Annotated in this window: 42 protein-coding genes and 1 pseudogene (1 of these 43 running past the window's edge); 16 read left to right on the plus strand and 27 right to left on the minus strand. The window is 72.9% G+C overall.

All coding sequences use genetic code 11. The annotated features are described in order from the left end of the window. Nucleotides 1-91: 91 nt before the first annotated feature. From AB0424_RS27735 to AB0424_RS27770, 8 genes are all read right to left on the minus strand, one after another. Nucleotides 92-463: a hypothetical protein gene (locus tag AB0424_RS27735; protein WP_366309292.1), complete on the minus strand. Its 372-nt coding sequence runs from the start codon at nt 461-463 to the stop codon at nt 92-94. Nucleotides 464-627: 164 nt separating this feature from the next. Then, nucleotides 628-1665 carry an ABC transporter permease gene (locus AB0424_RS27740; RefSeq protein WP_366309293.1) on the minus strand — a complete coding sequence of 346 codons (1038 nt, stop codon included), beginning with the start codon at nt 1663-1665 and terminating at the stop codon, nt 628-630. Then, nucleotides 1662-3254 (minus strand): sugar ABC transporter ATP-binding protein, encoded by a 1593-nt coding sequence (locus tag AB0424_RS27745; protein ID WP_366309294.1) that lies wholly within the window; start codon nt 3252-3254, stop codon nt 1662-1664. Before AB0424_RS27745 ends, AB0424_RS27740 begins: the two co-directional genes overlap by 4 nt. Nucleotides 3255-3408: 154 nt before the next feature. Further along, on the minus strand, nt 3409-4455 hold the full coding sequence (locus AB0424_RS27750; RefSeq protein ID WP_366309295.1) for a substrate-binding domain-containing protein: 1047 nt from the start codon (nt 4453-4455) through the stop codon (nt 3409-3411). Nucleotides 4456-4817: 362 nt separating this feature from the next. Next, entirely contained in the window at nt 4818-6158 is a 1341-nt protein-coding gene (locus tag AB0424_RS27755) for a sugar ABC transporter substrate-binding protein (RefSeq protein ID WP_366309296.1), read from the minus strand. Between the two features lie 121 nt (nt 6159-6279). Next, nucleotides 6280-7263: a carbohydrate ABC transporter permease gene (locus tag AB0424_RS27760; protein ID WP_366309297.1), complete on the minus strand. Its 984-nt coding sequence runs from the start codon at nt 7261-7263 to the stop codon at nt 6280-6282. 4 nt (nt 7264-7267) lie between these two features. Next, nucleotides 7268-8194, minus strand: coding sequence for a sugar ABC transporter permease (locus AB0424_RS27765; RefSeq protein WP_366309298.1), 927 nt, complete (start codon nt 8192-8194; stop codon nt 7268-7270). A gap of 436 nt (nt 8195-8630) precedes the next feature. After that, nucleotides 8631-9617, minus strand: a complete 987-nt coding sequence (locus AB0424_RS27770) for a LacI family DNA-binding transcriptional regulator (protein WP_366309299.1) — start codon at nt 9615-9617, stop codon at nt 8631-8633. Between the two features lie 362 nt (nt 9618-9979). On the opposite strand from AB0424_RS27770, the gene AB0424_RS27775 reads away from it, so the two are divergent. Both AB0424_RS27775 and AB0424_RS27780 read left to right on the plus strand, forming a co-directional pair. Then, entirely contained in the window at nt 9980-11416 is a 1437-nt protein-coding gene (locus tag AB0424_RS27775) for an RICIN domain-containing protein (RefSeq protein WP_366309300.1), read from the plus strand. A 150-nt stretch (nt 11417-11566) separates the two neighbouring features. After that, nucleotides 11567-14008, plus strand: coding sequence for an RICIN domain-containing protein (locus AB0424_RS27780; RefSeq protein ID WP_366309301.1), 2442 nt, complete (start codon nt 11567-11569; stop codon nt 14006-14008). A 71-nt stretch (nt 14009-14079) separates the two neighbouring features. Here the strand turns inward: AB0424_RS27780 and AB0424_RS27785 are convergent, their stop codons facing one another. Then, nucleotides 14080-15831 (minus strand): beta-galactosidase family protein, encoded by a 1752-nt coding sequence (locus AB0424_RS27785; RefSeq protein WP_366309302.1) that lies wholly within the window; start codon nt 15829-15831, stop codon nt 14080-14082. Between the two features lie 351 nt (nt 15832-16182). Here AB0424_RS27785 and AB0424_RS27790 point away from each other — a divergent pair, with 351 nt between their 5' ends. The 8 genes from AB0424_RS27790 to AB0424_RS27825 all read left to right on the plus strand — a co-directional run bounded on the left by AB0424_RS27790 (nt 16183) and on the right by AB0424_RS27825 (nt 27624). Further along, nucleotides 16183-17271, plus strand: coding sequence for a substrate-binding domain-containing protein (locus AB0424_RS27790; protein ID WP_366309303.1), 1089 nt, complete (start codon nt 16183-16185; stop codon nt 17269-17271). 149 nt (nt 17272-17420) lie between these two features. Then, a complete protein-coding gene (locus AB0424_RS27795; protein WP_366309304.1) occupies nt 17421-18728 on the plus strand; it encodes a sugar ABC transporter substrate-binding protein in 1308 nt (435 codons plus the stop codon). Between the two features lie 98 nt (nt 18729-18826). Beyond that, a complete protein-coding gene (locus AB0424_RS27800; protein ID WP_366309305.1) occupies nt 18827-19723 on the plus strand; it encodes a sugar ABC transporter permease in 897 nt (298 codons plus the stop codon). Nucleotides 19724-19764: 41 nt separating this feature from the next. Beyond that, a complete protein-coding gene (locus AB0424_RS27805) occupies nt 19765-20670 on the plus strand; it encodes a carbohydrate ABC transporter permease (RefSeq protein WP_366309345.1) in 906 nt (301 codons plus the stop codon). Nucleotides 20671-20694: 24 nt separating this feature from the next. Continuing rightward, entirely contained in the window at nt 20695-21726 is a 1032-nt protein-coding gene (locus AB0424_RS27810) for a hydroxyacid dehydrogenase (RefSeq protein WP_366309306.1), read from the plus strand. A gap of 111 nt (nt 21727-21837) precedes the next feature. Then, the gene (locus tag AB0424_RS27815) at nt 21838-23853 is read left to right on the plus strand and encodes a hypothetical protein (RefSeq protein ID WP_366309307.1); all 2016 of its coding nucleotides are present in this window, start codon (nt 21838-21840) and stop codon (nt 23851-23853) included. A gap of 205 nt (nt 23854-24058) precedes the next feature. Next, nucleotides 24059-25096: an ROK family protein gene (locus tag AB0424_RS27820; protein ID WP_366309308.1), complete on the plus strand. Its 1038-nt coding sequence runs from the start codon at nt 24059-24061 to the stop codon at nt 25094-25096. A 152-nt stretch (nt 25097-25248) separates the two neighbouring features. After that, nucleotides 25249-27624, plus strand: a complete 2376-nt coding sequence (locus AB0424_RS27825) for a SpoIIE family protein phosphatase (RefSeq protein WP_366309309.1) — start codon at nt 25249-25251, stop codon at nt 27622-27624. Between the two features lie 132 nt (nt 27625-27756). Here AB0424_RS27825 and AB0424_RS27830 read toward each other — a convergent pair whose 3' ends face one another. The 5 genes and pseudogenes from AB0424_RS27830 to AB0424_RS27850 form a co-directional block, all read right to left on the minus strand. Next, nucleotides 27757-28431 carry an alpha-ketoglutarate-dependent dioxygenase AlkB gene (locus AB0424_RS27830; RefSeq protein ID WP_366309310.1) on the minus strand — a complete coding sequence of 225 codons (675 nt, stop codon included), beginning with the start codon at nt 28429-28431 and terminating at the stop codon, nt 27757-27759. An 87-nt stretch (nt 28432-28518) separates the two neighbouring features. Further along, the gene (locus AB0424_RS27835) at nt 28519-31188 is read right to left on the minus strand and encodes a DUF6185 family protein (protein WP_366309311.1); all 2670 of its coding nucleotides are present in this window, start codon (nt 31186-31188) and stop codon (nt 28519-28521) included. Between the two features lie 212 nt (nt 31189-31400). Continuing rightward, on the minus strand, nt 31401-32018 hold the full coding sequence (locus tag AB0424_RS27840; RefSeq protein ID WP_366309312.1) for a TOPRIM nucleotidyl transferase/hydrolase domain-containing protein: 618 nt from the start codon (nt 32016-32018) through the stop codon (nt 31401-31403). A gap of 710 nt (nt 32019-32728) precedes the next feature. Continuing rightward, nucleotides 32729-33286: pseudogene (locus tag AB0424_RS27845) on the minus strand (pyridoxamine 5'-phosphate oxidase family protein); the annotation flags it as partial. A gap of 89 nt (nt 33287-33375) precedes the next feature. Further along, nucleotides 33376-34896, minus strand: a complete 1521-nt coding sequence (locus tag AB0424_RS27850) for a globin domain-containing protein (protein ID WP_366309313.1) — start codon at nt 34894-34896, stop codon at nt 33376-33378. A 369-nt stretch (nt 34897-35265) separates the two neighbouring features. Here AB0424_RS27850 and AB0424_RS27855 point away from each other — a divergent pair, with 369 nt between their 5' ends. Next, a complete protein-coding gene (locus tag AB0424_RS27855; protein WP_366309314.1) occupies nt 35266-36837 on the plus strand; it encodes a carbohydrate-binding protein in 1572 nt (523 codons plus the stop codon). 65 nt (nt 36838-36902) lie between these two features. Here AB0424_RS27855 and AB0424_RS27860 read toward each other — a convergent pair whose 3' ends face one another. From AB0424_RS27860 to AB0424_RS27870, 3 genes are all read right to left on the minus strand, one after another. Continuing rightward, nucleotides 36903-37802 (minus strand): YhjD/YihY/BrkB family envelope integrity protein, encoded by a 900-nt coding sequence (locus tag AB0424_RS27860; RefSeq protein ID WP_366309315.1) that lies wholly within the window; start codon nt 37800-37802, stop codon nt 36903-36905. A 103-nt stretch (nt 37803-37905) separates the two neighbouring features. Next, nucleotides 37906-39411, minus strand: coding sequence for a tetratricopeptide repeat protein (locus AB0424_RS27865; protein WP_366309316.1), 1506 nt, complete (start codon nt 39409-39411; stop codon nt 37906-37908). A gap of 88 nt (nt 39412-39499) precedes the next feature. Further along, complete coding sequence (locus tag AB0424_RS27870) at nt 39500-41131, minus strand: CHAT domain-containing protein (protein WP_366309317.1); 1632 nt, start codon at nt 41129-41131, stop codon at nt 39500-39502. A gap of 28 nt (nt 41132-41159) precedes the next feature. Here AB0424_RS27870 and AB0424_RS27875 point away from each other — a divergent pair, with 28 nt between their 5' ends. The 3 genes from AB0424_RS27875 to AB0424_RS27885 all read left to right on the plus strand — a co-directional run bounded on the left by AB0424_RS27875 (nt 41160) and on the right by AB0424_RS27885 (nt 43692). Next, entirely contained in the window at nt 41160-41549 is a 390-nt protein-coding gene (locus AB0424_RS27875) for a hypothetical protein (RefSeq protein WP_366309318.1), read from the plus strand. Between the two features lie 811 nt (nt 41550-42360). Beyond that, nucleotides 42361-42717 carry a hypothetical protein gene (locus AB0424_RS27880; protein WP_366309319.1) on the plus strand — a complete coding sequence of 119 codons (357 nt, stop codon included), beginning with the start codon at nt 42361-42363 and terminating at the stop codon, nt 42715-42717. 3 nt (nt 42718-42720) lie between these two features. Further along, nucleotides 42721-43692, plus strand: a complete 972-nt coding sequence (locus AB0424_RS27885; protein WP_366309320.1) for a hypothetical protein — start codon at nt 42721-42723, stop codon at nt 43690-43692. Between the two features lie 123 nt (nt 43693-43815). Here the strand turns inward: AB0424_RS27885 and AB0424_RS27890 are convergent, their stop codons facing one another. The 10 genes from AB0424_RS27890 to AB0424_RS27935 all read right to left on the minus strand — a co-directional run bounded on the left by AB0424_RS27890 (nt 43816) and on the right by AB0424_RS27935 (nt 55452). Beyond that, nucleotides 43816-44985: an agmatine deiminase family protein gene (locus AB0424_RS27890; protein ID WP_366309321.1), complete on the minus strand. Its 1170-nt coding sequence runs from the start codon at nt 44983-44985 to the stop codon at nt 43816-43818. A gap of 47 nt (nt 44986-45032) precedes the next feature. Continuing rightward, nucleotides 45033-46412: a cytosine permease gene (locus tag AB0424_RS27895; RefSeq protein ID WP_366309322.1), complete on the minus strand. Its 1380-nt coding sequence runs from the start codon at nt 46410-46412 to the stop codon at nt 45033-45035. Between the two features lie 220 nt (nt 46413-46632). Next, nucleotides 46633-47778: an agmatine deiminase family protein gene (locus tag AB0424_RS27900; RefSeq protein WP_366309323.1), complete on the minus strand. Its 1146-nt coding sequence runs from the start codon at nt 47776-47778 to the stop codon at nt 46633-46635. Nucleotides 47779-48202: 424 nt separating this feature from the next. Continuing rightward, a complete protein-coding gene (locus AB0424_RS27905; protein ID WP_366309324.1) occupies nt 48203-49000 on the minus strand; it encodes an ABC transporter ATP-binding protein in 798 nt (265 codons plus the stop codon). After that, a complete protein-coding gene (locus AB0424_RS27910; protein WP_366309325.1) occupies nt 48993-49988 on the minus strand; it encodes an ABC transporter ATP-binding protein in 996 nt (331 codons plus the stop codon). Before AB0424_RS27910 ends, AB0424_RS27905 begins: the two co-directional genes overlap by 8 nt. Next, complete coding sequence (locus tag AB0424_RS27915; protein ID WP_366309326.1) at nt 49985-50839, minus strand: ABC transporter permease; 855 nt, start codon at nt 50837-50839, stop codon at nt 49985-49987. Before AB0424_RS27915 ends, AB0424_RS27910 begins: the two co-directional genes overlap by 4 nt. After that, nucleotides 50836-51795 (minus strand): ABC transporter permease, encoded by a 960-nt coding sequence (locus AB0424_RS27920; protein WP_366309327.1) that lies wholly within the window; start codon nt 51793-51795, stop codon nt 50836-50838. The genes AB0424_RS27915 and AB0424_RS27920 overlap by 4 nt, the downstream gene beginning before the upstream one ends. Continuing rightward, on the minus strand, nt 51792-53468 hold the full coding sequence (locus AB0424_RS27925) for an ABC transporter substrate-binding protein (RefSeq protein WP_366309328.1): 1677 nt from the start codon (nt 53466-53468) through the stop codon (nt 51792-51794). The genes AB0424_RS27920 and AB0424_RS27925 overlap by 4 nt, the downstream gene beginning before the upstream one ends. 81 nt (nt 53469-53549) lie before the next feature. Next, nucleotides 53550-54563 (minus strand): agmatine deiminase family protein, encoded by a 1014-nt coding sequence (locus AB0424_RS27930; protein ID WP_366309329.1) that lies wholly within the window; start codon nt 54561-54563, stop codon nt 53550-53552. A 310-nt stretch (nt 54564-54873) separates the two neighbouring features. Continuing rightward, on the minus strand, nt 54874-55452 hold the full coding sequence (locus AB0424_RS27935; RefSeq protein WP_366309330.1) for a TetR/AcrR family transcriptional regulator: 579 nt from the start codon (nt 55450-55452) through the stop codon (nt 54874-54876). A 156-nt stretch (nt 55453-55608) separates the two neighbouring features. Here AB0424_RS27935 and AB0424_RS27940 point away from each other — a divergent pair, with 156 nt between their 5' ends. Next, nucleotides 55609-56820, plus strand: a complete 1212-nt coding sequence (locus AB0424_RS27940) for a 7TM domain-containing protein (RefSeq protein WP_366309331.1) — start codon at nt 55609-55611, stop codon at nt 56818-56820. Continuing rightward, nucleotides 56817-57671, plus strand: partial view of a sugar-transfer associated ATP-grasp domain-containing protein gene (locus AB0424_RS27945; RefSeq protein ID WP_366309332.1) — the 5' portion only. The gene runs 9 nt beyond the window's last position; 855 of the gene's 864 nt are visible here — the first part of the coding sequence; its start codon is at nt 56817-56819; its stop codon lies beyond the right edge, outside the window. Before AB0424_RS27940 ends, AB0424_RS27945 begins: the two co-directional genes overlap by 4 nt.

Genomic DNA, 57671 nt, shown 5'->3' on the forward strand with positions numbered 1-57671 from the left:
GGTGGCGCCGTACGCGATGTTCTCCGCGATGGTGCCGCCGAAGAGCCAGGTGTCCTGGCGCTCCGCGCCCGGCCCGGCGTCGTCCCGCCGCTCAGCGCTCGGTGCGGGCGACGGAGCGGGCCCAGAGGACCAGGGGGACCTGGAGGGGGAGGCGGGCGAACGCCGCGGCCTTCGCGGGGGTGGGGCGGTGCCGCCAGTCGTAGGCCATCTTGACGTTGGCGGGGAAGACGCCGGCGAAGAAGAGGGCGGCGGCCCGGGCGCTGGCCCGGCGGGTGGCGGGGACCGCGAGACCCGCGGCCAGGGCGAGTTCGACGGCACCGCTGGCGGCGGTCCAGGCGCGGGGACTGCCGGGCAGGGACGCGGGGACGATGGCGTCGAACTGCTTCGGGGCGACGAAGTGGGCGACGCCCGCCGACCCGAGAAGGCCGGCGAGCAGCAGGGCGGAACGAGCGGATCGGGCCATGGGGGCGCTCCTTCGGACGGGGCGGACGGCGCGGGCGCGGGGGCGCCGACCGTGTTACCGGGCGGTAAGTATGCCGTACCGGTGCCCTCCGCGGGAGACGGGTTCCCGCGCCGGGACCGCGGTGCCGGAGCCGTGAGGCCGTCCGGCACCGCACCCCGGGGAGGTCAGTGCGGCAGGCCGACGGCGCGTTCGCCGCTGCGGCGCTGCTGGATGACGACCGCGATGACCAGCAGCGCGCCCTGGGCGACGTTCTGCCAGAAGGTGTTGATGCCCTGGACCGTCAGACCGTTCTCCAGGCAGCCGAGGAGCGCCACGGCGAGAAGGGTCCCCCCGATGCCGCCCTTGCCGCCCTTGAGGGCGGCGCCGCCGAGGGCGGCGGCCGTGATGGCCTTGAGTTCGAGGCCCTCGCTGCCGGAGACCGGCTGCCCGGAGCCCGTGCGGGCGGTGAGCAGGATGCCGGCGACGGCGGCGACGGCGCCGATCAGGGTGTACACGCTGATCAGGTACTTGTTGATGCCGATGCCCGCGAGACGGGCGGCGGTGTCGTTGCCGCCGATCGCGTAGAGGTTGCGGCCGATGTCGGTGTACTTGAGGAGCAGGTGCGCGCCGACGGCGACGACGATCAGGATCCAGACCATGACGGGGAGGCCGGCGATCCTGCCGCGCCCGAGGAAGACGAAGACGTCGTCGTTGAGGACGTAGCCCTGCGCGCGTCCGTCGGACAGGAGCTGGGCGAGGCCCTTGTAGGCGGCGAGGCCGGCGAGGGTCGCGATGGTGGGGTTGACGCGTCCGTGGACGATGACGACGCCGTTGAGCGCGCCGACGAGGAGGCCGACACCGACGGCGGCGGCCATGCCGAGGAAGGCGCCCGAGCCGGTGGTGGTGAACACCATGGCGCTGACGACGGACGCCACGCCGACCTGGGAGCCGACGGAGATGTCGAGGCCGCCGCAGATGACGACCACGGTCTGGACGACGGCGAGCAGTCCGGTGATGGTCGCCGCCTCGGCGATCACCTGCATGTTGGAGAGGCTGAGGTAGTGGTCGTTGAGGACGCCGAACAGGACGAGGACGACGAGGAGCGCCCCGACGAGGCTGATGTTCTGACCGCCGACGCCGGCCAGGAGCCGGGGCCGGCGCGAGGCGCCGTCGTCGTCGCCGGAGCCCTTGGAGGTCGGCGCGGGGATGCTGGTGAGGGTCATGACGGGGCTCCAGGGGCGGCGCCGACGATGTCGTCGGCCATGGCGAGTTCGAGGATGGCTTCTTCGGTGGCTTCACCGCGGTCGAGTTCGCCGGTGATCCGGCCGCCCTGCATGACGACGACGCGGTCGGCGAGGCCGAGGAGTTCGGGGAGTTCGGAGGAGATGACGAGCACGGCGACGCCCTCCGCGGCCAGGTCGGCGACGATCCGGTAGATCTCCGCCTTCGCGCCCACGTCGATGCCGCGGGTGGGTTCGTCGAGGATCAGCACCTTCGGTCTGCGGGCGAGCCACCGGGCGAGCACGACCTTCTGCTGGTTGCCGCCCGACAGCTTGCGCACCTCGTGGTCGATCGACGGGGTGCGGACCCGGAGCCGGTCGGCGAACTCCTGGGCGAGCCGGCGTTCCGCGGTGCGGCGCACGAAGCGGAGGCGCCGCAGCCGGTCCAGTACGACGAGGGAGGCGTTCTCCTTGACGGACTGCCGGAGGAACAGGGCCTGCGCCTTGCGTTCCTCGGGCGCCAGGCCGAGTCCGGCGCGGATCGCCTCGCCGGGGCGCCCGGGGCGCAGCCGTACGCCGTCCAGCACGGCGGTACCGGCCCGGACGGGCAGGTCGCCGGCGAGGGCGAGGGCCAGCTCGGAGCGTCCGGCGCCGATCAGGCCCGCCAGGCCGACGACCTCGCCGGCATGGACCCGCAGCGAGACGTCGGTGACGTCGTCGGTGGTGAGCCCCTGGACGTCGAGGACGAGCCGGTCCGTGGCGACCCTCTGCCGTACGAACATGGCGGAGAGGTCGCGGCCCACCATCAGGCGGACGAGCTCGGCCTCGTCGGTGGCGTCGGCGTCCTGGACGCCGACGAGCACGCCGTCGCGCAGGACCGCGATGCGGTCGGCGAGCCGGAAGATCTCCTGCATCCGGTGCGAGACGTAGACGAGGGCGATGCCCTCGTCGCGCAGCCGCCGGATCAGCGCGAACAGTGCGTCGACCTCGTGCTCGGAGAGGGAGGAGGTGGGCTCGTCGAACGCGATGAGGCGGGCGGGGGCGCCGCCCGTCAGCGCGCGCATGATCTCGACCAACTGCCGCTGGGCGGGCGTGAGCCGGGAGCCGAGCAGGTCGGGGTCGAGGACGTGCTCGAAGCCCAGGCGCTTCAGGTCCGCCCTGATCCGGCGGTCGAGTTCGACCCGGTCGAGGAGCCGTCCGCGCTTGCGGGGCAGGGCGCCGGCGTAGACGTTCTCCGCGACCGAGACGTGCGGGACGATCTCGGGCTCCTGCGGGATGATCCGGATGCCGGCGGCCCGGGCGTCGGCCGGCGAGCCGAGCGAGACGGGGACTCCGTCCACGAGCACGTGGCCCTCGGTGGGTTGGTGGTCGCCGGTCAGGATCTTCAGCAGGGTGGACTTCCCCGCGCCGTTCTCGCCCATGAGGGCGGTGACCTGGCCCGGGGGGAAGTCGAGAGTGACGCCGCCGATCGCCCTGACCTCGCCGAAGCGCTTGACGATGCCCGACACACCCGCGGACGGGGGACGGGAGGCCGCGGGCGGCGGGCCGTCGGGGAGGTCCGGAACGGGGTCCGGGTGCGGGGCTTGGGTCATGTCTCGGTTCACCTCGATGACGGGGGTGCGGGAGGCCGGGGGCCGGGGCGGGGGTGGGCCCGACGCGCCGGGCGGCGGGGGCTCGGGGGGCCGACGCGTCGGGGGCCTGGGTCACCGGCCGGCGGGTGCTTCTGCGGCCGCCGGCCGGGAGCGCTCAGCCGCAGGTGACTCCCGCGGTCTTCCACGAGGCCCGGTCGACCATGGTGGTCGGGGCGAACGCCTCGGCGGGGAAGTCCTTGCCGTTCCTGAGCTTGTCGTACATGGTCTGGACGGCCAGGGCGCCGACGTCCCTGCCGTTGATGAAGAGCGCGGCCTTCATGCCGGTCGGCTTGTCCGCCTGCCACTCCTTGCAGGCCAGGTAGGCGCCCAGACCCACGCCGATGACGTCGGCGGGCTCGACTCCGGCGTTGGCCAGCGCGGTGACGCCGCCCATCACGTTCTCGTCGTTGCAGCCCCAGATCACCCAGTGCTTCACACCCGCGTGGGCGGTGACGGTGGCGGCGATCTTGTCCTGGGCGCCGGTGGGGGTGTTGTCGGTGGGGACGTCGAGGGTCTTCACCCCAGGAACGGCCGCGTCGAACGCCTTCTTCGCGGCGGCGACCCGGTCGCCGCAGACCGTCACGTCCTGCTTCCAGGCCGAGACGACACGGGTGTCGGCGGCGGTCCAGCCCGCCTTCCGGTACTCGGCGGCCGCCCGCCTGCCGACCTCCTCGCCCATCTGGGCGCCGCTGAAGCCGATCCGCGGCACCAGGTCGGCCTTGCCGCAGGCGGCCGGGTCGGGGCCGGTGGTGCAGATCTGGTCGTCGGAGGTCAGGAGCGCGACCCCGCCGTCCTTGGCGGTCCGGACGACCTGCGGGCCGACGGCCGGGTCGGGGACGACGATGATGACGCCGTTCGCCTTCTGCGCGATCGCCGACTGCACCTCGCTGACGGTCTTGTTGGCGTCGTTGCCCAGGTTCACGACCTTGAGGTCGATGCCGAGCTCCGTGGCCTTCACCTCGGCGCCGGCGGCCTCGCCGATGAAGTACTCCTGGTCGCCCTGCTTCTGCAGGTACGTGATCGAGATCTTTCCGTCGACCTCGGCGACCCGGTCGCCGCCGGCGTCCGACGTCTTCCCCGACGAGCAGGCGGCCGTGCTCAGGCCGAGCGAGAGGAGAAGGCCCGTGGCGACGGCCACGCGGTGAGAGGGGGAACGGAACATCGGGGGCTCCTTAGTGCGGGCGACGACCGCTCCGTGCGGCGTGCGGGTCGTGCGGGTCGTGCGGGGGCGGAGGAGGGAGCGGCCGCGGGGCACGAGGGCCCCGCCGGAGCATCACAATCCCTCGAAATCAAACAGATTCAAACGCGCAACACCATGACACCGCCCCGCGAACCGAGCCGTCAACCCCCGCGCCGAGTCGAGATGCGTCCGTGATCCGAACCGATGGGACACCAACACCCCTATCTAGAGGGACAGTTGTTGACTGTCATGCCCATGTCATTCTTAAAGAGGAGATCTCACAGAAATACACATCCCATGATGCCGACCGCCCCTCCCGCGGGGCGGCCGGCATCACGTCGCCGCTACTCGTCGACCGTGAAGCCCTGGTCCTTCCCGTACTTCACGCCGGCCTCCTGCCACGCCTTCAGGCCGTCGGCGAGCCTCGTCGACGAGACGTACGCCTTGCCGACGGTGTCGTTGAAGACCGAGTTCGCGTAGACCTGGTAGGGGAGGTAGGACCAGTCGGCCCCGACGTTCCGGGCCGACTCGGCGAAGATCCGGTTGGCCTTCTGGCCGCCGAAGTACGGGAAGGGGGCGTCGAGGAACGCCGTCGACTCCAGGTCGGCACGGGTGGCCGGGAAGGCGCCCTCGGCGACACGGGAGCTCGCCCCGGCGCCGGTGGTGGCGAACTCGGCGAAGGCGTAAGCCAGTTCCTTGTTCGTCGCGGCCTTCGGCACGGCCAGCGAGCTGCCGCCGTTCTCGGCGCTCGCCGTGTCGCCCTTCGTCCACTGCGGCAGCGGGGCGACCCGCCAGTCCCCGGAGGCGGAGGCGACGCCGGAGGTGAGGTTCGCCGGCATCCAGGCGCCGATGGAGAGGGTGGCGATCGAACCGTCCGCCAGGCCCTTGTACCAGGCGTCGCTCCAGGAGCTGATCGGCGCGACCAGCTTCTCGTCGAGGAGCTTCTGCCAGGTCGCCGTGTACGTCTTCGTGCCCTCGTCGTCGAAGTTCAGGGTGACGTGGGTGCCTTGCGTCTTGTACGGCCGCCCGCCGGCCTGCCAGATGAGACTGGTCGTGGCACCGGCGTCACCGGTGTCGTTGGTGATGAAGATCTTGGGGTCGGCCTTGTGAAGGGCGCGGGCGGCCTCCACGTACTCGTCCCAGGTCGTCGGCACCGTGATCCCGTGCTTGTCGAAGACCTTCTTGTTGTAGAAGAAGGCCATCGGGCCCGAGTCCATGGGCAGGGCGTAGACCGCCTGGTCCTGCGTGACCGCGTTCCACGGGCCGGGGGTGAAGCCGGTGCCGTACTTCCGGGCACCGTAGGCCGACAGGTCCTCGACGGACTTGCCGATGGCGAACTGGCCGAGGGCGTAGTACTCCACCTGCGCCACGTCGGGAGCGCCGGAGCCGGCCGCGATGGCGTTCTGCAGGGCCGTGTACTGCTTGTCGCCGGTACCGGCGTTGACCAGCTCGACGTCGACCTTCGGGTACTTCTTCTCGAAGTCCTCCGCGACCTTCTTGAGCGTGGGCTCCCAGGCCCACACCGTCACCTTGCCGCCCTTCTCCAGTGCGGCCCGGTAGTCCTTCGGGCCGCTGTCGGCCGCGCTGCCGTCCGAGGCGCCGGAACCGCAGGCCGTGGCGGTCAGGGCGAGCGTGGAGACCACGGCGAGGGCGCCGAGGAGTCTGCGGGAGGGGTGCGTTCTCATGGACTGTGCTCCTGGTCGGTGGTGCGGGTGGGAAGGAAGCGGAGGGCCGTGCGGGTGGGAGGGAGAGGGGGCCGTGCGGGCGGGAAGGCCGGCGAGTGGGGGCGGGAAGGTCCGTGCGGCGTCATTCCTTGACGCTGCCGGCGGCCAGGCCGGACTGCCAGAACCGCTGGAGGAGCAGGAAGACGGCGACGATCGGCACGATCGTCAGCAGGGAGCCGGTGATGATCAGGTCGAAGACGGCCTCGCCGCCGGCCGTCTGCGCCTGGGCGTTCCAGGCGTTGAGGCCGAGGGTCAGCGGGTACCAGTCGGGGTCCTTGATCATGATCAGCGGCAGGAAGTAGTTGTTCCAGGTCGCGACCATCGAGAAGAGCAGGACCGTGACGGTGCCCGGCATCAGGAGCGGCAGCGCGATGGTGAAGAAGGTGCGCAGCTCGCCCGAGCCGTCGATGCGCGCCGCCTCCAGGAGTTCGGTGGGAACGGCCTCGGCGGCGAAGACCCACATGAGGTAGAGCCCGAAGGGGGAGATGAGGGACGGGATGATCACGGCCCACGGGGTGTTGGTCAGCCCCATGCTGCTGAACATCAGGAAGGTGGGGACGGCGAGCGCGGTGCCGGGTACGGCCACGGCTCCCAGGACGACCGCGAAGACGGCCCGGCGGCCGGGGAAGTCGAACTTGGCGAGCGCGTAGCCGCCGAGGACGGCGAGGACCGTGGCACCGCCCGCGCCGGCGGCGACGTACAGCAGGGTGTTGAGCAGCCAGCGGAGGAAGACGCCGTCGTCGTAGGCGAGGGTGCGGGAGATGTTGTCCCAGAAGTGCGTGTCGTCGGCGAACCCGAGCCCGAAGGAGTCGAGCAGCCCGTTCTTGTCCTTGGTGGAGTTGACCACCAGCCAGGCGAGCGGGAGCAGGGTGTAGACGAGGACCAGGCCGGTCACGAGGGTCAGCGGGATGCTGGGGCGCGGGTGGAGCGGGGTGTGCGGGCGACGCCGGGCGCGACGCCTCGCGGCGGCGGCGCGGCGGGCGCCGGTGCTCGGGCCGGCCGTCGAGTCGCCGCGGGCCGGGTCGGAGACCTCGGTCGCCGCCGTGGTGGGGAGGGAGGTGGTCATCGGCTCAGCCCTTCCGCATGCCGCGCAGCTGGACCGTGTACGCGATGATCGCGGTGATCACGCCCATCACGATCGCCACCGTCGCCGCGTAGTTGTGCTGCTGTCCCGAGAAGGAGAGCGAGTAGGTGTAGAGGTTGGGGGTGAAGTCGCTGGTGAGCGCGTTGGGGGCGAGTTTCTGCAGGATGCTCGGCTCGTTGAAGAGCTGGAAGCTGCCGATGACGGAGAAGATCGTGGCGATCACCAGGGCGCCGCGGATCGCCGGCAGTTTGACCGAGCGCACGACCCGCCACTCCCCCGCGCCGTCGATGGCCGCGGCCTCGTAGAGCGAGCGGGGCACGACCTTGAGCGCGGAGTAGAAGATCAGCATGTTGTAGCCGACGAACTCCCAGGTCACGATGTTGCCTATGGAGGCGAGGACCAGCGAGGGGGAGAGCGGGTCGGGCAGGGTCACCCCCAGGGCGTCGTCGACGTTGCCGACGAGGCCGAACTGCGTGCCGTACATGAAGCCCCAGATCAGGCTGGCGACGACGGCGGGCACGGCGTACGGGAGGAAGACGGAGACGCGGAAGAAGGCCGTGCCGTAGAGCCGCCCGCTGTCGAGGGCGAGGGCGACGAGGAGCGCGATCCCGAGCATCACCGGCACCTGGACCAGCAGGAAGAGGCCGACGCGGGTCAGCCCCTCCCAGAAGTTCGGGTCGGTGAGCGCGTCGCCGTAGTTGTCGAGGCCGACGAAGGAGGTGCCGCCGACGAGCCGGTCCCTGTAGAGGCTCAGGTAGAGCGCGTATCCGATCGGCGCGAGGAAGACGAGGCCGAAGACCGCGACGAACGGGCCGGCGAAGCCCCAGCCCACCAGGGCCTCCTTGCGGAGGCGGAAACGGGCTCGTCGGCGGGGCGGTGGGACCGCCTGCGCTGACGTCGACAGGAGCGTCATGGTGGTTCCTTGCGTCGGTGACCGACCGGTCGGGAACGGAGCGGTGGAGACGGAGGCTCGGGCCCGGTGGGCCGGAGGAAGTCCGAACCGATGGGGAAATGTTTACGTAATCATCGGTGGCTCGATGGTTGCACCCCCCTCAGAGGGGCGTCAAGCACGAGGACGTCGCTATCGAGTGGGACCTAAGGGACGATCCGGGACGAGGAGTCCATGGGCTGCGCGGCGATGCCGGCCGTGGTGTACGACCGTCCCGGAGTCGCGGGACGGGAGGCGTCTACACACCCGCCTCCGGGGCGGGTCGTGCGTCAAGGTGCGCCCGTGGCAGGGCCGTTCGGGCCCCCGCGTGCTCGGGCGCGGCGGGGAACCACAGGTGGGAGGGCATGCGCGAGCCGGGGCGTCCGGTGGCGACGAGGGAGTCCGCTGCGCCTGGGAGGCGTCAGAGCGCGGGCGGCGGCGCCGTGCTCGCGCGCACCACGAGGGTGGGCTCGACGGCGAGGCGCCGGGCTCCGTCGCCCCGGCGCTCGATCTGTTCGAGGAGCAGGGTCACGCAGTGCCTGCCGACCACGTCGAAGTCCTGGTGGACGGAGGTCAACGGCGGTTCGAAGTACGGGGCCTCGGGGACGTCGTCGAACCCCGCCACGCTGATCTCGCCGGGCACGGACCGCCCCGCCTCGTGCATCGCCCGCAGGACACCGAGCGCCATCTGGTCGTTCGCGGCGAAGACCGCGGTGACGTCGGGGGTCTGGGCGAGCGTCCGGCCCGCCAGACAGCCCGACTCGGCGGTCCAGTCGCCGTACAGCACGGGCCGCACCGGGGCGCCGGCCGCGACGAGCGTGCGCTCCCACGCCTCGGCCCTCCGCCGGGCGGCGAAGGAGTCCCGCGGGCCGCTGACGTGGTGGACGGTCCGGTGACCGAGCTCCAGCAGGTGGCTGACCACGCTGCGGGTGCCGCGGGCCTGGTCGAAGTCGACGTTCGCGTACTGGTGCCCGGTGTCGCCGTCGGCGACGACCACCGGCATCGTGGGCGGCAGGTGCAGCGACGGGGTGTCGAGCATCTGCGACTCGATGAGCACGATGCCGTCGACGGACTGCAGCATGAGGTGGCGGAACGCCTGCCGCACGGCCGCCTCGGTCTGGGCGCGGACGCCCATGAAGTTGACCGAGAACCCGGCCTCGCGCGCCGCGTCCGCGATGGCTCCGAGGGTGCGGGCGTTGCCGTGGGCCCCGACGTCGAAGCTGACGACGCCGATCGCGCCGAACTTGCCGGTGACCAGCGCTCGCGCCGCCGCGTTGGGGCGGTAGCCCAGCTCCTGCATCGCCGCCAGGACCTTCGCCCGGGTCGTCTCGTCGACGTTGTCGTGGTTGTTCGCCACGCGCGAGACGGTCTGGGAGGAGACGCCGGCCCTCGCCGCGACCTCCGCCATGGAGGGCCACTTCCGGGGCGGTCGCGAACGGGGCGTCCTCGTTGCCTTGTCCGCCACGTCGACCGTTCCTTCCCCGGGGGTTCGGGGGTGTGCGCGCCACCCCCACCGATTCATGTTGGCGCAAACAGGATCGGCGGTCAAAACCTCGACCGCTTTCGTCCGACTCCTTGACAGGGTCCCACGCCCCTCCCAGACTTCCGGCTACATCGTGTTTACGAAAACATTACGTGATCACGATCTCTCCACGGCCTCGACGGCCGGTCCCCCACCCCAGGCGCACGCACCGCTCCGTCCCCCGGAGCGGTCCCTGCCGCGCTGCCCGCGGCGCGCCCGGTCCGACGCACACCACGAGGTATCGCGCCATGCGACTCAAGCTCTCCGGGACGGCGGCATTCCTCTGCGCCCTCCTCCTGTCCCTCGTCTCCGCCGTGGGCACCGCCCACGCGGCACCCGCCACCATCGAGAACGGCACCCGGTTCGCCGATCCGGCCGGCAACCCCGTCCACGCCCACGGCGGCGGCGTGATCAAGGTCGGCCAGTACTACTACTGGTTCGGCGAGAACCGGAACACCGACAACACCTTCCGGTACGTCTCCGCCTACCGGTCCACCGACCTGAAGACCTGGGAGTTCCGCAACCACGTCCTCACCCAGGCGACCGACCCGGAGCTCGACCGGGCGAACATCGAGCGCCCCAAGGTCGTCCACAACAGCGCCACCGGGCAGTTCGTCATGTGGATGCACAAGGAGAACGGCTCCGACTACGGCGAGGCGCGTGCCGCCGTCGCCGTCTCGTCCACGGTGGACGGCGACTACACGTGGCGCGGCAGCTTCCGTCCGCTGGGCCACATGTCCCGTGACATCACCACGTTCGTCGACACCGACGGCACCGGCTACATGATCTCCGCCGCCAACGAGAACGCCGACCTGCACGTCTACCGGCTCACCGCCGACTACACCGGCATCGACGCCCAGGTGCAGAAGCTGTGGCCCGGCCAGTGGCGTGAGGCGCCCGCCCTGTTCAAGCGGAACGGCGTGTACTTCCTGCTGACCTCCGGCGCCACCGGCTGGGCCCCCAACCAGCAGAAGTACGCCACCGCCTCCAGCGTCACCGGTGCGTGGACCGACCTGAAGGACGTCGGGGACGGCACGACCTACCGCAGCCAGACCGCCTACGTCCTGCCGGTCCAGGGCACCAAGGGCACCGGCTACCTCTACATGGGCGACCGCTGGGGCAACGCCACGGGCGGCAACGTCAACGACTCCGCGTACGTCTGGCTGCCGCTGACCTTCCCCACCAGCACGACCATGACGATGGCCTACTCCCCGCAGATCACCGTCGACACCGCCACCGGCACCGTCGGCGGCATGAACGTGGCCTGGGAGACGCTGACCGCCCGCAACAGCGGCAAGTGCGCCGACGTGGCGAACTTCGACACCTCCGCCGGCGCGCAGCTGGTCCAGTGGGGCTGCGGCAGCGGGGTGAACCAGAACTTCTGGATCAGGAAGCTGGGCACCGGATACGTCCAGATCATGGCCCGGCACAGCGGGAAGTGCCTGGCCGTCGCCGGCGCCTCGGCGGCCGACGGCGCCCTCGTCGTGCAGAACGCCTGTGACGGATCGGCCTCCCAGCAGTGGCAGGTCCGGGCGACCGACGTCACCGGCCACGTGCAGCTCGTCGCCCGCAACAGCGGCAAGTGCCTCGACGTGGTCAACCAGTCGACGGCCGACGGAACCGCCCTGGAGCAGTGGACCTGCAACACGGGCGACAACCAGAAGTGGCGGCGCGCGGCGGCCTGACCGCCCCCGTCCCGCCACCTGACCGGCGCGGGGCGGCCACCCGCCCGCGGCCGCCCCGCATCGGCCATGTCCACCCGCGCCTCCCGGCTCCGGCCGGACGCGAGGCGGCGGGCACCGGTCCACCCCCATCCCCCACCGAAGGAGCAGGTCGTGTCTCCCACCCTCGCCCGGCCGACGCCGGCCCGGCCCCGGCTCTCCCGGCGCCTCGCCGCCCTCGGCGCCACCACCGTCCTCGCCACGACGGCCCTCGCCTCCGTCGGCCCCGGCTCCCCTGCGGCGAGCGCCGCGGAGACCCCGGCCGCGGCGCTCACCGTCCGCCTCGACCCCGGTTACCAGCAGCCGGCGTTCCAGGGCTGGGGCACCGCCCTCGCCTGGTTCGCCCACGTCACCGGGGGCTGGCCCGACGCCCAGCGCGACGCGCTCGCGGACGCCCTCTACGGCGCCGACGGCCTCGGCTTCACCATCGCCCGGTACAACATCGGCGGCGGCGACAGCCCCGAGACCACCCCGTACATGCGGCCCGGCGGCGCGGTCCCCGGCTACTGGAACCGGCCCGGCCCGGAGGCCCCCGACTGGTGGGACCCGAACCGCGCCGACCACTGGAACCCCACGGCCGACGCCAACCAGCGCTGGTGGCTCACGGCCGCCAAGGCCCGGGGGGCCACGACGTTCGAGGCGTTCTCCAACTCGGCCCCGTACTTCATGACCCGCAGCGGCCTCGTCTCCGGGGCGGTCGACGGCCGCCAGGACAACCTCCGCTCCGACCAGTACGACCGGTTCGCCGCCTACCTCGCCGGCTCGCTCCAGCGGGCGCAGTCCGCCACCGGCGTCACCTTCGACTCCCTCTCCCCCGTCAACGAGCCGAACACCGACTACTGGCACGCGGGCGGCCGCCAGGAAGGCTCGCACTGGGACCCGGCCTCCCAGGCCCGCATGATCACGACGCTGCGCGCCGCTCTCGACGCGAAGGGCGTACGCACCCCGATCGCCGCCATGGACGAGACGAACCCCGGCACGTTCCGCGCGGACTGGGAGTCGTACGCTCCCGCCGTCCGCGACGCCGTGGGCCGGCTCAACACCCACACCTACGGGACGAACGGCCGTACCGGCGTGCGGGACATCGCCAAGGGCGAGGCCACCCCGCTGTGGATGTCCGAGGTCGACCTCGGCGGCAGCGTCGCCCAGAGTTTCACCGACATGAGCCCCGCCCTCGACCTCGCCCGGCGCATCAACGACGACATCCGGGAGCTGGAACCGCGCGCCTGGGTGCTGTGGCAGGCCGTCGAGGACTACGAGAACATGACCCCGGGCCGGGAGAACTCCAACTGGGGCCTCATCCAGACCGACTTCACCCCCGCCGACGCCGCCACCGAACCCCTGCGAAAGAACAAGAAGTTCTGGGCGATGGCGCACTACAGCCGCTTCGTCCGCCCGGGCGCGCGCGTGCTGAACACCGACGATCCGCAGACCCTGGCGGCCGTGCGGCCCGGCGGCGGGGTGGTCGTCGTCCACACCAACCCGACCGGCGAGGAGCGCGAGGTCACGCTGAACCTCGACGGCTTCGGCACGGTGACGAACGGCGCCGTCGAACGGTGGACCACCGACGGGACGAAGAACCTCCGGCGCGAGACGGACGCGGCCGTGAGCGGCCGGACGTTCACGGCGACCGTCGGCCCCGGCTCCGTCACCACGTTCGTCCTGCCCACCGTCGGCGGCGTGAACACGGCGGCGGCCACCGCGCCCACCGGCGCCCCGCGCCAACTGCGCAGCGACAACGGCGGCAAGGCACTGGCCGTGGCCACCGTCGGCGGCAGGACCACCGTCGTCCAGCGCACCTCAGCCCCGGCGGACACCGCGCAGCAGTGGACCTTCACCAAGATGTCCGCCGGCGACTGGGGCAACACCGCCGCGTACCGCATCACCAGCGTCAGGACCGGCAAGGCGCTGGCCGTCTCCGCCGGAGCGCTCGCCTTCGCCTCGCCCGGCTCCTCCACCTCCCAGCAGTGGATCCGGTCGACCACCGGCGACGGCCACGCCACCCTGGTCAACGTCGCCACCGGCAGGCTCCTCGACGTCACCGGCGCCTCGACCGCCGACGGGGCGCCCGTCGGGGTCCACCCCCCGACGACCGGCCCCAACCAGTCCTGGACCTTCCCGAGCACGGCGCCGGACGTCTGGAAGCCCCTCGTCCTCCGGCACAGCGGCGCCTGCCTCGACGTCAGCGGCGCGGGCCTCGGCGACGGCGCGGCGGTCGTCCCGTACGGCTGCAACGGCGGGACCAACCAGCAGTGGTCGCTGCGCCCCGCCTCCGACGGGTACGTGTCCGTCGTCGCCCGGCACAGCGGCAAGTGCCTCGACGTGAGCAACCTGTCCACGGCCGACAGCGCCGAGATCTTCCAGTTCTCCTGCAACGCGGGCCGCAACCAGGAGTGGGCCGTCCGCGACGCGGGCGACGGCCGGTTCACGCTGACGGCCCGGCACAGCGCCAAGTGCCTGACGGTGTCGGGCTCCTCCGCGGCGGACGGCGCGGCCGCGGTCCAGCGGAGCTGCGACGGCTCCGCCGCCCAGCAGCTGGGTCCGTCCGTCCCGTAGGGGGCACCCGGAGGGCCGGGTCCGATCGGAGGATCGGGCCCGGTCCTCACGCCTGCCTCGCGGGAGGGCCGCTACTCCTCGGTGGGGCCCAGGTCGGCCGTGGCGCGGAGCTCGACCGTGCGGGCCCGGTGGGCGGCGTGCAGCTCCAGGACGACGATCTCGTTGGTGCCGGCGCGCAGCACCGGCCCCGGGACGTACAGGGAGCGCTGCGGACCGCGCGACCAGTACCGGCCGAGGGCGAAGCCGTTGATCCAGGCGTTGCCCTTGGTGAAGCCGTCGAGGTGGAGGAAGGTGTCGGCGGGCCCGGCGACCTCGAAGGCGCCCCGGTGGAAGGCGGGCCCGACGGGTGTCGTCACGCCGGGTGCGAAGGAGAGGCCCCCCAGGTCGGTCATGGGCAGCGGCCGGCTGGTCCAGCCCGCGAGTTCGGCGCCGTCGAGGAGGACCTCGCCGAGCAGGCCCTTGCGGTCGTGGATGCCCTGGCCGTAGTTCACCCGGCCCTGGTTCTCGACGAGGACGGTGAGGGTGCTGCCGGCCCTGGGGGCCGTGAGGGCGAGGACGTGCTCGTGGCTCTCGCGCTCCAGGACGCCGGCGGGCACGCCGTCGACGAAGACCTGCGCGCGGTCGCGGACGTGCTCGATCTCCAGGAGGGCCGGGCCCTTCAGGGGCAGGGTCGTCTCGTAGAGGACGAAGCCGAAGTCCTGCTCCAGCTCCTCCATGGTCAGCGGCCGGCGTGCCTCGACGGCGGTGCCGAACACCGCCGCGTGCGCCAGCAGGCCGGCGGTCTCGGTGAGCCGCACGGTCCGGGGGGCGAGCTTGGGGCCGGGCTCCGGTACGGGGCCGTCGGGCACCGGGGCGTGGCGGGCGATCACGTCGCGGAAGGCGTCGAACTTGGCCGTCGGGTCGCCGGCCTCGTCGAGTGGGGCGCCGTAGTCGTAGGACGTGACGGTGGGGCGGTAGGTGTGCTTGTCGTTGGCGCCGTTGGTGAAGCCGAAGTTGGTGCCGCCGTGGAACATGTAGAAGTTCACGGAGGCGCCGGTGGAGAGGAGCTCGTCCAGCTCGCGCGCCGCGTGGCCGGGGTCGCGCACGACGTGGTGGGCGCCCCAGCGGTCGAACCAGCCGATCCAGAACTCGGTGCACATCAGCGGCCCCTTCGGCTGCGCCTCCCGGAGCGCGGCCAGGCCCTGCGCCGCGCGGCTGCCGAAGTTGGCCGTGGCGAGGACGCCGGGCAGGGCGCCCCGCTCCAGGTCCGCCGGCTGGTCGCAGGTGAAGAGGGGGACGTCGACCCCGGCGCGGCGCAGTGAGGCCGCCAGGTGTTCCAGGTACTCCGTGTCGTCGCCGTACGCTCCGTACTCGTTCTCCACCTGCACGGCGAGGACGGGGCCGCCCCGCGTGGCGAGGCGGGGCAGCAGCGGCGAGAGCAGCCGGGTGAAGTAGTCGTCGACCGCGGCGAGGAACCCGGGGTCGCGCGAGCGCAGTCTCATGTCGGGGTCGGCGAGCAGCCAGGAGGGGATGCCGCCGCCCTCCCACTCGGCGCAGATGTACGGTCCCGGCCGCAGGAGGACGTGCAGTCCCTCGGCCGCGGCGAGGTCGAGGAAGCGGGGCAGGTCGAGGCCGCCGTCGAGGGTGAAGCCGTCGGGCCGCGGCTGGTGCAGGTTCCACGGGACGTACGTCTCGACGGTGTTGAGGCCCATGAGCCGTGCCTTGCGCAGCCGGTCCGCCCACTGCTCGGGGTGGACCCGGAAGTAGTGCAGCCCGCCGGACAGGACCCGGAACGGTTCGCCGTCGAGGGTGAAGCCGCCGTCGTCGATCTGGAGAAGAGGCATGTACGGGTGCTCCTGTGCTGGGGAGACGCGCTGTCGCGGTGGGAAGAAGGACCTGACCCCTCCCATGTTTGCGTGAACATCACACTCGTGGCAAGCCTGCGCCGACCACGATCCGAGACGGGGCGAACTCGCAGGCCACACACACGGCGAGGCCCTCGCGGCGCTGCACGCCTCGCCGCGCGTGTTTACGCTCTCACCAGCGAGAAGACCTGCGCGGCCCCGTACGGCCCGGCGAACCCCATGGGGCCCTGGCCGCGCCGGCCGACCACCCGACGCGCCGATGCTTCGTTGATACCTTTCGTTTGTCGAGTGAAAGCAAACGGCTTCACTCAGGACGAGAAGAGTGGTCAGGTGCTGACGGAAGAGCGGCGTGAGGCGATCCTGCGCATGGTGGAGCGCCGGGGGACGGTCACGGTCAAGGACGTGGCGGCGGAGCTCGACGTCTCGGCGGTGACGGTCCGGCAGGACGTGCGGGACCTCGCCAGCCGCGGGCTCGTCGTACGGGTGCACGGGGGTGCGATGTCCCCCTCCGCGGCCGAACAGGCGGCGACCCCGGGGGCGACGGGACGGCCCGAACCGCGCCGGGAGTGCGTGCTCGGCCTGGTGGTCCCACCGGGCGACTACTACTACCCCGAGATCATCCGGGGCGTGCAGGACGCGGCGCGCACGCACGGGGTCCGCATCGTCCTCGCCGTGTCCGGCGAGACGCTGGCGGAGAACCGGGAGCAGGCACGACGGCTGGTGGCGGCGGGGGCCGACGGCCTGCTGCTGATGCCTCGGGCGGGCCTCGAACCGGCCGAGGAGGCAGAGCAGTGGCCGGCGGGGCTGGGCGTGCCGGTCGTCCTGGTGGACCGCAGGACCGGGGGGCGGGCGGACCGACTGGAGCAGGTCGCGTCCGACCACGCCCACGGAGCGGGCCTCGCGGTCCGGCACCTGGCGGGCCTCGGACACGCGCGGATCGCCCTGGCGGCCCGGACGGAGAGCCCCAACACCCCCCTGATCAGGGAGGGGTACGCGGCGGCCTGCCGGGACCTGGGGATCGAGCCGGGGCCGGAGTACCGCATCGGGACCGCGGAGGGGCCCGCGTCCGCCGACTGGTTCGACGACCTCGTCCGGGCGGTGGAGGCGGGTGACGTGCGGGCGGCGCTGGTCCACAACGACCTCGACGCGGTGACACTGGTCGGCCTGCTGCAGGCGCGCGGGCTGAGCGTTCCCGAGGACCTCGCGGTCGTGACGTACGACGACGAGGTCGCCGAGCTGAGCGATGTGCCGCTGACGGCCGTGGCTCCGCCCAAGCGGGCGGTCGGGACATGGGCGGTGGAGCTGATGCGCCGCCGGCTCGCCGAGCCGGACGCCCCTCTGGCGGAGCTGCTGCTCCGCCCCGAGCTGCGGGTGCGGGCCTCCAGCGGGGATTCCGCCGCGTCCGGCGACCGCGCGTAGGGCGTGGCGGGGGCGGGAGGGGAGGGAGAGGAGCGCCACCTCACATCATTTGCTTTCGTTTCGAATCGAATGAAACGAAAAGCATTGACGAAGCATGCTGCCTATCGAATGATTCCGTTCAACACTCCAGCGAACGATCGGTGTCCTTCATGCTTCGCAGAACCACGGCCGCCCTGGCCTGCTCCGCCGCCGCCCTCTCCCTCCTGGTCACCGGCTGCGGAGGGACCGGCCAGGACGCCGCCCCGGCCGCGGGGAAGACCGGGAAGGTCACCTTCTGGTCCTTCCTCAAGGGGTCGGACCACGTGGCGGAAGCCTTCAACCGGAGCCACCCCGACATCGAGGTGACCTTCGAGACCGTCCCGTCGGGCCAGGAGTACTACTCCAAGCTCACCAACGCCGTGAAGGCCGGCACGGCGCCGGACGTCGCGGTCGTCGAGTACCCGCACCTGCCGGAGTTCGCCGCGCAGGGCAAGCTGGAGGACCTGAGCGGAACGCTCGGCCCGGTCGTCTCCCAGCGGTTCCCCGAGGCGGTCCGCCAGCTCGTCGACCTCGGCGGCCGGACCTGGGCCGTGCCCCGCGACGCCGCCCCGCTGACCCTGATGTACCGCAAGGACTTCTTCGCCCGGCACGGGATCGCCGTCCCCACCACGTGGGGTGCCTACCGCACGATGACCGAGCAGGTGCGGAAGGCCGACCCGGACGCGCGCGGCGGAGTCCTCTACACCGACAACCCCGGGCTCCTGACCGCGCTCGCCTGGCAGGCCGGCGGACGGTGGTTCGACACCGGGCAGGACTCCTGGAAGGTCACCCTCGACGACGCCCCGTCACGGAAGGCCGCCGCCTTTTGGGGCGACCTCGCCCGCGAGGACCTCGTCCGCTCGCTGAGCTCGCTCGACCCGTTCTGGACGAGCGTGCAGAAGAACCGGACCGTCGCCTACGTCTGCGCCAGCTGGTGCGCGGGAGCGCACCAGGCGACCGTCCCCGACCAGAAGGGCAAGTGGGCCGTCGCCCCGGTGCCCACCTGGGACGGCAAGCCGGCCTCGGCCATGTACGGCGGCTCGTCCTTCGTCGTCCCGAAGGGGTCCCGGAACAGCGCCGCCGCCGCCGAGTTCATCACGTGGATCACCACCGACCCCGAGGGCATGAAGGCATGGGTGTCCTCCGGCACCAGCAGCATGTTCCCGGCCGACCCGTCGCTCGTTCCCGTCACCAAGGCGGCGTTCGCCACGGACTACTACGCCGGCCAGGACGTCTACGCCGTCGGCGCGGCCTCGTACGCGGCGATCCGCCCGGGCTGGACGTGGGGCCCGGTGACGGGGGCGACCGCCACCGCCATCGTCGACGAGCTCCCCAAGGTCGCCGACGGCACGGCGTCCCTCCCGGCGGTGCTGTCGCTCGCCGAGCGGACCACCGTCGCCCAGATGCGGCAGCGCGGCATGAAGGTCACCGCCCCGTAGGAGCCGGGACCCCGACGGGTGCCAACCGCCGCCCGCGACGGCGGGGCACCCTCCCCGGACCCGAGTCCGCTCCCCCGCCCCACCCCCGAAAGGCCGTCATGGCAAGCCCCTCCACCCGCGGGCAGCGCGGGACCGCCGTCCTGCTCCTGGCCCCCTTCCTCTGTCTGTTCACGGCCGTCACCCTCGCTCCGATGCTGTACTCGGCCTGGCTGAGCCTGTTCACCACCCGCACGTCCGGTCTCGGGTTCGGCGGCACGGAGAGCGTCTTCGCCGGAGGGGACAACTACCTGCGGGCCCTGTCGGACCCGGAGTTCCGCGACGGCTTCCTCGTCATCGCCGCGTACTGCGCGGTCTACATCCCCGTCATGATCGGCGGGGCGCTCGCCCTCGCCCTGCTGCTCGACAGCGGCCTGGCCAGGGCCCGGTCCTTCTTCCAGCTGGCGCTGTTCCTGCCCCACGCCGTCCCCGGCCTGATCGCGGCGCTGATCTGGGTGTACCTCTACACTCCCGGTCTGAGCCCGGTGATCGACCTGCTGGAGTCCGGCGGGATGGGCGTCAGCTTCCTGTCGGCCGACAACGCCGTCCTCTCCACCGCCAACATCGCCGTGTGGGAGTGGACCGGCTACAACATGGTGATCTTCTACGCGGCCCTGCAGGCCGTGCCCCGGGAGACGCTCGACGCCGCACGGGTCGACGGCGCCGGAGCCGTACGGACCGCGCTGTCGATCAAGGTTCCGATGATCCGGCCGGCGGTGGCGCTCGCCGTCCTGTTCACCGTCATCGGCTCGATCCAGCTCTTCACCGAGCCCAAGGTCATCTACAACGCGTCCAGCGCCATCGGCAGCAGCTGGACCCCCAACATGTACGTCCAGACCGCCGCCTTCCAGAACGACGACTTCGGCCTCGCCGCGGCCGCCTCGCTGCTGATCGCGCTGTTCGCCGCGGTGCTGTCGTTCGCCGTCACCCGTATCTCACGCCGCGGGAGCACCTCTTGACCCCCACCTCCACCCCCGCCCCCGTCGTGGCCGCGTCCCCGATGACGCCGCCGCTCCGGCCCGTGCCCGCCCCGCGTCCCCGCCGCCGGAAGCGGCCGAGTCCGTCGGCCCTGCTGTCCCGCACCGGCGTCACCGCCGTCCTCGGCCTCGCCACTGTCTACACGCTGGCGCCCCTGACGTGGCTTCTGCTGTCCTCCACCAAGAGCCGCGACGACCTCTTCGGCACCAACGGCTTCGCCCCGGGCCGCGAGATGCGCCTGACGGAGAACCTGGGGCACCTCTTCACCGCAGACGGCGGCGTCTACCTGCGGTGGATGGCCAACACGGTGCTGTACGCGGGTGTCGGCGCCCTGCTGGCCGCCGTGTTCGGCGTCGCGGCCGGCTACGCCTTCGACAAGCTGGACTTCCCCGGCAAGGAGAGGCTGTTCTCCCTCGTGCTGCTCGGCGTGATGGTCCCGGGCACCGCCCTGGCGATCCCGCTGTACCTGCTGGCCGCCGAGGCCGGCCTCGTGAACACCTTCTGGAGCGTGTTCCTGCCGGGGCTCGTGTTCCCGTTCGGGGTCTACCTGGCCAGGGTGTTCAGCGCGGCGTACGTGCCCGACGAGGTCCTCGAAGCGGCCCGGATGGACGGAGCCGGCGAGTTCCGCGCCTTCTGCCGGATCGCCTTCCCGATGCTCGCGCCCGGCTTCGTGACCATCTTCCTGTTCCAGTTCACGCAGATCTGGAACAGCTTCTTCCTCCCCCTGGTCATGCTCTCCGACCAGGACCTCTACCCCGTGAACCTCGGCCTGTACGTGTGGTACTCCTCCGCCCTCTCCCAGGGCCACCCCGAGGACTACCTCCTGGCCGTCGTCGGCTCGCTGGTGGCCGTGGCCCCGCTGATCGCCGTCTTCCTGATGCTCCAGCGGTTCTGGAAGTCCGGCATGACCGCCGGCGCCGTCAAATAGACCGCCCCGACGAGGAGTCCGACCATGACCCCGACCCCTGACCCCGCCGTGCCCGTGCACCGCCGCCCCCGCGCGCTGTTCGCCATGGCCCGGCACCACCGGGACGCCCTGTTCCCGCCCGCCGAGACCCGACGCCTCCTCGCGTCCGTCGACATCGACCCCGACCATGTCTCCCAGGACCTCTGCCGCGAACCCGCCCTGGAGGAGGCCGAGATCCTCGTCACCTCCTGGGGCTGCCCGGTCGTCGACGAGGAGGTGCTGGCCCGCGCTCCCGCCCTCAAGGCGATCGTCCACGCGGCGGGCAGCGTCAAGCATCATGTGACCCCAGCCTGCTGGGAGCGCGGCATCGCGGTGTCCTCCGCCGCCGCGGCCAACGCCGTACCGGTCGCCGAGTACACGGTCGCCGCGATCCTCTTCGCCAACAAGCGCGTCCTGGACATCGGCGCGCTCTACCGCCGGCACCGGGCACCGCTCGACTGGTCGCGGCTCTACCCCGGGTTCGGCAACCACCGCCGCACCGTCGGCGTCGTCGGCGCCTCCCTCGTCGGCCGCAAGGTCCTCGAACTCCTGCGGCCCCACGACCTCGACCTGCTCCTCTCCGACCCCCATGTCGACCCCGTCCAGGCCGCGGGGCTCGGGGCGCGGCTGGTCGAGCTCGACGAACTGGTCGCGGCGTCGGACGTGGTGTCGCTGCACGCGCCCGCGCTGCCGGAGACCCGCCATCTGCTGGACGCGCGCAGGCTGTCGCTGATGCGCGACGGGACCACGCTGGTCAACACGGCCCGCGGATCCCTCGTCGACACCGAGGCCCTCACCGCGCAGGCAGTGGCCGGGCGCCTCCACGCGGTCATCGACGTCACCGAACCGGAGGTGCTGCCCACCGCCTCACCGCTCTACTCCCTGCCGAACGTGCTCCTGACGCCGCACATCGCCGGGTCCCTGGGCGGCGAGCTCCTCCGCATCAGCGGCAGCGCCCTCGACGAGGTCGAACGCTACTGCTCCGGACGGCCCTTCGCGCACCCGGTGCACCACGCCGCCCTCGCCACCTCGGCCTGACCGCCGGACGGACCACCGCGCGTCGCCGACCCGGCCCTCGTGCGCGGAGGCCGCCGAGCCACCGCCTCGTACCCCCTTCCCCGTCACACGATCACGATCCGAGGAGTCCCCATGCAGCACCCTCCGTCCATGGACCGGCGTCAACTGCTGCGGGCGGGCGGGGCCTTCGGGCTCGCCGCCGCGGCGGCGCCGCTGCTCGCCGCCCCGGCACGGGCCGCGGGCGGGACCCTCTCCACCACCGTCACCGACCTGGGCCCCGCCCTCGTGCAGTTCGCGCTCATGAGCGGCGTCACGGTCGGCGACACCGTGTACATCGGGTCCCGCAACCTCAGCCCCACCCGGCTGATCGCCCTCCACCTGCCGACCCGCCGGGTGACGGCCGTGACCGACCTCGGCACGGGCCACTCGGTGCAGGCCCTCGCCGTCGACCCCACCGGCAGGTACCTGTACGCCGGCGTCCTCACCAAGGCCGACGAGGGGCTGCCGAACCTCTTCCGCTGGGACCTGACCACACCCGACAAGCCCGCCGTGCCCGTCGGCCGGACCGAGGACAGGGACGTCCGCGAGCTCGCCGTGGCCCCCGACGGCACGGTGTACGCCGTGGGCGGCGTCCCGGGGAAGGCCCCCGCGCTCTGGATGTACGACCCCGGAACCGGGACCGTCACCAAGCTCGGCGTCCCCGACCCGAACGCCACCCTCGCCAGGGCCGTCGCGGCCACGGACACCACCGTCTTCTTCGGCGCGGGCAGCGTCCTGGCCGGCGGGGACGGGGCGAGCAAGGCATCGCTCTACGCGTACGACCGGGCCGGGCGCACCTTCACCGACGTCACGCCCGCCGAGATGCGGAAAGATCCCAGCCTGCGCGAACTCGCCGTCTTCGGCGACCGGCTCGTCGTCGGCACCTCGGCGTCGACCGAGCGCGCCAGGCTCGCCGTGATGGACCTCGCCGACCTCTCCTCGTACACGGTGACGTCCACCGCCGGGACCGTCGTCAAGAACCTGGCGACGGACGGCGAGCGGATCTACTTCGCCGGCGAGGGCGGGCTGCACACCTACACCTTGAGGACCGGAACCGTGGCCCCTCTCGTGCACGACGGGCCCGACCTGGGCGAGATCTGGGGGCTGGACCACACCGGCGGCACCCTGACCGTGGTGTCCGGCTATGGCTTCGTCGGCGAGATCGCCACGGCCTCCGGTGCCTGCGTCGTCACCGACCTCGGCGCGGCGGGCGCGCCCGTCAGCCCGCAGACCGCCATGGGGATCGCCGCCGACGGCTGCCACGTCTACGTCGGCGGGAACAACGTCATCGCGCGCCACGACCTGCGCACCGGATCCGTGGCCAACCTCCGCGCGCCGGGCGAGGCGAAGGACGCCGAGCTGCTGGACGGGGTGCTGTACACCGGCCAGTACAGCGGGCAGGGGATGTGGACGTACGACCCCTCCTCCGACGCGCAGCCCCACCGGCTGGCGGCCTTCCCGAGCGAGCAGAACCGCCCGCTCGACGTGTCCTTCGACCCGGTCAACCGGCTCCTGCTGGTCGGCGCGCAGTCCGACACCGAGGGCGGCGGGTCCCTGTGGACGTACGCGCCGGGAAGCGGCGCGAAGGCGGTGTACGTCAACCCGGTCGACAGGCTCCAACCGGTGCGCGCGGTCGCCTCCCGGGAGGGCGTCGCCTACCTCGGCGGCGACAACCCCACGGCACAGGGTCCGCGTGGCACGCTCGTGGCCTTCGACCCGGTCGCCGGGCACGAGTCGTGGCGCCTCGACCTGCCCTTCGCGACCGGGGTCGCGGCCCTGGCCGTCCGCGGCCGGCACCTGTACGGCCTCACCCGCCGAGGCGGCTTCTTCGTCGTCGACGTGCCGCTGCGCCGGCTGATCCACACCGCCGACGTCCGTCCGCTCTGTCCGGGCTTCGCGGCCATGACGACCAGCCGCGGCGTGGTCTACGCCGTCTCCGACACGACCCTCTTCCGCTTCCACCCGAAGACGTTCGCCGTCACCACGGTCGTCGCCGGGATCGACGGCGCCTGGTACAGCGGCCCGCACGTCGGCGTCGACGGCCACGGCCGCCTCTACACGCTGCGCGGGCACCACCTCGTCCGCGTCGACGACCGACCGGACCGCTGAACGACCACCGGCCACCCGACGCACGCCGGTCGCCGGGCGGGCGCCGACCTCGCCGGGTGGCCGGTCCTGACGTCGCCGGGTGGCCGGTCCCGGCCTCGCCGGACGGCCGGACCCCGTCCCTCCGAAATGCCGGTCCCGGTCCCGCGGTCCCTCCGGACCTGAGGCGCCCCGCCCTCCGGCCGTCCCTCCCGAGGAGTCTTCCCCCATGCCCACCCCCATGACGTCCGCCCCGCGGGGCGTGGCCGACGGGCCCGAGTGCGTCGTGGCGCTCGACGTCGGCGGCACCTGCATGAAGGGCGCCCTGCTCGACCGCGCTCTGCGCCCGCTGCACACCGTGCGCCGGGCGACGCCCCGGCGGTCGGGTCCGGAGGCGGTGGTCGAGGAGGTCGCCGCCGTGCTGCGCGCGCTGGACGGGCACGCGGCCGGCCGCACACTGGCCGTGCGGGGCGCGGGCGTCGTCGTCCCCGGCATCGTCGACGAGGAGACGCGGACGGCGGTCCACTCGGTCAACCTCGGGTGGCGCGACCTGCCGCTCGGGGCCCTCCTGGAGGAGGCGACAGGACTGCACGTCGCCCTCGGACACGACGTACGGGCCGGTGGCGCCGCCGAAGGCCGACTCGGCGCCGCCCGGGGCGTACGGGACGCGTGGTTCGTGCCCGTCGGGACCGGCATCGCCGCGGCCCTGCTCTGCGACGGGCGGGCGCTCCGTGCCGGGGGCTACGCGGGCGAGCTGGGCCATGTCGTGGTAGACCCGGGCGGCGCACCGTGTGCCTGCGGCGGCCGGGGCTGCCTGGAGGGGGTCGCTTCGGCGGCGGCGGTCGCCGCGGCGTACGAGGCACGCACCGGGCGGGCGACCGGCGGTGCGGCCGAGGTGGCGGCGGCGGTCGTCGCCGGTGACCCCGACGCCCGCGTGGTGTGGGACCGGGCCGTCGAGGCCCTGGCCTCGGCGCTCGCCACGGCCGCGACACTGCTCGCGCCCGAAGTCGTGGTGGTCGGCGGCGGTCTCGCCGAATCGGGCGGTCTGCTGCTCGACCCGCTGCGCGCCGCTCTCGCCCGCCGTCTGTCGTTCCAGCGGCGGCCACGGGTGGTCCGCGCGGCGCTCGGCGACCGCGCGGGATGCCTGGGCGCGGGACTCGCCGCCTGGGACGCTGCGGACGGCGCGGCTTCGGCGACGCCCGGCGGCACGACGACGCCCCGTACCGACGACACGCCGGCATCGCTGTACAGCCAGGCCGCGTCGTGACGCTCTCCCCGCGCCCGGAGTCGTCGCGCGCCGCGGCGCCACGGCCGTCGGCCATTCGGAGGAGTACCGCGTGCCGAGGAGCGGGGAGCCGGGCAGAGTGGCATCGAGCGGCGATGCAGGCCGCCCAGGCGCCGAACGGAGTGTGGAGTCCGATGACACCCGGGAGCGACGACCCCCTCGACGCGGGGCATTCGGCCGGGCTCGTCGTGGACGCGAGGGGGACGATCCTCAGGTGCACGCCGGCCGCGGAGGGTCTCCTGAGGCGTACGGCGGCGGAGCTGCACGGCCGGCAGATCCGGGACCTCCTCGCGGTCCCCGAGACCTGGCCCGAGGTCCTCGAACAGCGTGACGGGGCGATCTGGGAGGGGCGTGCGGTGCTGGCCCCGGACAGCGGGGGCGAGGTGGAGTTCCGCGTCCTGCCGCTCGTCGGCGGGGAGGGCGCCGCGGGGGCTCGGGAGTTCCTGGTGCTCGGTGCGCCGCGCGCCCTGGTCGCGCAGTGGCGCCAGGGCCACGCCTTCATGCGGGAGCTGTTCCTCCAGGACCGCATCGGTCTCGCGGTGCTCGACAACGAGCTGCGGCTGGTGCGGACGAACACCCATCTCCTGCCCTACTCGGGCGTGCCGGCCGAGCTGTACGGGGCCCGGCTGGGCGACTTCCTCAGGGAGTCGGACGCCCGGGTGATCGACACGCGCCTGCGGGAGGTCCTGACGACGGGCGTCCCCCTGGTCGGGCTGGACGTGGAGGTCCACACGCAGGTCGAGGCCGGCGCGGGGCGGACCATGACGCTCTCGGCCTTCCGACTCCAGGGGGCGCAGGGGGTCGTCATGGGCGTCACGGCACTCTTCGTCGACGTGACGGACCAGCGGCTCTCGCGCCGCCGGCTCGATCTGCTGCACCGGGCCACGACCGTGCTCAGCACGAACCTCTCCGCCGAGGAGATCACCCGGGACCTGGCCGACGTCCTCGTCCCGGCGCTCGCGGACGTCGCGGTCGTCGACGTGGCCGAGGCGGTCTTCACGTACGAGGAACCGGCTCCCGAGCACCACGACGACCACACGCTGCGCCGCGCGGCGGTGGCCGGCCCCTCCCCCGGCGGGTTCACGCCCGGTGTGATGGTCGAGGTCGACACGGGCGGGATGCTGTCGGGCCGGGTGTGGTCGCACCGCTCGGAGGAGGGCGTCGGTCCGGCCGACGCGCTCGGCCTGGTGCACGGGATGAGCGCGTGGCTGCGCGCACGGGGGTCGCTGCTCGGCCGCATCCGGGTCGGCCGTGGCGCCGACCGACCGCCGTTCAGCGGCGACGACCTCGCCCTGCTGGAGCAGATCGCCTCCCGGACCGCGCTGGTCGTGGACAACGCGCGCCGCTACGCCCGCGAGCGGAACGCCGCGGTCGGCCTGCAGCGCAGCCTGCTGCCGTCGTCGACGACCGACACCTCCACGGTGCGCACGGCGAGCGTCTATCTGCCGACGGACACCGCGACGGGGGTCAGCGGCGACTGGTTCGACGTCATCCCGCTGTCCTCCGCCAGGGTCGCGCTGGTCGTCGGCGACGTGGTGGGGCACGGCCTCCAGGCCACGGCGACGATGGCGCGCCTGCGGACCGCCGTGCGGACGCTGGCGGATCTCGACCTCGAACCCGACGAACTGCTGACGCACCTCGACGACCTCGTGTCCCAGTTCGCGATCGACGCCGACGGCGCAGCCCAGGCGATGCGGCCCCCCGGCACCGAGATCGCCTTCGGCTCGTTCGGCGCGACCTGCCTGTACCTGACGTACGACCCCGTGACACGGCAGTGCCTGGTGGCCAGCGCGGGGCACCCGCCGCCCGTGCTGGTGGCGCCGGGCGGCAGCGCCGCGTACATCGACCTCAGTCCCGGCCCTCCCCTCGGGGTCGGCGGTCTGCCGTTCGAGCCCGCCGAGATCGAGGTGACGGACGGCAGTGTCCTGGCCCTCTACACGGACGGCCTGATCGAGCGCGGTCACGCCGATCTCGACGAGGGAATGGCCGCCCTGCGGCAGACCCTGTCGGCGGCGCTCGTCCCCGGCCGCCCCCTGGAGGAGATCGGTCCCGAGGTGGTCAGGGGGCTGGTGCCCGGGCCCCTGTCGGACGACGTGACCCTGCTGCTCGCGTCGGTCCGCGGGGTGCCCGCGGGGGACAGCGCCTCCTGGGCCTTCGCCGCGGATCCGTCGGTGGTGTCCGAGGCACGCGCGCGCGTGCTGCACCAGCTGTCGTTGTGGGGCCTGGACGAACTGGCCTTCACCACCGAGCTGGTGGCCAGCGAGCTGGTCACCAACGCCATCCGGTACGCGGGCGGCCCCATCGTCCTGCGGCTGATCCGCGCCGCCTCGCTGATCTGCGAGGTCTCCGACGGCAGCGGCACCCAGCCCAGGATGCGCCGCGCCCACGCCACGGAGGAGGGCGGCCGCGGTCTCTTCCTGATCGCCCAGCTCACCGACCGGTGGGGCAGCCGTTACACCCGCTCGGGCAAGACCATCTGGACGGAGCAGGCCCTCCCGCCGCAGCCGTGACGTCAGGCCGCGGGACGGCGGACGACCGCTCGTCGCCCTGCCCCACGCGGTCGGGCCCCGGCTCTGCCGGACCCGTCGTCCGCGCCGGGACCGGCCGGGCGGCGGCGGCCCGAAGCCCCCTCCGCCCCCGTGTCAGCGCACCCCGCGGGGCCTGAACTGGACGCTGATGCGCGGCCCCACCGCACGACTCGTCTTGGGTACGGCGTGCTCCCAGGTCCGCTGACAGGACCCGCCCATCACCACGAGGTCTCCGTGCCCCAGCGGCAGCCGCAGCGCCGTCGGGCCTCCGGCCCGGGGACGGAAGGCCAGGTCCCGCGGATCACCGAGGGACAGGATGGCGACCATCGTGTCCTGCGTGGCGGAGCGCCCCGTCCGGTCCCCGTGCCACGCGACGCTGTCCCGTCCGTCGCGGTAGAGACAGAGTCCTGCCGTCGCGAAGGGCTCGCCGAGCTCGGCCGCGTAGTGCCCGCTCAGCGTCTCGCGCGCCTCGGCCAGGGCCGGGTGCGGGAGCGGCATCCGCTCCCCGTAGTGCGCCAGCAGCCGCGGCACCGCGACCACGCTGTCGTACATCTCCCGCTCCTCCGCCCTCCACGGCACCCGCCCCACCAGCGCCTCGAACAGCGCGTCCGCCCCCTCCACCCACCCCGGCAACCTGTCGACCCACGCCCCCGCCCCCAGCTCCGTCCGCCACAGCCCGCCGAGCGGGCCGCACCGGATGTCGTCCCCCTGATCGAACAGGGACCCCTGAAGTCCGCGCAGGTCGGGCAGCTCGGGCGTGGCGGGCAGATCGGATCGTGCAGCGGTCATGGGTCCAGCGTAGACCAAGAACCGAACATGTGAGCGAATCCAGGTCGACGACAGGGCCCCGCTGCGGGGCAGGCCGCCTCTGACTCCCTACTTCGGGTCGACCGGCTCCGGCGCGGCAGCAGGTTCCGCGATGAACTGCCAGATGCTGATCATGGCTACGAGCTGGGCGACGAGATAAGCGAGTTGCAGGGAGTAGTAGCGCATCTGGTAGACGGACAGGAGAAGGCCCAGGCGGCTCTGCCAGTAGCGCCTCTCACCTCGGAACGTGTCGAAGTCGACGGCGATGCCCGTCACCGTCAGGACGAAAAGCATGGCCGACACCGCAAGCGCGAGGCCGGCGGTGCTCTCATCAGTGAACTGGAGGACCAGCACGTCGGCAGCGATCGGGACAGCGAAGGCCAAGGTCAGCGGCAGGGCTTTGGCCGCTCCCCGCTGTCCTGGCAGCAGACGCCACAGAGCACCCATCACGAACGCCGCCCCCGCCCACGTCGCCATCCATCCGACGAAGTCGATGCCCAACGAGAGGAATCCGTACGGGTCGCCGAGCGTCGACTCCCCGGCCTCTCCTCGGACACGCCAAACCCACATCATGAGCAAGGACGCCGGCACCGCGGGAATGAGGGCGAGTCGTGCACAACGACTGCCGTTGGCCCACCACGTGTCGCGCGGCCCCAGGGCCAGCGCCGCGTCCACCACCGACACCCTGGCCGGAAGCCTCTCCTGGCCTCCTGGTGCAGGCCATTCGTGCAGCTCGTTCAGACGCTGTTCCAGGTCGCTCCGCTTGGGCGGTTCGTCACCGAACATCCCTTGGTCCAGCCGGCGCAGTTCGGCGTGGATCTCACGATAGGAGCGGGCCCTCTCCAGGAAGGCCGCACGGGCAGTGGGGCCAACGGCAGTCGCCAGAGGCAGCCCGGATGGTTCGAGGGGCTGGGCAAGGGCCGAGCGGCCGGCGAACGGCGCCACGAACGCGTACAGACACAGCATGCCGAGCGGTATCCACAACACGGTGAACAGTGCGCTGCCCACATAAGTGCCGCCGCCCCCGAGCGGAACCACGACCGCGAAGAAGGTGAGGAAGAGAAGGCGGTCCGCCCGCTGGTCGAGCGGGGATACATCGGTCTCCGACTGCCACGTGCGCAGGACAGCGAGTGCTGCGACCCCGGTCAGCATCCAGGTCGTCCATGAAAGCCACTCCTGGCCGCTGGAAACGGACCCGACCGCATCCCACAGGAAGTCGTTCTCGTGGTCGGCCCCGTAATCGGGGACGCTTCGGTCGCTGAGCCAGGACACCCTCTGCCAGGTACGTTCCTCGGTAAGGACGTACCAGACCGCCACCAGCACGGTCCAGGCGAGCACTGCGGGGCCCGCGACGCGGAGACGAAACCTTCTGGCACTTCCCGGGGAGACGCGGCTCGCAGGCAGCAGGCCCCCGTCGCGGGCAAGCCGCCACAACACGGCTGCGAAGGCCAGGGAAAACAACATGAACAGGCAGGCGGAGGCGCACCCTTGGGCTGCCAGTGCCAAGCCGGACCACTCGAACAGAGTGTCCCGGCCGAGACCGAACCAGCTTGGCCGCAGTGCCACCAGTGCCGGAGGCAGCGCGAGCACGCCCACCGCCGCCCAGACACGCCGAGACGGCCGGGCGACGCTGAACAGCACAGCGACGGCAGCGAGAGCGAAGGCATGGTCGCGGAGGGCTCGCTCATCCGGCCAGACCACCGCCTGATGCAGTTCCAGAAGGCGTTCGAGTACGGAGCGCCCTTGCGTCAACAAGACCACTCCGGCCAGTCCCACCGCCCAGGCAGCGAGATTCCGCAGGGTGGCGTCCTGCTCCGCCGTGGGAGCGGTGGGACGTCTGCGGTAGAGGACGGCAGCGTGAAGCATGAGCACGACGGTCACGGCTGCGGTGAGGAACGTGCCCATCCGGTTGAGCGCGTTACTCACCGACGTGTTGCCCTGGGCCGCCCATGACCTCTGCCAGGCGGGGTCAAGCGAGACGGCGACCGCAGGTACCGGGGTGGTCGCCGTCTCGCCCGTCCCGGCCCCACCTCCTGGGTTCGTCCCGCCCGAAGGCTTCTCGGCCCTCGCCTTGGCCTCGGCTGCGGCCTTCGCCTTCGCTTGCGCCTTGACCTTGGCCGCGTCGGGGTACCACAGCAGAGCGGTTCCTCCCTCGCCCGCGTCCGGTGCCGGGGACGCCGCCTCTGCGCCCGGCTTGCCCGGATCCACCTTGACCTCGGTCCAGTGCGCGCCGACGAGAGCAGCCGGCGGCATCAGCTTCGCCGTCCATCGCCCGACACCCGCGCGGATCTGCCAGGCCCCCACGGTGATCGGCTGGTCCGCCGTGTTGACCCAGGTGTGTGTCCGGTCGACGACCTTCACACCGCCGCCCTTGACGGACGTCACCGCTGGTGGGCCCTGGCGGTACTCCGACCAGTTCCGCTGCTGGCCGGGAGTCGTCCGGGTGAGACAGGACATGGCCAAGATGTAACGGGAGCTCTCCTCGCTCAGCAGGAGGTCCTGGGTGAGAGGCCAGTTTCCGGGAACCTCGACGGTCAGTTCACTGAGCACCTTGGTGTAGGTGCGTCCTCCGTGCTCCAGCCGTATCCACGTCCTCACGCGCGCATCGGCGAGACCGGCGGGGTGGCACGCTGCGGCCCGCTCGGAGGAACGAGGGGCCGCCTGAGCGGCCGTGGCGGTCGACAGCAGCGAGAGAAAGAAGGCCAGCAGAATCGATATGCATGACATCGATCGCACCACGCGACGACTGTTCAACGAGCTGCCCCCAGACCGGATTCCGCGAGGGGCCATCATGACGCATGACCGACGACCGCACGTGAGGGCGCCTCAGGTGCGCGGGCCGTCCGGGTCGGGAAAGGCGACCCCCAGGCGCTGGACCCCCTCGCCCGCGCCGTGACCCGTGTGGAGATCGGTCGCCCGCACACATGTCGACTCCCCCATGCGGCCGTGGCTCACACGCTCGCCAGCAGGTCGTCCAGCGGCGCCGGGACCTGTCCGGGGCCGAGGGCCTGGACCAGGAGGGTGCCGTAGCGGATCTTGCGGCCCTTCTTGGTGCCGAGGAAGCGACGGAGTTGCCCGTGGCGGGGGCGGGTGAGCTGGGCGGGCTGCTGGAGGAAGGTCTGCCAGGCCCGGAGGTCGCCCTCGGCGGCGATGATCTCCTCGACCGCCTGCGTGCCGAGGGCGCGGATGAGTTCGTCCTCCAAATCGGCGGCGCAGACGAAGAAGTCGCGGTGGGGGGCGCCAGCGCGCAGGAAGGCGCGCTCGTAGTAGGACTGTTCGCGGTCGTCACACAGTCCCGTGAGGCGCAGGCCGAGCCCGGGCGGCCCGAGGAGGGCGGCGTAGCGGGCGACGTTCATGGCTCCGCCCATCGAGACGACGGCGACGCCTTCCCCGGCGAGGTCACGGCCGCGGCGGGCGGCCAGCGCGTCCACGGCCGCGAGGTCGCTGAGTCCCTCCAGGAGCACCGCCGTACGCAGGCCGAGCCCCTCGGCCAGGTCCCGCGCCGCATCGCCGGGGCCGCCGGCCGCCCAGCCTCCGATCTCGTCCTGGAACGTCCTCGTGTCCGTCATGAGGCGAGTCTGCACGGGCACCGCCCGGTGCCGCACCGCAGATTCACCTCGGTCCTGGCGGGCGAGGGGCCCTCCTGGACGGATCCGACGCATCGTGCCGGGCGGGCTGCGCAGCCTCGATCCGCCCGGACGGCCGACCACGGGGACAGACTCGTCGCCGCGCCTGCTCAGGCGGAGTCGTCGCGGTGGAACCAGCCGGTGAAGGGCTCCGGGGCGCGGTCGGATCCTGCCCCGCCGGAGATGTGGGCGGCCGTTCCGGCGCACCGCTCGGCTCGTGCGAGGGTCCGCTCGACCTCGGCACGCCATGTCGCCGCGTCCGGGCGGGACCGCGGAACCGGACTGAGGCGGGTGGACGGAACCGGACCGGGGGCGGGAGGCGCCACCGGGATCGGAGGCGCGACCGGCATCGGAGGCATGGCCGGCGCGGGAGGGACGGCCCGTGCGGGAGATACGACCGAAGCGGGAGCAGCAGTCGGCGCAGAGGGAATGGCCCGGGCAGGAGGCCGGGTCGGGGTGCCAAGCCGAGGGGGTTCGGGGGCGGGCGCGGGAGGGAGGACCGGGCGGACGGCGAGGAGCGGGTCCGGGGGCGCGAGAGGAGGTGGGAACGGAGCGGCGGCGTGGAGGGGGTCACGGGTCGAGAGGGGAGGCGCGGCCGGGGCGGCCTCCGGGAGCGGGGCCGGAAGGGGAGGTGTGGCCGGGCGCCGTGTGGCCGCGTCGGCGGCCGCGCCGAAGAAGTCGCCGCCCTTGCGCTTGGGGTCGTCGGTCCCCCACGCGCGGCCGGTGGCTCCGCCGCGCGGGGCCTTCTGGAGGTGCGGGATGTGCTTGGCGCAGTGGATGTACGCCTCCTCGACGGTGACGACCACCCACACGAGGGCACGGCGGCCGGGCACCTCGTCGGCGGGGAGCCAGGGGTGGTCCCGGCGCATGAGGTCGTCGGGCACGGTCCTGGCGCGGCCGTTGACGTGGAGGCCGATGCGGTCGCGGAGGAAGTCGACCATGAGGATGCCGACCTGCGGGTTCTCCTCCATGTTGCCGAGGCTGGCGTGGACACCGTTGCCCCGGTACTCGGGGTAGGCGAGCGTCACGTCGTCCAGGACGTGGAGGAAGCCGGGCGGGCCGGCGCGGAAGGTGTTGTCGCAGGAGCCGTGCCGGTCGGCGGTGGCGAGGAAGAACATCTCCTGCCGGGCGACGAAGGCGCGCATCCGGAAGTTGAGCCGGTCGAGGACCTGCTCGTCGTAGAACCGGTCGGCGCGCTCCGTCGTTCCCATGCGCCGCTGGACGAGGTGCTCGCCGTCGCTGCCCGGACGGTCGTCGCGTGGGGGTGCCGTCCGGTGTCGTGCGGTCTGCCTCGAAGTGCTCAACTCGTCGCCCCGACCAGTTCCTCGATGGAGTCGTGCCGTATGCGGTGGGCCGGGACGCCGATCCCTCGCAGGGTGTCGACGCCGCGGCGGATCATTCCGGGTGGACCGGACAGGTACGCGTCGAAGGTGTGCCAGGGGCCGGAATCCCGGATGGCCTCGGGCAGTCCCCCGGCGAGGGGTCCGGCGTCGTCGACCACCGGGCGCACGGAGAGCCAGGGGTGCGAGCGCTGGAGCCGGAGCATGGTGTCGATGTCGTAGAGGCCGTGGTCGCGGCGGGCGCCGTAGAACACCTCGACGGAGCGGCGGCGGCCGTGCCGGGCCACGTCCTCGACCAGGGCCTTGATGGGCGCGATGCCGGTGCCGCCGCCGAGGCAGAGCAGCCCGTTGTCGGAGGTGTGGTCCACGGTCATGGAGCCGGAGGGGGGACCGAGTGTGACGACGTCGCCGGGGCGGGCGCGGTGGACGAGCGCGTTGGAGACCCAGCCGGCCGGGACGGCCTTGACGTGGAAGGAGAGCAGCCCGTCGGAGCGGGGGGCGGTGGCGAAGGAGTAGTGCCGCCAGATCCTCGGCCACCACGGGGTCTCCAGGGCCGTGTACTGCCCGGCGCGGAAGGCGTAGGGCCCGTCCGGTCTGACCGTGACGACCGCGATGTCCGCCGTGCGCCTCTCGTGGGCGACCACCTCGGCCCGCCACCAGGCGGGAGCCTTGGCCTCGTCCGCCGCAGCCGCGTCGATCATGATCTGGGAGATCGTCGTGTACGCGGAGACCCAGGCCGCCTCGGTCTCCGGGCCCCAGCTCCGCGGCGCGTAGCGGGCGAGGGCGCCGAGCAATGCCTCGCCCACGGCCGGGTAGTGCTCGGGCCGGGTCCCGTACTTGCGGTGCCCGCGGCCGAGGTCGGCGAGGTAGGCGGTCAGGGTGGCGGAGTCGTCCGCGTGGGTCGCGGCGGTGAGCAGGGCCTTGAACAACCGGTCGCGCTGGGCGTCCATGGCCGCCGGGAAGAGGTCGCGCAGCCCCGGGTGGCGGAGGAAGAGCAGGGCGTAGAAGTACGAGGTGACCCGGTCGGCGATGGGCTCGATCTCGGCCATCGTGCGCCGCAGCAGGGCCGTACCGGACGAGGGACGCGGCGCCGACGGGGGCGCCGACGCTCGGGAGGCCGCAGATGCCTGCGGGGGCACCGACGCACGGGGGCCCGCCGGTGTCCGCGAGGGCATCGGTGCGCGGGGTGCCGCCGGTGCCTGAGGGGTGCGGGGAGCGGTTCGGGGCGGTGGCGCGGAAGGTCCCGGGGAGCCGTGCCCGAACCAGCCACCGGGGCGGCCGTCGGCGGCGCCGGAGCCGTGGCCGCCGGCCGACGGAGGGGTCGGTGCTTCCATCGGTCTGCCTCGCCTCGCACGTGTCGGGTCGGTCTTCTCGCGGGGGCCCGGACGCGCCCCGCCACCATGGCGCCACCGGTCCGGCGACGGCCGGAGCGGCGAGCGGGCCCGACCATACCCCGGCCGACCGTCGACCGATCCGGGCACCGACGACCCTCACCTCACGGGCGTTTCCGCTGGTCAGGGCAGCTGTGGCGACGATCCGGAAGAGGTTTCTCCCCTTTCATCGACGCGCTCCCGGTCGTTTCGCCGACCGAAGCCTCACGCCGCGACCCGAACCCCTCCACATGTTCCCGAAGAGGTCTTCACGACTGAAGGCGGCGAGGGGTGCCGCCCCGGGAGAGCCGGGGGCGGGGGGCGGGTGAGAGGTCCACCCCCTGCCCATTTATTCAGACATGTGAACAACAGTCATGGACATAACCATTGACGCGTCCACGCCAGCACCTCTAGCTTCCGGAGAAAGCGCTTTCCCGTCCAGTCCCGGAACGCATCCATCCCCCCTCCTGGAGACCCCCGATGCATCTGCGACCCGTCACCGCCTGCGTGGGCCTGCTGGCAGGCACGCTCGTCGCCCTGTCGGCCCCCGCGGCCACCGCCGCGACGACCCTGTACGAGGCCGAGTCGTCCCCCGCGGTCTGCACCGGCACCCTCGACTCCGACTGGTCCGGATTCACCGGCAGCGGTTTCTGCAACGGCACCAACGCCACCGGCGCCTACGCCCAGTTCACGGTCGACGCCGCCACGGCGGGCACGGCCACGCTGTCGGTGCGTTTCGCCAACGGGACGGCCGCCGCGCGCCCCGCCGGGATCGCGGTCAACGGCACCACCGTGCAGACGCCGTCGTTCGAGGCGACCGGCGCCTGGTCCACCTGGGCCGCGAAGACCCTGACCGTGCCCTTGAACGCGGGCGCCAACACCGTCCGGCTCACCCCGACCACCTCCGCCGGGCTGCCCAACGTCGACTCCCTGAACGTCACGACGGCGGGCACCCCGCCGCCCACGGGCGGCGCGCTGTACGTCGCCCCGAACGGCACGGACGGCGCCGCCGGAACACAGTCCGACCCCACGACGCTCACCTCGGCGATCGCCCGCGTCGCCGCCGGCGGCACGGTCTACCTCCGCGGCGGCACGTACCGCCACTCCACGACCGTCACCGTCCCGGCCGGCAACGACGGGACCTCCGGCGCCCTGAAGAAGCTCGCCGCCTATCCGGGCGAGACCCCCGTCCTCGACTTCTCCGCCATGACCGAGGACCCGGCCAACCGCGGCCTGGCGCTGAACGGTTCGTACTGGCACGTCCTCGGGATCGTCGTCCAGCGGGCGGGCGACAACGGGATCTACGTCGGGGGCAGCAACAACGTCGTCGAGCGCACGGTCACCCGCCTCAACCGCGACACCGGCCTCCAGCTCGGCCGCATCGCCTCCACCACGCCCCGCGACCAGTGGCCGCACGACAACCTGATCCTGAGCGCCGAGTCGCACGACAACGCCGACTCCGACGGCGAGGACGCCGACGGATTCGCCGCCAAGCTCACCGTCGGCAACGGGAACGTCTTCCGCCACGCCGTCTCCCACCACAACATCGACGACGGCTGGGACCTCTACACCAAGCCCGACACCGGCCCCATCGGCACCGTCACCATCGAGGACTCCCTCGCGTACGACAACGGCACCCTCAGCGACGGGTCCCAGGCCGGCGCCGGCGACCGCAACGGCTTCAAGCTCGGCGGCGAGGACATCGCGGTCGACCACGTGGTCCGGCGCACGATCGCCTTCCACAACGGCAAGCACGGGTTCACCTACAACAGCAACCCGGGCCGGATGACGGTCTCCGACAACATCGGTGTCGACAACGCCCAGCGCAACTTCTCCTTCGACGCCGGCACCTCGGTCTTCCGCGGCAACACCTCCTGCCGCTCCGGCAGCGGGACGAACGACCGGACCCTCGGCGACGCCGACGCCTCCAACCAGTTCTGGTCCGGCGCAAACGGGTCCCGCTGCTCCGCGTACACCGGCGCCCTGACCTGGTCGTACGCCGCGGACGGCCGACTGGTCGTCGCCTTCGGCGGCCGCACGGTCACCTGGTGACACCCTCCCCCGCACCGTCGAGGGCCCCGCACCGTCGACGGCCCGGGCCCGTCGACGGTGCGGGGCTACCCGGACCGGCCGCGCCGCCCTCGCCGCCCGGTCCGCCCCGAAGGGGAAGGAGGCGGGGTGGGGCGTGGGCGGTCGGTGCCGAGGCGGTGGTTCAGGGGAGGTTCCTGGGCGAGGACGGCGCCGATGGTGAGCGAGAAGGTCACGGCGGCGCAGACGGCGATGAGCCAGGAGAGGAGGGTGAGGACGAGTCCGAGGGAGCCGTACTCGGCGAGGGCGCGGTCCAGGGCGTTCGGCATGTAGAGGCGTGCCGTGAGTCCGAGGACGGTGGTGGCGGCTCCGGCCAGGAGAGCGCCGGGAAGGAGGGGGAGCCAGGCGATCCGCCGGGCGAGCAGGAGGTGCTGCGTCCAGAGCCATACGCCGGTGCTGACCACGAAGTACACGGGCGTGCCCAGCCAGGCGCCGGCTCCGAATCCGTTCCGGATGGGGGCCTGGAGGAAGACCACGAGGACCAGGGCGAGCAGCCACACCGCCCACCGCCAGGCCGCGATCCGGGTGCCGGACTTGGGCAGGCCCCAGGCGCGTTCGCAGACCCGGGACATGGCGCGGCTGAAGCTGGTGGCCGACACGAGGGCGACGAGTGCGCCGACGACTCCGGTGGTCTCCCGCACCTCGTCGGAGCCGGACTGGTCGAGGACCTGCTGGAGCTGGTCGTCGGCCGCGCCGGAGAGCCCGAACATGGCGCGCAGGGACTCGGCGAGCTGCTGCCGCACCCCGAGCGAGGCGAACGCGGCGAGGGCGAAGAGCAGGGGGATCGCGGCGAGGAACGCCTGCGCCGCGAGCCGGGTCGCCGAGTCCAGCAGGTTCCCGCTCACCAGTCTCGCCGTCAGTTCCGAGAGCACGGGGAAGCGGCGCTCCGCCCCCGCCCGGATGCGCCGCACCCGGTTCGCCCACGACATCCCGCCTCCCGACCCCGCCACGACCGGTCCAGTCCCATGGGAAGGGGCCCCGCCGTGCCCGGCGAGTCCAGGAGGCCGTCCGGGGGAAGGGCGGGCGGAACCCTCACCCGCCCGGCACGGGGTCGGGCCCCTCCTCCGGGCCCGCCCCCGTGCCGTCCAGGAGGTCCAGGGCGGCCCGGGCGTCGTCGTCGCCGGCGCGGGCGGGCCCGCTGAGCCATGCGGCGACGGCCGCGAGGTCGGGACCGTCCGACGGCGGCGCCGGCGCGGGGGCCTCGACGGGGAGGTCGACGGTACGGAGCCACTGCTCGGCCTCGGCTCCCGCGCCCCTGCGGATCAGGGCCGTCACCAGGTTGAGCCGGGCCGCGGCGTGGCCCTGCTGCGCGGCGCGGCGCCAGAGCGGCTCGGCGCCCTCCCAGTCGTCGCGCTCGGCCAGGACGGCCCCGAGGCTGACGAGCGCGTCGACGTCGCCCTCGTCGGCCGCCCTGCGCCACCACTCCTCGGCGGCGGCCGTGTCCCCGCGCTGCCGCAGCAGGTTCCCGAGGTTGTTCATGCCGCCGGCGTCCCCCGCCTCGACGGCTCTGCGGTACTGCGCCTCCGCTCCGTCGAGGTCGCCGCGCTGCCGGAGCAGGACGCCGAGGTTGACGTGGGAGTCGACGTGCCCGGCGGCGACGGCGAGGCGGTAGTACCGCTCGGCCTCGGCGGTCTCGCCGGCCTCGGCCAGCAGCACTCCCACGGTGTGCTGCGCGGCGGGGTGCCCGGCGTCGGCGGCGCGCCGCAGGGACGGGAGGGCCTCCTCGGGGCCGTACTCCGCCAGGCGCATGAGGGCGATCCAGTGGAGGACCTCGGGGTCGCCGGAGTCGCGGGCGGCGGCGAAGTAGGTCCGGGCCGAGTTCCAGTCGCCCTCGTGGACGCTGAGGACGGCCATGGCCAGGTGCACGTGGGGGTGGCTGTCGTCGGTGTTGGCGAGGAGCAGGCGGGCCGCCCACTCGACGGCGGACTCGGAGGCGGAGGCGGACGCGTGCCCGCCGCCGGCGGGTCCGTTCTCTGCCGCGCCCCCGGCGGACAGGGGCGAGGTCTCTGCCGCACCCCCGGCGGGCAGGGGTCCCGTCTCTGCCGCGCCCCCGGCAGGCACGGGTCCCGTCCGGTCGGGGGACGGGGCGGATTCGGTGGCCGGTGCCGGCGGCGCCACGGCGGCCGCGCGCTCGGCGGCCGCGCGCAGGGCACGTGCTTCTTCCAGTGCCTGGCGGGCCATGACGTTGCCGGCTTCGGCGACCGGCCGGAAGTAGCGCTCGGCCTCGGCGTGGTCGCCCCGGTCCAGGCGGATGGTGCCCAGCACCACGGAGGCCATGGGGTCGCCGGCGGCCCGCGCGCGCTGGAGCCACTCCTCGGCCTCGGTCAGGGCGCCGCCGTTGCCGAGGCTGATGCCGTAGACGGTCATGGCCTTGACGTTGCCCGCCTCGGCGGCCTGGCGCGCGAGGTCCACGGTGATCGGGAGGCCGTACGTGTAGGCGGCCTCGACGAGTTCGTCCCTGGTCGGTCCCGTGCTGCCCCGCGTCGCCCGGCCGTCGTCGCTCCCGGGCCCCTTCCGTCTCCGCCACCACCTGCTCACGGCTCTCCCCCCCTCGGCGGGCCGACATCCGCCCGGACCGTCACGCCGTCCCGTGGTGTCACCCAACTCGCTTGCGTGGACCGCGTGTTCACGGTCCCACGTGAATGTACGCCGCCCACAGCGACGGTGTGGCCCGATAGCGGTCACGCATCTCGCGGACCGCGTCGTGGAGGGCGCGGGCGGCCCGCTCGGCGACCGGTCGGGGTGCGCCGAGGCCGGCGTAGACGCGCTCGGCGACGCGCAGGGACACCGTGTCGTCGATCTCCCACAGGGAACCCAGCACATGGCGGAACCCGGCGAGATGGAGGCCGCCGGCGAGGTGGAGGGCCTCGTCCATGGCCGCGAGACCGCCCCTGGCGGTGGTGCAGGCGGAGAGGTAGGCCAGTTCGGCCGCGGGCAGGTCGAGGCGGGAGACGCCGGCGACGGTGAGGGGGTGGTCGAGGTGGTCGTGCACCAGCAGGCGGCTGCCGGAGGCGACGGCGGGTTCGGCGGCGCCGTGACCGGAGAAGTGGAGCCAGGTGTGCTCCCCCAGCGCCGCGACCACGGCGTCGCGGGTGGCGTCCGCTCCGGTCAGCAGGCTCGCTCCGGTGAGCAGGGAGGCGACGGCGGCCGCCTCCGCGGCAGCCCCGGGGAGCGGCGGGACCGCGGGCGCGTCGGGCACGCCGACGACCAGGAAGGAGGGGGTGGCACGCCGTCCGGCGGGGCGGCGGCTCCGTACGAGGGCGTGGACGGTGGGGGCGTAGGACGAGACGACGCGGTCGAGCACCGTGCGTCCGGCTCGCTCCGCATGGTGGCCGGCGGCGTGGAGGGGGAGGAAGGCGAGCGGTCCGGTGGGGATCCACCAGAGGCGGGGAGGGCGGTCCCCGGCGGGGCCGGTGAGTCCCAGGGCGTCGAGTACGGGGCCGGTGACCGCGTCCCAGAGCCAGCGGAGGTGGCCGTCGAGCTCGTCCTCGGTTGCCAGTCGGGACAGGAGGTCGTCCTGGGCGGGCTCCCTCAGGCGGTGCAGGGCGCCGAGGAAGGCGACCGTCCGGGTGAGCGCGTCGGACAGCGTGAGTCCGGGCAGGGGGAGGGCATCGATTCCTTCCGCGGTGAGGACCAGGGCGTCGCAGCGGAGGCGACTGACGTTGACGAGGACGACGGGGCCCTCCGCGCCCGGCGGCGGGGACACGGCGGAGCGCCGGGGGCGCATGAAGTCCTCGCAGCCGGGGTGGGTACGGACCTCCGCGAGGAGGGCGTCCCATTCGGCCGCCCGCGCGTGCCGCCGGTCCGACGACACGACGTCGTCCACGGCGTCGAGCCGTGCCCGCAGCCATTCCAGCCGGTCGGCCGTCTCCGGTGCCCGTCGGCGGAGTTCGGCCAGTTCGTCGTGGTACCTCAGCCCCTGACCGAGCAGGACTCCGCGTCCCAGCTCCAGCAGGGAGAGTGCGCCGGCCGCGTCTCCGAGGGCCAGGGCGCAGGCGGCGGCGTCTCCCGCCAGGCCCCGGGTGTCGGCGAGCGCGTGCTCGGCGTCGGCGGGGGCGAGGTGGCGCGGGACGAGGGCGGGCAGTTGGGCGACGGCATGCCGGTACGCGGGCATCGCCTCCGCGGGCCGGCCCGCCTCCGTCTCCCCGCGGGCCCAGGCGTAGGCGGCCCGCAGCCGCAGGCGAGGCGGGGCGGCCGGGTGGAAGGCCGCGGTGCGCAGGGCGGCCGCGGCTCCGGTCCGCCCGCGGCGGCCGAGCACCAGCCCGAGTTCGAGGTGGATCCACCCGGTGAGCGGATGCGAGGGGGGGGAGTGCGGCGGCGGCCGTGCGCAACAGGCGCTCCGCGCGGTCCGCGTCGGCGGGCCGGCCCGTCCGCTCGTGCCGTTCGGCCAGCGCGGCGGCCAGCCCGAGCAGGGCGGCGGACCGCTCCGCCCGGTGGGACCCGCCCTCCGCCCCGTCGCCGCGGGCGGTGGCGACGGCGGCCTCCAGGGCGGCCAGCCGCGCCTCGAAGTCCTCGGCGCGGCCGCTTCGTTCGTACCGGACCTTCAGGACGTTCGCCAGGCCCTGCTGGAGCAGCGCGTGGTCGCGGTGGCCGGCCGGGGTGAGGGCGACGGCCTCGCGGTGGACCCCGACGGCCTCCGCGAGGTCGGCCGGGTCGCCGGTCCGTTCGTGACGTAGCCGCAGGGCGAGGCCGAGGTTGTGGAGCCTGCCCCCGCGGCCGTCCTCCTCGCCGGTCCCGACGGCCGCGCGGGCCACCCGTACCGCCTCCACGACGTCCTCCAGGCCCCCGACGCGATCGTGACGCTCGCGCAGGGCGGTGCCCAGGGCCGAGAGGATGCGCGCCCGGTCCGGATGCCCGGTGCCCGCGGCCTCCTCGGCCTCCCGCAGGACGGCGACAGCCTCGTCGAGGTCCCTCGGGCCGCCCTCTCGCTCGTAGCGCTGCCGAAGGGCCGTCGACCGCAGGAGGAGCGCGGACGCCCGCAGCGGTCTCAGCCGTACGGGGAGGGCGTCGACCGCCGCCTTCGTCGCCCGCAGCGCCTCGTCGAGGAGCGCCGGATCCGGGTCGCGCAGAGCGGCCTCGACGCTCTCGCCCGCTTCCAGGAAGAGGGCGGCCGGCCGCCGGCTCTCCTCCGGGTCCTCGCGCGTGCGGGGCGCCGCGCCCCCGGGTCCCGCACGCGTGGCGAGCCGCTCCAGGGCGGCGGCGACCGCCGCGTCCTCGCGCCCCTGCTCCGCGCCCAGCGCGAAGCTCCGGCAGAGGTGCACGTCGGCGATGGCCAGGACGGCCTCCGGGTCGGCCGAGGGATCGGGCACGAGGTTCATCAACTCCCCTACCCAGCCGAGGACGTGAGGGTCGAGTACGGCCGAGGCATCCATCGACGCCCGGTACCTGAGCACGCGGGCGGAGAGCGCCCGCACCAATTCGTCCCGCCTCGCAGGTGTCACGCGCGTACGGTACTCACCGGGGTCGACATCGATCGAGGGGACGTGGATGACGGGGGACGGATCCATACGACTCGCGCGCCTGTGCGAGCAGCTCGCCGCGATCCGCCGCGTCGCGGAGCACCGGGGGGAGCAGACCGCCCTGGACGCCGCGCTCACCGCGTTCCGGGCGAGCGGCGAAGCGGGCCGGCTCTCCGACACCGTGGACGAGCTCCTGCGGTCGTGGGGCGTCGCCCGGGGCCTCGGGGAGCTGCGCTCACCGGGCGGCGTGCTCCCCCACCTCGGCGGCGGGCACCCCGTGGAAGAGGCATGGGTGTGCCCGGTCGGCCGGTGCGACCGGGTGGTCCTCGACTGCGGCGGGAGCTGCGATCTGTTCGCCGCCCCCCTGCGCCTGGTGAGGCTGTGAGCCGTGACCGCCTTCCTGACCACGCTCGGCGGCAAACTGGCCGACACCTGGCTGTCGTTGCTCGTCCTCCCCGGTCTCCTCTACCTCGCCGTGGTGTCCGCCGGCTCCGTCCTCGGCCACGGGCACGCCACCGACCACGCCCGGATCGCGGAGCGCGTCGACCGGCTCGCCGCGGGCCCGACGGCCGACTCCCCCGGCTCGGTGCTCCTGATCGCGAGCCTCGTGCTGGTGGCCTCGGCGGGCGTGAGCCGGCTGGCCGCCGCCCTGGGGACCGGGATCGAGCGACTGTGGCTGGGCGACTGGCCCGGCCCGCTGCGCCCCGCCGGCCGCGCCCTCACGCGGCGCCGCGTGCGCCGCTGGCGCGCCGCCGACGTCCGCTACCGGCAGGCCCTGACCGCCCGGGCCCTGCGCGCGGCGGCGGAGGACGCCGCACTCGGCCCGCTCGGTCCGCTCCCGCCCGGTCCGCCCGGGGAGCCGGACGAACCCGCCGATCCCGACGGCGAGGACACGGTCGCCCTCAACGCCCGGCGGAACCTGATCGCCCTCACCCGCCCCGCCCGCCCCACCTGGATGGGCGACCGCCTGGTCTCCGTCGACGCCCGCGTCCACGGGGCCTACCGCATCGACCTCACCACGGCCTGGCCCCGGCTGTGGCTGCTGCTGCCCGACACCGCCCTTGCCGAGATCCGCACCTCCCGGACCGCCCTCACCGCGGCGGCCCGCCGCGCGGGCTGGGGTTCCCTCTACGTCCTGCCCGCCCTCTGCTGGTGGCCGGCCGCCCTCGTCGTCGCCGTCGTCTGGTACTCCGCCTGGCGCCAAGGCCGCCTTGCCGTGCACGAGTTCGCCGAACTCGTCGAATCCGCCGTCGACCTCCACGGCCGCGACCTCGCCACCGCCCTCGGCATCCCCTGCGACGAACGCCTCACGCCGGCCGAGGGCCTGCGGATCACCCGCGCCCTCCGCAAGGGCGTGTGACGGTGGGCGCCCTTCGGCCGCCCGCTCACCCGGCAGGCTGCGCGCCGGAGAAGGCGTGGGACCGCCCGGGTCCCGATGACGGGACCCGGACGGTCACTCGGTCGACGACCGAGGAGGGAGGGATCAGCGGTTGGGCTCCTGCATGGTGACGCAGTGGGCGCCGCCACCGCCGTTGCCGTAGAGGTTGTCGAGGTTGAGCTGGACGACGGGACGGCCGTAGGCGGCGGAGATCGCGGCCTTGGCGGCCGCGTCCTTGGCGGTGTCGCCGAACTGGGTCGTGATGATGGCCTGGTTGGTCACCGTCCAGTTCATGTAGGAGCTGAGGAAGTCCGCGCGCTGTCCGGAGGGGATGCGGGGCAGGGTGTCGGGGCCCTGGATGGTGAGGACCTGGAGCCTGCGACCCTTGGCGTCGGTCGCGTTGGAGAGGACGTTGTACATGGCCTGGGCGTTCGCGGTCCAGACGTCGGGCCGTACGGCGCCGGCCAGCTGCACCATCACCACGCCGGGCTTGATGTAGCGGGCGGTTCCGTCGATGTGGCCGTCGGTGACGTCCCAGCCCTTGACGCCGGGGAGCCAGATCATCTTCGTGGCGCCGAAGCGGGCCAGGAGCTCCGCCTCGATCTGGCTGCGGGACTTGCCGGGGTTGCGGTTGCTGTTGATCCAGCAGCTCTCGGTCGCCATCAGCGTGCCGTCGCCGTCGTACTCGATGCCGCCGCCCTCGCCGACCACGGACGCCTTGGCGAAGGGGACGCCCGCGTAGGAGGCGACGCGGCCGGCGACCAGGCGGTCCTTGGCGTAGGCGGAGGCGGGGAGGCCGTAGAAGGTGGTGGCGTTCTCGCCCCAGGCGTTGAAGTTCAGGCCGAAGGAGTCGAGGCCGCCGGCCCCGTCCACGCGGAACAGGGGTCCGGTGTCGCGCATCCAGCAGTCGGAGACCGGGATGGAGCTGATCACGGTGACGGTGGACCCGCACGCCGTCCTGGCCTGCGAGGCGGCCGAGGAGCCGTCGGCGCACATGATCACCGGCTCGTACTTGGCGACCTCCTTGGCCAGCTTGGCGATGTCGGACTGGATCTTGGACAGCAGGTTGCCCCAGATCGTCGAGCTGGACGGCCAGGCCATCCAGGTCCGCTTGTGGGGGGCGTCCTCGCCCGGGACGCGCCAGGAGGCGGCCATGGCCGGCTGGATGCCGCCGATGACGGGTCCGACCGCCAGGGCGGCGGCTGCCGCTCCGGTTCGGGCCAGGAGGGTTCTGCGGCTGATGCCGGGGCGCTCGCCGTCGTGCTCCGTGTTCACGTGGTGCTCCTTCTCTCCAGGGTTCTGTACGTGCGGGTGCGGGTCGCTCAGTGCAGGCGGTCCAGCAGCCCCTCCTCCCGGACCATCCGGCGTTCGGTGGTCAGATCGAGGCTTCGGGCGAAGACCCAGTACAGGGCGCCCGCCACCGGCAGGCCGACGAAGACGGAGCAGTCGACGCCGCCGAGGAGCTTCGCGACGGGTCCGACGAAGAGCCCGGTGATGACCATGAAGGGGGCCATGCACACCAGCCCGACGAGGTAGGCGAGGTTCCCCCGCCATCCCCAACGGCCGTAGATCCCGCGCGGGTTGAAGATCTCCTTCACGACGTACTGGCCACGTCGGACGAAGAAGAAGTCGACCAGGTTGATGGCCGTCCACGGGATGAACAGGTACGTCAGGACCACGACGACGTTCGCGAAGAACCAGTTGAACTGGTCGATGCCGACCAGGGTGGAGACCGTTCCGACGGCGACGAGCATGATGCCGATGGTCGTGACGCGGATCGCCCGCGTCGGCTTGACCGGCCGGAACGAGTCGACGATCGAGATCATGGTGAGGCTGCCGCCGTACTGGTTGATCGCCATGATGGAGAGCAGTCCCACCAGCAGGACGACCACGGCGATCGTGCCGAAGCCGTCGAACAGCCGGTCGGCGGCCAGCTTGAGCGCGGTCACCGGGTCGGTGCCCTCGGGGGCGCCGGCGGAGACCACGGCGCCGAGGACGAACACCCAGATGCCGGAGACCGCGCTCGGCAGGTAGGTCCACCAGAAGGTGCTGCGGACGGGGACGTCGGGTCTGAGGTAGCGGGAGTAGTCGGAGACGTACGGCGCCCAGCCCAGCTGGAAGCCGGCGACGAAGACGAACACCAGCATGAAGGGGGCGAGTTCGAAGGGGCCGGCCGTCCAGACACCGTCCGGCAGGCCGCCGCCGAAGAGGGCGGCCCCGGAGATCGCCGCCGTGACGACCACGAACGGCCAGGTGAGCCACTTGTTGATCCGGTGGATCCAGTCGTACCCGAAGAGGGCGATCACCGTCGCGACCGCGGCGGCCAGCAGGTAGCCGACGCCGTTGGGTATCCCGGTGAGCAGGTTCATCGCCTGGCCGGACAGCAGGGCGTCGGAGGTGTTGAAGGCGACGTAGTTGACCAGGGCGAAGACCCACACGGTGAGCGCGGCGCCGAGGTAGCCGAACTGCGGCCGTGACTGGACCAGTTGGGGCAGGCCGAGCTGGGGGCCCTGGGCGGAGTGGAACGCCATGAAGAAGGTGCCGAAGAGCGAGCCGAGGACGGTGGCGACGACCGTCCAGACGAGCGAGGCACCCATGGAGAGCGTCACGACACCGGTCGCCAGACCCGTGAGGTTCAGGCTGCCGACGAACCAGATGGCTCCGACGCTCGAGGGTTTGCCGTGCCGTTCCGAGAGGGGCACCCAGTCGATCGAGTGCTGTTCGATGCCCGCGTGTGAAGCGGAATCATGCGTCTGCGCGCCAACTGGCCCCATGTGGGCTCCTGTTCAGGGATGGTCCATGAATCGGCACAGCGCCCGCGTGACCGCAGGCGCTGTACGGTGCGCTCACATTAGGTACTGACTCAAATTTCAGTCAATGACCGGGACAGAACTGGCTGACGGAAATTTCAGTCATGGGGTGTCAGGCGGCGGGCTGCTGCTGGGTGACGCAGTGGATGCCCCCGCCGCCGGTGCCGAGGCGGTCGATGTTCAGCTGCTCGATGTACCGGTCGGGGTAGAGGCGGGAGAGGGTCGCACGCGCGGCCTCGTCGGCCCTCCGGTCGCCGAACTGGGCCGAGATGACCGCGTCGTTGCAGAGGTAGAAGTTGGCGTAGGAGGCCAGGAAGTCCCGGTTGGTGGAGCGGATCCTGTTGTAGTCCGGGCCCTGGAGGCGCATCACGTCCATCGCCCGGCCGGAGGAGGTCGTCGAGACGGAGAGGGTGTCGTACTGCCGGCGGGCGTCGCGGGCGTAGGCGTCGTTGTCGGCGGCGACGGGCATCTGGACGAGGGCCTCGCCCGGCGAGAGGAACCGGGAGGTCGCGTCGACGTGGTCGTCGGTGATGTCCTGCCCGTAGACGCCGTCGAACCAGATGACCTTGGACGCGCCGTACGCGTCGCACATCGCCCGCTCCAGCGCGCGTTCCGACATACCGGGGTTGCGGTTGCGGTTCACGAGACTGCTGCGGGTGGCCATCAGGGTGCCGGCGCCGTCCTGCTCGATGGCGCCGCCCTCGCCCACCAGGTCGGCGTAGGTGAACGGCACGCCCACGTGGGCGGCGATCCGCTCGGCCACCAGGGCGTCCTTGGCGTGGGCCTGCTTGTTGCCCCAGCCGTTGAAGTTGAGGCCGACGGTGTCGAGGCCGCCGTATCCGTCGGTGCGGAAGACCGGACCCGTGTCGCGCATCCAGCAGTCGTCGACCGGGATCGAGCTGATGACGGTGACCGTCGGGCCGCACATCGTGCGGGCCTTGGCGGCGCTGCCGGAGTTGGCGCACAGCACGACCGGCTCGTACTTCGCGATCGTCCGGGCGATCAGCGCGATGTCGGCCTGCACGCCGCTCAGCTTGTTGCCCCAGATCGAGGTGCTGTCCGGGAACGCCATCCACGTACGGGTGTGGCGGACGTCCTCGACCGGGACGCGGAAGGAGCGCGCGGACGGCGCGGCCCCGGCACGGGCCTGGACGGCCGTCGTGATGGCGGCACCTGCGGCGGCCGTGAGGCCGGCCGCGGCGAGGAACCGGCGGCGGTTGAGCCCGGGGCCCGCGTGACGGGCGACGTGTTGGTTCATTGTTGACCTCCTGTGTCAACGTGCGTGCGCGGTGGGGGTGTCGGCGGCGGGGGTGGGGTGGGGTGGGCGCACGGGATGCCGCCTAGTCCCCCGCCGCCGAGTTCGGTGCGGTGGCGGTGTGGCGCGATGGCGATGCGGGTGCGACGCGTGGGCCGCGGCGCATGGGGTGCGACGCGTGCGGACGCGACGCGTGCGGACGCGACGCATGGGGTGCGGCGCGCGCGGACGCGACGCATGGGGTGCGGCGCGCGCGGACGCGACGCATGGGGTGCGGCGCGCGCGGACGCGGTCCGTGCGGACCCGGCGCGGCGCGCGGGGGTGCGGCCGCGAGGCGGGGCGCGTGGGGCGCGGGTCTCGCGGGCGGGGTGCCGCGACCGCGGCGCACGAGGGGTGCGGCGCGTCGCGGGAGGGGGATGCGGGCCGGTCAGAGGGCCCGGCGGGCCGCGGCGATCGCCTCGGGGTCCCAGCCGGGGCGGGGGACGGACTCCAGCAGGAGCCGGGTGTAGGGGTGCTGCGGGGCGGCGAGCACCTCGGCCGTGCGGCCGGCCTCGACGACACGGCCGTGGCGCATGACGATCACGTCGTCGGTGACGCAGCGGACGACGCCGAGGTCGTGGGTGATGAACAGGTAGCCGATCCGGGTCTCCTCGCGGATGTCCGCGAGGAGGTTGAGGATCTGCGCCTGGACGGACACGTCGAGCGCGGCGACCGCCTCGTCGAGGACGAGGACGGCCGGCTCCACGGCGAGGGCGCGGGCGATCGCGACGCGCTGGCGCTGGCCGCCGGAGAGCTGCCGGGGTCGCGCGTCGGCGGCGCGGGTGCCGAGGCCGACCTGGTCGAGGAGCTCGCGGATCCGCCGGTCGTGGTCGGCGCCGGGGAAGTGCAGGCGGAGGGTCTCGCGCAGGACCTGCTCGACGCTGGTCCTGGGGTCCAGGGAGAGGTAGGGGTCCTGGAAGACCATCTGGACCTCGCGGGCGCGGGCCAGTCGACGGGCGCGGCCGCGGCTGCGCGGGTCGCGGGCCCGGCCGCGGACCAGGACGTCCCCGGAGTCGGCCTGTTCGAGGCCGACGACGATCTTGGCGGTGGTGGTCTTGCCGGAGCCCGACTCGCCGACGATGCCGAGCGAGCCGCCCTCGGCGAGGGTGAAGGAGACGTCGTCGACGGCGCGGACGCTGCCGTAGGTGCGGTGGAGGCCGGTGGCCTCCAGGACGGTCTCAGGCATCGACGGGGCTCCCTTCGAGGCGGTCGCTGTGGTGGCAGGCGGCCTGGTGGTGCGGCCGGCCGGGGGCGGACCGCGGTTCGGGGGCCTGCTGGTCGCAGATCTCGGTGGCCAGGTGACATCGGGTGGCGAACGGGCAGCCGACGAGTTCCTGACGCAGGTCCGGGGGCTGGCCGTCGATGGCCGCGAGCCTGCCCTGCGGGCCCTCCAGCCGGGGGGTGGAGGCGAGCAGCGCGGAGGTGTACGGGTGCCGGGGGCGGGCGAAGAGGGCCTCGGCGGGTCCGCTCTCGGCGATCCGGCCGGCGTACATGACGTACACCCGGTCGCTGATGGCGGCGGCGAGGTCGAGGTCGTGGGTGACGAAGAGCAGTCCGGTGCCGAAGCGTGCGCGGAGCTCGGCGAGGAGGGCGATGACCTCGGCCTGGGTGGTGACGTCGAGCGCGGTGGTGGGCTCGTCGGCGAGGACGAGGGCGGGGTCGCCCATGAGGGCGGCCGCGATCATGACGCGCTGCAGCATGCCGCCGGAGACCTGGCCGGGGTACTTGCGCAGGGCGGTCTCGTCGAGGCCGACCGCGCGGAGCAGCTCTCCGGCGCGGGCGGTGGCCGCCGCCTTCCCCATGGCCCCGGTGAGGGTGACGCTCTCGGTGAGGAAGTCGCCGATGCGGCGCAGCGGGTTCAGGGCGGCGCGGGGGTCCTGGAAGATCATGGACACGGTACCGGTGCGCAGGGCGCGCAGCTGGTCCGCGGTCATGGTGAGCACGTCCTCGCCGTGGACGCGGACGGCGCCTTCGACGACGGCGCCGGGCGGCAGCAGGTTCAGGGCGCTGCGCGAGGTGAGGGTCTTGCCAGAGCCGGACTCGCCGACGAGGGCGACGGTCTCCCCGGCGCCGACGTGGAGGTCGACGCCGTCGAGGACGGGCCGGGCCGTACCGGGCAGGGTGATGCGCAGCCCCTGGACGTCGAGGGTGTGCAGCTTCTTCGTCGGGTTCATCGGTCTCTCCTGGCGACGCGGTCGGCCCAGCGCTCTCCGACCACGTTGAAGGCGACGACGGTGAGCACGATGAACACGCAGGGCAGGATCGCCGACAGCGGGTAGCCGTGCTGGATGGCGGTCTGGCCGTCGAAGACCATGCGTCCCCAGTCGGGGGTGAGCGCGGGCACCCCGAGTCCCAGGAAGGACAGGCCGGCGAGGTCCATCAGTGCGTAGCCGAAGTTGATGGTGGACTGGGCGAGGACGACGGGGGCGATGTTGGGCAGGACGTGGCGCAGGCAGATCTGGAGGGCCGAGTGGCCCTGGACCTGGTAGGCGCTGACGTAGGGGCGCTTGCGTTCGGCCAGCACGAGCGAGCGGGTGAGGCGGCTGACGTAGGGCAGGTAGGCGACGGAGAGGGCGACGACGGGGGCGAGCAGTCCCTCGCCGTAGATCGAGATGATCAGGATGGCGAGGAGCATGCCGGGGAACGCGAAGACCAGTTCGGTGCTGCGCGAGAGGACGGAGTCGAGCCAGCCGCCCCGCCAGCCCGCGGCCATGCCGACGGCGACGCCGGCGAGGGTGGAGAAGACCACGACCCCGAGGGGCCCGAGGAGGGAGGTGCGGGCGCCGAGGACGAGCCGGGAGAAGGTGTCGCGTCCGGCGGCGTCGACGCCGAGGAGGTGCTCCGGGGAGGGGGCGGCCAGGGCGTTGCCGAGGTCGACGGCGTTGGGGTCGTACGGCACCAGCCAGGGCGCGAGGAGCGCGGCGAGGGTGACGAGGGCGACGAAGCCGAGGCAGACCAGGTAGAGCGGGGACCGGGCGGTGCGGATCTTCGCGAGGCCGGGCCTGCGGGTCAGGACGGCGGTCATACGGAGGAGCTCCTCGTTCCGAGGGTGATCCGCGGGTCGACCAGGGGCAGCAGCAGGTCGACGATGAGGTTCACGGCCATGAAGAGGGCGACGATGATCAAGGAGATGGCCTGGACGGTCGGGAAGTCCTTGGTCGTGGTGGACAGCTCCAGGAGCTGTCCTACGCCGCCGATGCTGAACGCGGTCTCCACGAGGATCGTGCAGACCAGGAGGGTGGAGACGATCAGTCCGCCGGTGGTGAGGACGGTGCCCAGCGAGTTGCGGAACACGTGGCGGCCGATGACCTTGCGCTCGGGGACGCCGCGGCTGCGGGCGACGGTGACGTGCTCGCTGTCGAGGGCCTCGGCCATGGCGGACCGGGTGACCCGGGCGAGCATGCCGATCAGGTAGAGGGCGAGGGCGATCGCCGGCAGGGTGAGGTGCCACACCTGGTCGAGGAAGCCGTCGCCGGAGCCGCTGCTGGGGAACCAGCCGAGCTTGACGGCGAAGAGTCCCTGGAGGAGGACGGCCGCGACGAAGGACGGGGTGCCGACGGCGAAGGTGGTGCCGACGAGGATGGCGGAGTCCGTGCCACCGCCGCGCACGGCGGCGACCCAGCCGAGGATCAGGCCGATCACCACGACGACGACGAGCGCCATCGCGACGAGCAGCAGGGTGGTGGGGAGGCGGTCGGCGAGCAGCCTCGAGACGTCGGTGCGGTAGGTGATGGACCGCCCGAAGTCGCCCTGGAGGATGTCGCCGAGCCATCCGAGGTACCGGACGAGGAAGGGGTCGTCCAGGTGGTACTGGGCGTTGATCGCGGCGAGGGCCTCCGGCGAGGCGGAGCGGCCGGAGAGCAGGAAGCTGGCCGGGTTGCCCGGTGCCAGGTACATGGCGCCGAAGACGACGAACGACGCGGCGAGCAGGGTGGCGGCCATCTCCGCCACCCGGCGTGCGGCGAATCTCAGGAAGTTCACTGCGTGGCTCCCGCCTCGGCCGCGCCGACGTCGGCGGCCCACGGGTAGTACATGTACGCGATGGTGGTGGGGGCGCCGGTGATCCGCTTGTTGAGGAAGACCGCGGTGGGCCACTCGGCGACCGGGATCCACAGGAGCTGCTCGGCGGCCTTCTTCTGCAGTTCGGCCTCGATCTTCAGCCGCTGGTCGTGCGGGTAGACGGCGGTGGCCTGCTCGACGAGCGAGTCGTACTCCTTGTCGCTGTAGCCGGCGAAGTTCAGGTAGGCACCGGTCCTGAAGTTGGTCAGCAGGTCCAGCGGGTCGGTGATCGAGTCGTAGTAGGTGAGCGGGAACATGTCGATGCCCTCGCGCGCCGCCGGGTCGGTGAAGAGCGCCGTGAAGGCGTTGGGCGCGATGGTCTTCAGGTTGATCTTCAGACCGATCTGGGTGCCGGCGGCCTGGACGGCGGTCGCGAGGAGGGAGACGTCCTGGCCGATGGAGCTGGTGGCGACCGTCAGCGTCTTGCCGGTGGCGCCGGCTTCCTTGATCAGGGCCCGGGCCTTCGCGAGGTCCTGGGTGGTGGGCGGCAGCGTGTCGAAGGCGACCTTCAGGGTCGGCTCGGAGGCTCCGGCCCAGGCGGCCCGGGTGGTGAGCGAGGAGGTGACGGTGCCGGCACCGCCGAGGCCGGCCTTGACGAAGCCGGAGCGGTCGAGGGCGAGGGAGAGCGCCTTGCGCACCCGGAGGTCGCCGAGCGGGCCCTTCATGTCGGTGATGTTGACGTTGACCGTGCTGAGGCCCTCGCCGAAGAACAGGGTGCCGATGCCGCTGTCGCGCAGCCGGCCGTAGCTCTCGGTGGGGATGAGGTAACCGCCGTCGACGTCGCCGCTGAGCATGGCGTTGGTGCGGGCCGAGGGGTCGGTGAGGACCTTGAAGACGACCTTCTCGGACTTGGCCCGGGTTCCCCAGTAGCCGTCGAAGCGGTCGAGCTCGATCGACTGGCCCTTGCTCCAGGTGCCCAGTTCATAGGGTCCGGTGCAGGCGAGGCCGCCGGTGGTGCCGTAGTCCTTGCCCGCCGCCTGGACGCCGGACTTCGAGGCGACGACGCCCGCGGCCGTGGCCATGTACTGGGGGAACTGGGAGTCGGGCTTCTTGAGCTTGACGGTGACCTGGAGGGGGCCGGTCTTCCTGACGGAGTCGACGTTCTGGAAGTTCTGGGCCCAGGCGGCGGCGTTGTCGGGGTCCCGCTGCCGGTCGAGGCTGTAGACCACGTCGTCGGCGTTCATGACCTTGCCGTCGTGGAACCTCACGCCGGCGCGGAGGTCGTAGACCCAGGTGGTGGGGTCCGGGTTGGACGCCTTGCGGGCCAGTCCGGGCTCCAGGGCGAGGCCCGGGGTCCAGCGCATCAGGCTCTCGCACACGTTGGACAGGATCGTGTTCTGGGGGTAGTCGAAGGCCAGGGTGTAGTCGAGCGTGGGCGGCTCGGCGTAGACGGCCCAGGTGAAGGAGTCGATCTGGCCGCGGGCGGGCGGGGTCGAGGCGGAGAGCTTGACCTCGCCGCCGGCGACACCGGAGTCCTTCGGCGGGCCGGAGCAGGCCGCGAGGGCCGCGAGGGAGGTGAGGACGGCGGTCGTCACGGCGATCGGTCCGCGCCGGAGGCGGGGGCGTCTGCCGCCGGTGGGCAGGGGTGTGGTCATCGTCGCGCTCTCTTTCCGTGAGGGGTGCGGGGAGGCCGGAGGGCCGCTGGTGCGGCCCTCCGGGAGCGGTCCGTTCTCGGCTCAGGCGGTGGCGGGGACCGCGGGGACCTGCTGCGTGATGCAGTGGACCCCGCCGCCGCCGTAGGCGATTCCGGGCGCTCGCACCCCGACGATCTTCCGGCCGGGGTACGCGGCCGCGATGACCGCGAGCGCTTCGTCGTCCTGGGGCACTCCGGCCACGGGGACGACCACGCCGCCGTTGGCCACGTAGTAGTTCAGGTAGGACACCTCGACCTCGCCGCCGGCGACGGTGGCGTACGCGGTCTGCGGGACGTCGACGATCTCGAAGGGACGGCCCTGGGCGTCGGTGGTGTTCTCGAGGACGGCGCGGTTGGCGCGCATCCGGGCGTGGTCGGGGTGGGCGGGGTCGTCGGGCAGGGAGACGACGACCTTACCCGGAGCGGCGAACGCGCAGACCCCGTCCACGTGCCCGTCGGTCTCGGTGTCCAGCAGACCGCCGTAGGGAAGCCACACAACCTTGTCGACGCCGAGCCGGGATTTCAGTTCCGTCTCGATCTCGTCCCGGTTCATGCCGGGGTTGCGGTTGGGGTGCAGCAGGCACTGCTCGGTGGTGATCAGGGTGCCTTCGCCGTCGACCGTGATCGCGCCGCCCTCCAGGATCATCTCGGAGGCGATCCGGTCGACGCCGAGGTGCTCCAGGAGGAGGCCGCTGACGCGGTCGTCGGAGTCGTACGGGCTGTGCTTGCGGCCCCAGGCGTTGAAGCGGAAGTCCACGCCGGCGCGGTTGCCCTCGGCGTCGAGGACGAAGATCGGGGCCGAGTCGCGGAACCACGAGTCGTCCTGCGCGAGCTCCACCACGGTGATCCCGTCACCGCACCGCGTGCGGGCCTCGTCGCCGTGGCCGGGCGGCGCGACCATGGTCACGGGCTCGAAGGCGTGGATCGCGCGGGCGACGTTCGCGTACTCCTCCTTGACGTCGTCCAGCACGCTGCCCCAGAGGTCCTCCCGGACGGGCCAGGCCATCAGGCACCCCTCGTGCGCGGACCACTCGGCAGGCATACGGAATGCAGTCATCACGGGTCTCTCTATCGTCTCGCCAGAAGTACCCGTCGGCGGTGGGCCGGCTCAGCCTCGCGGGAGCGGGACGGGTACGCGGTGTGAACAGCATCCTCCTCCCGACTGAAAATTCAGTCAAGAGCGGAGAGGCAGCTTTGGGGAATCGGCCAAGGGTCGGGCTCGGTGGAACACGGTCACCGCACTGGCTGAAATGGCAGTCAGGGCAGGTGACAGGGCTGCGCCGCCGCCCACGGGAGACGGGGCGGCGGCGAGGAGAAGCGGGTCGGGGGTGAGAACGAGCCAGGGCCGCGACCGGCCCCGGTGGCCGTCAGCCGGCCAGGCGGCCGACCTCGGCGTCGATGGCCTCGCTCATCAGGGTCCTCGCGTGGGCGATCCGGAGCGTGCCGCTGAGCCAGCGCATGCTGAGGCCCTCCAGGAGGGCGGTCAGACGCTCGGCGGCGGCGGTGAGGGCGACGGCCGGGGCCATCGGCCGCACCTGGCCGAGCAGGGCCGCCACCTCCTGCACCCAGATCAGGGTGGAGCGCGCCAGGTCCTCGCGGAGGACCTCGTCGAAGACCGCGCTGGCCCGCAACTCGCCCCAGGCGCTGCTGTTCTCCCTGACCTCGGTGGTGTCCTGGAGTTCGAGCAGGAGGGTCTGGTCCAGCTCCTCGCGCGGGGTGAGCGGCTCGGCGTCCGGGTCACGGTCGGTCGTGTACCGCTCCGCGCGGTCGCTGATGAACTCCAGCGTCTTGCGCAGGATCCCGGTGCGGTCCTTGAAGTGGTAGTAGATCAGCGCGGTGGACACGCCGGCCTCGGCGGCCAGCTCCTCCACGCGCAGGCCACGGACCCCGCGCCGGGCGATCACCCGGGCGGCCGCTTCGAGGATCTGAGTGCTGCGAGACGCCATGGCCCGAACCTTACCGGGCGCCATCCGCCGGCGGAGTCACGACCCTGAAGAGTGGCCGGAGGGCCGTCTCCCGGCCCGCGTACAGGCAACTTTCGTTGTACCGCTCCGGCCGATCGGCACTACTGCGTGCCCGGTCCCCCGTCCGAGGCTGGTGCCATGCATGACCTCCACAAGAACCCGCATGACCTCCGGAAGGACCCCGACGGCGCGCCCCGCGGGGGCCGGGCGGCCGACGCCCGGCGCGGTGCGCGCAGACGGGTGCCCGTGTTCGTCAAGGTGCTGGCGGCCGTGGCCGCCCTGGTCTTCCTGCTGCTGGGCGTCCTCGGTTCCCCCGACCGGCCCCTCGGGCGGACGCCCGAGGTCGTCGGCGAGCGGGAGATGGTGCGCATCAGCGGCCCCACGGGGGTGACCTCCGAGGTGCTGGCCCTGATCGACACCGGGGCGTCGGCGTCGTCGGTGGACACTGCGCTGGCGAGGGAGCTGGGCTTCGACCTCGACGCCGCGCCGCGCATCACCGTGAGTTCGGCGCTCGGCCGGGAGAAGCGTCCGGTGGTCGACTCCACGGTGCGGCTGGCCGGGCGGTCCTTCGTCGCCAAACTCAGCGTCAACAACCGCTCCAAGAGGGAGACCCCCGTCCTGCTCGGCCGCCAGGAGGTGCAGGGGCTCCAGGTGGCGGTGGGCAAGCGGCTGCTGACCGAGCCCGACTCCACGGCGGCGCCGTCGGCCCTGCGCATCCTCTTCTCCAAGGCCCCCGCGATCGACCCGGTCTCGATGATGGCCCTGCTGCCGCTCGCCGGCCTACTGATCGTGATGCTCCGGGTGGTCGTCGGGCTGAACACGCTGGGCACGTTCAGCCCGGTGCTGCTCGCCCTCGCGTACGCGCAGACCGGCCTGCCCCTGGGCGTCCCCCTGACACTGGCGATGTTCGTGCTCGGGTTCGTGATGCAGCCGCTGCTGCGCCGCCTGCACCTGCCCCGGGTCGCCCGGCTCGGGGTGCTGATCGCCGTCGTCACGACCGGCCTGATCGCCTCCCAGCTGACGCTCGGCGGACTCGGGCTCTCCGACTCCTGGGGCATGTCGCTGCCCGTGGTCGTCACGGCCATCGTCACCGAACGGCTGTGGGAGGCGTGGGACCTCGACGGTTTCAGGGCGGCCGCCACGGGGGCGGCCCTCACCATGGGCACCGCCGTCCTGGTCGCGCTGCTCCTCCTGACGCCGTACGTCCGCGAGGTCGCCGAGGCGGTGCCCCTCCAGCTCGCGCTCGTCTGCGCCGTCTGGACGGCCATCGCCGGCACGTACCGCGGTCTGCGGCTGAACGAGCTCTTCCGGTTCGCCCCTGCGGCGAAGGCGCAGGAGGGCGGGGCGTGATCCGGCTCCGCGGCTGGGACCCGGTCATGGGCATGAACCTGCGCAACGCCCGGATCTCCCGGCACAACTCGACGGCCGCCATCCGGCTCGTCAACGACAAGTACGCCACGAAGGAGGCGCTGACCACGGTCGGCGCCCCCACCTCCCCCACCCTGGCCCTGCTGCGCTCGCGCCGGGAGATCGCCGCCCTCGACTGGGACGGCCTCCCCGACTGCTGGGCCCTCAAGCCGAACCAGAGCCTGGGCGGCAACGGCATCCTGCTGGCCTTCGGCCGGCGGCGCCGGTACTGGACGTCCTCGTCGGGCAAGCGGATCTCGCGGGACCTCGTCGCCGACCAGCTGCGGCGCATCCTGGACGGGGACTTCTCCCCGCGCCCCACCGACTGGGCGCTGTTCGAGCCGCTGATCCGGGCCCATCCGGAGCTGGCCCGGCTCTCGCACCAGGGGCTGCCGGACATCCGGGTGATCTGTGACCGGGACCGGCCCCAGCTGGCGATGCTCCGGCTGCCGACCCGGTTCAGCGGCGGCCGCGCCAACCTCCACCAGAAGGCCATCGGCGCCGCCGTCGACCTGGCCACCGGCCGCATCACCCACGCCCTCGTCGGCAAGGAGTCGACCGAGACCCACCCGGACACCGGCGCCCGTCTGATCGGGGCGACCGTCCCGCACTGGCCCGAGGTGCTCGACGCCGCGAGCCGGTGCGCGGCGGCCACCGGACTGCACTACCTGGGCGCCGACATCGTCGTCGACGCCGACCGGGGTCCGCTGATCCTGGAGGTCAACGCCCGGCCGGGCCTCCAGATCCAGAACGTCACCGGCCACGGGCTCATGCCCGCCCCCACCCGACCCCGG

This window comes from Streptomyces sp. NPDC051180 (assembly GCF_040689545.1).
Lineage (GTDB): Bacteria > Actinomycetota > Actinomycetes > Streptomycetales > Streptomycetaceae > Streptomyces.

What these genes read in the sequence shown, in the direction of transcription:
- AB0424_RS27735 (WP_366309292.1), bottom strand. Translation starts at nt 463, where the DNA reads ATGGCCCGATCCGCTCGTTCCGCCCTGCTGCTCGCCGGCCTTCTCGGG.
- AB0424_RS27740 (WP_366309293.1), bottom strand. Translation starts at nt 1,665, where the DNA reads ATGACCCTCACCAGCATCCCCGCGCCGACCTCCAAGGGCTCCGGCGAC.
- AB0424_RS27745 (WP_366309294.1), bottom strand. Translation starts at nt 3,254, where the DNA reads ATGACCCAAGCCCCGCACCCGGACCCCGTTCCGGACCTCCCCGACGGC.
- AB0424_RS27750 (WP_366309295.1), bottom strand. Translation starts at nt 4,455, where the DNA reads ATGTTCCGTTCCCCCTCTCACCGCGTGGCCGTCGCCACGGGCCTTCTC.
- AB0424_RS27755 (WP_366309296.1), bottom strand. Translation starts at nt 6,158, where the DNA reads ATGAGAACGCACCCCTCCCGCAGACTCCTCGGCGCCCTCGCCGTGGTC.
- AB0424_RS27760 (WP_366309297.1), bottom strand. Translation starts at nt 7,263, where the DNA reads ATGACCACCTCCCTCCCCACCACGGCGGCGACCGAGGTCTCCGACCCG.
- AB0424_RS27765 (WP_366309298.1), bottom strand. Translation starts at nt 8,194, where the DNA reads ATGACGCTCCTGTCGACGTCAGCGCAGGCGGTCCCACCGCCCCGCCGA.
- AB0424_RS27770 (WP_366309299.1), bottom strand. Translation starts at nt 9,617, where the DNA reads ATGGCGGAGGTCGCGGCGAGGGCCGGCGTCTCCTCCCAGACCGTCTCG.
- AB0424_RS27775 (WP_366309300.1), top strand. Translation starts at nt 9,980, where the DNA reads ATGCGACTCAAGCTCTCCGGGACGGCGGCATTCCTCTGCGCCCTCCTC.
- AB0424_RS27785 (WP_366309302.1), bottom strand. Translation starts at nt 15,831, where the DNA reads ATGCCTCTTCTCCAGATCGACGACGGCGGCTTCACCCTCGACGGCGAA.
- AB0424_RS27795 (WP_366309304.1), top strand. Translation starts at nt 17,421, where the DNA reads ATGCTTCGCAGAACCACGGCCGCCCTGGCCTGCTCCGCCGCCGCCCTC.
- AB0424_RS27800 (WP_366309305.1), top strand. Translation starts at nt 18,827, where the DNA reads ATGGCAAGCCCCTCCACCCGCGGGCAGCGCGGGACCGCCGTCCTGCTC.
- AB0424_RS27805 (WP_366309345.1), top strand. Translation starts at nt 19,765, where the DNA reads ATGACGCCGCCGCTCCGGCCCGTGCCCGCCCCGCGTCCCCGCCGCCGG.
- AB0424_RS27810 (WP_366309306.1), top strand. Translation starts at nt 20,695, where the DNA reads ATGACCCCGACCCCTGACCCCGCCGTGCCCGTGCACCGCCGCCCCCGC.
- AB0424_RS27815 (WP_366309307.1), top strand. Translation starts at nt 21,838, where the DNA reads ATGCAGCACCCTCCGTCCATGGACCGGCGTCAACTGCTGCGGGCGGGC.
- AB0424_RS27820 (WP_366309308.1), top strand. Translation starts at nt 24,059, where the DNA reads ATGCCCACCCCCATGACGTCCGCCCCGCGGGGCGTGGCCGACGGGCCC.
- AB0424_RS27825 (WP_366309309.1), top strand. Translation starts at nt 25,249, where the DNA reads ATGACACCCGGGAGCGACGACCCCCTCGACGCGGGGCATTCGGCCGGG.
- AB0424_RS27830 (WP_366309310.1), bottom strand. Translation starts at nt 28,431, where the DNA reads ATGACCGCTGCACGATCCGATCTGCCCGCCACGCCCGAGCTGCCCGAC.
- AB0424_RS27840 (WP_366309312.1), bottom strand. Translation starts at nt 32,018, where the DNA reads ATGACGGACACGAGGACGTTCCAGGACGAGATCGGAGGCTGGGCGGCC.
- AB0424_RS27855 (WP_366309314.1), top strand. Translation starts at nt 35,266, where the DNA reads ATGCATCTGCGACCCGTCACCGCCTGCGTGGGCCTGCTGGCAGGCACG.
- AB0424_RS27860 (WP_366309315.1), bottom strand. Translation starts at nt 37,802, where the DNA reads ATGTCGTGGGCGAACCGGGTGCGGCGCATCCGGGCGGGGGCGGAGCGC.
- AB0424_RS27880 (WP_366309319.1), top strand. Translation starts at nt 42,361, where the DNA reads ATGACGGGGGACGGATCCATACGACTCGCGCGCCTGTGCGAGCAGCTC.
- AB0424_RS27900 (WP_366309323.1), bottom strand. Translation starts at nt 47,778, where the DNA reads ATGAACCAACACGTCGCCCGTCACGCGGGCCCCGGGCTCAACCGCCGC.
- AB0424_RS27905 (WP_366309324.1), bottom strand. Translation starts at nt 49,000, where the DNA reads ATGCCTGAGACCGTCCTGGAGGCCACCGGCCTCCACCGCACCTACGGC.
- AB0424_RS27910 (WP_366309325.1), bottom strand. Translation starts at nt 49,988, where the DNA reads ATGAACCCGACGAAGAAGCTGCACACCCTCGACGTCCAGGGGCTGCGC.
- AB0424_RS27915 (WP_366309326.1), bottom strand. Translation starts at nt 50,839, where the DNA reads ATGACCGCCGTCCTGACCCGCAGGCCCGGCCTCGCGAAGATCCGCACC.
- AB0424_RS27925 (WP_366309328.1), bottom strand. Translation starts at nt 53,468, where the DNA reads ATGACCACACCCCTGCCCACCGGCGGCAGACGCCCCCGCCTCCGGCGC.
- AB0424_RS27930 (WP_366309329.1), bottom strand. Translation starts at nt 54,563, where the DNA reads ATGACTGCATTCCGTATGCCTGCCGAGTGGTCCGCGCACGAGGGGTGC.
- AB0424_RS27935 (WP_366309330.1), bottom strand. Translation starts at nt 55,452, where the DNA reads ATGGCGTCTCGCAGCACTCAGATCCTCGAAGCGGCCGCCCGGGTGATC.
- AB0424_RS27940 (WP_366309331.1), top strand. Translation starts at nt 55,609, where the DNA reads ATGCATGACCTCCACAAGAACCCGCATGACCTCCGGAAGGACCCCGAC.